This window comes from Geomonas sp. Red32 (assembly GCF_023652955.1).
Taxonomy (GTDB): domain Bacteria; phylum Desulfobacterota; class Desulfuromonadia; order Geobacterales; family Geobacteraceae; genus Geomonas.
Map to the genome: position 1 here is coordinate 1,091,332 of NZ_JAKLOY010000001.1, position 55,884 is coordinate 1,147,215.

At 63.9% G+C, this 55,884-nt stretch carries 54 protein-coding genes, 3 tRNA genes and 1 pseudogene (2 of these 58 cut by a window edge); 35 read left to right on the forward strand and 23 right to left on the reverse strand.

The genetic code is table 11. The features are described from left to right. Positions 1-86, forward strand: partial view of a radical SAM protein gene (locus L4X63_RS04700; protein ID WP_250677430.1) — the 3' end only. Its footprint begins 658 nt before the window's first position; the window shows 86 of its 744 coding nt (coding positions 659-744); its start codon lies beyond the left edge, outside the window; the stop codon is at positions 84-86. A gap of 274 nt (positions 87-360) precedes the next feature. Here the strand turns inward: L4X63_RS04700 and L4X63_RS04705 are convergent, their stop codons facing one another. From L4X63_RS04705 to L4X63_RS04715, 3 genes are all read right to left on the reverse strand, one after another. After that, positions 361-720, reverse strand: coding sequence for an MFS transporter (locus tag L4X63_RS04705; protein WP_250677431.1), 360 nt, complete (start codon positions 718-720; stop codon positions 361-363). Continuing rightward, positions 717-2,126: a TolC family protein gene (locus tag L4X63_RS04710; RefSeq protein ID WP_250677432.1), complete on the reverse strand. Its 1,410-nt coding sequence runs from the start codon at positions 2,124-2,126 to the stop codon at positions 717-719. The genes L4X63_RS04705 and L4X63_RS04710 overlap by 4 nt, the downstream gene beginning before the upstream one ends. An 81-nt stretch (positions 2,127-2,207) precedes the next feature. After that, positions 2,208-3,113: a helix-turn-helix transcriptional regulator gene (locus L4X63_RS04715; protein WP_250677433.1), complete on the reverse strand. Its 906-nt coding sequence runs from the start codon at positions 3,111-3,113 to the stop codon at positions 2,208-2,210. A gap of 153 nt (positions 3,114-3,266) precedes the next feature. Here L4X63_RS04715 and L4X63_RS04720 point away from each other — a divergent pair, with 153 nt between their 5' ends. Continuing rightward, positions 3,267-3,539 carry a cytochrome c7 gene (locus L4X63_RS04720; protein ID WP_250677434.1) on the forward strand — a complete coding sequence of 91 codons (273 nt, stop codon included), beginning with the start codon at positions 3,267-3,269 and terminating at the stop codon, positions 3,537-3,539. A 283-nt stretch (positions 3,540-3,822) separates the two neighbouring features. Here L4X63_RS04720 and L4X63_RS04725 read toward each other — a convergent pair whose 3' ends face one another. The 11 genes from L4X63_RS04725 to L4X63_RS04775 form a co-directional block, all read right to left on the reverse strand. Continuing rightward, positions 3,823-4,590: a sulfite exporter TauE/SafE family protein gene (locus L4X63_RS04725; protein WP_250677435.1), complete on the reverse strand. Its 768-nt coding sequence runs from the start codon at positions 4,588-4,590 to the stop codon at positions 3,823-3,825. Between the two features lie 225 nt (positions 4,591-4,815). After that, entirely contained in the window at positions 4,816-5,325 is a 510-nt protein-coding gene (locus tag L4X63_RS04730; protein WP_250677436.1) for a c-type cytochrome, read from the reverse strand. Next, entirely contained in the window at positions 5,322-5,618 is a 297-nt protein-coding gene (locus tag L4X63_RS04735; protein ID WP_250677437.1) for a hypothetical protein, read from the reverse strand. Before L4X63_RS04735 ends, L4X63_RS04730 begins: the two co-directional genes overlap by 4 nt. Positions 5,619-5,625: 7 nt before the next feature. Beyond that, positions 5,626-5,904 carry a hypothetical protein gene (locus L4X63_RS04740; RefSeq protein WP_250677438.1) on the reverse strand — a complete coding sequence of 93 codons (279 nt, stop codon included), beginning with the start codon at positions 5,902-5,904 and terminating at the stop codon, positions 5,626-5,628. Next, positions 5,901-6,119 (reverse strand): cbb3-type cytochrome oxidase assembly protein CcoS, encoded by a 219-nt coding sequence (ccoS, locus tag L4X63_RS04745; RefSeq protein ID WP_250677439.1) that lies wholly within the window; start codon positions 6,117-6,119, stop codon positions 5,901-5,903. Before ccoS ends, L4X63_RS04740 begins: the two co-directional genes overlap by 4 nt. A 91-nt stretch (positions 6,120-6,210) precedes the next feature. Next, positions 6,211-7,233 (reverse strand): cbb3-type cytochrome c oxidase subunit II, encoded by a 1,023-nt coding sequence (locus L4X63_RS04750; RefSeq protein WP_250677440.1) that lies wholly within the window; start codon positions 7,231-7,233, stop codon positions 6,211-6,213. Next, the gene (locus tag L4X63_RS04755) at positions 7,230-8,621 is read right to left on the reverse strand and encodes a cbb3-type cytochrome c oxidase subunit I (RefSeq protein ID WP_250677441.1); all 1,392 of its coding nucleotides are present in this window, start codon (positions 8,619-8,621) and stop codon (positions 7,230-7,232) included. The genes L4X63_RS04750 and L4X63_RS04755 overlap by 4 nt, the downstream gene beginning before the upstream one ends. Before the next feature lie 139 nt (positions 8,622-8,760). After that, positions 8,761-9,315, reverse strand: a complete 555-nt coding sequence (locus L4X63_RS04760; protein ID WP_250677442.1) for a cytochrome c3 family protein — start codon at positions 9,313-9,315, stop codon at positions 8,761-8,763. Beyond that, positions 9,312-10,400, reverse strand: a complete 1,089-nt coding sequence (locus L4X63_RS04765) for a hypothetical protein (protein ID WP_250677443.1) — start codon at positions 10,398-10,400, stop codon at positions 9,312-9,314. Before L4X63_RS04765 ends, L4X63_RS04760 begins: the two co-directional genes overlap by 4 nt. Beyond that, positions 10,387-12,261: a quinol:electron acceptor oxidoreductase subunit ActD gene (locus L4X63_RS04770; RefSeq protein ID WP_250677444.1), complete on the reverse strand. Its 1,875-nt coding sequence runs from the start codon at positions 12,259-12,261 to the stop codon at positions 10,387-10,389. Before L4X63_RS04770 ends, L4X63_RS04765 begins: the two co-directional genes overlap by 14 nt. Before the next feature lie 62 nt (positions 12,262-12,323). Continuing rightward, positions 12,324-15,224 (reverse strand): 4Fe-4S dicluster domain-containing protein, encoded by a 2,901-nt coding sequence (locus L4X63_RS04775; protein ID WP_250677445.1) that lies wholly within the window; start codon positions 15,222-15,224, stop codon positions 12,324-12,326. A gap of 383 nt (positions 15,225-15,607) precedes the next feature. On the opposite strand from L4X63_RS04775, the pseudogene L4X63_RS24015 reads away from it, so the two are divergent. From L4X63_RS24015 to L4X63_RS04815, 8 genes and pseudogenes are all read left to right on the forward strand, one after another. Continuing rightward, positions 15,608-15,904, forward strand: a pseudogene (locus L4X63_RS24015) (thiamine pyrophosphate-binding protein); the annotation flags it as partial. A 92-nt stretch (positions 15,905-15,996) separates the two neighbouring features. Further along, on the forward strand, positions 15,997-17,406 hold the full coding sequence (locus L4X63_RS04785) for a thiamine pyrophosphate-requiring protein (protein WP_250677446.1): 1,410 nt from the start codon (positions 15,997-15,999) through the stop codon (positions 17,404-17,406). A gap of 236 nt (positions 17,407-17,642) precedes the next feature. After that, entirely contained in the window at positions 17,643-18,056 is a 414-nt protein-coding gene (locus L4X63_RS04790; RefSeq protein WP_250677447.1) for an enolase-like domain-containing protein, read from the forward strand. Next, positions 17,963-18,385, forward strand: coding sequence for an enolase C-terminal domain-like protein (locus tag L4X63_RS04795; protein WP_350339170.1), 423 nt, complete (start codon positions 17,963-17,965; stop codon positions 18,383-18,385). The genes L4X63_RS04790 and L4X63_RS04795 overlap by 94 nt, the downstream gene beginning before the upstream one ends. 273 nt (positions 18,386-18,658) lie before the next feature. Then, entirely contained in the window at positions 18,659-19,315 is a 657-nt protein-coding gene (locus tag L4X63_RS04800; RefSeq protein WP_250677449.1) for a YceH family protein, read from the forward strand. A 43-nt stretch (positions 19,316-19,358) separates the two neighbouring features. Further along, the gene (locus L4X63_RS04805) at positions 19,359-19,661 is read left to right on the forward strand and encodes a DUF2288 domain-containing protein (RefSeq protein ID WP_250677450.1); all 303 of its coding nucleotides are present in this window, start codon (positions 19,359-19,361) and stop codon (positions 19,659-19,661) included. Positions 19,662-19,672: 11 nt separating this feature from the next. Next, positions 19,673-20,398, forward strand: coding sequence for a DUF1847 domain-containing protein (locus tag L4X63_RS04810; protein WP_250677451.1), 726 nt, complete (start codon positions 19,673-19,675; stop codon positions 20,396-20,398). Positions 20,399-20,843: 445 nt separating this feature from the next. Next, positions 20,844-21,662, forward strand: coding sequence for a flagellin N-terminal helical domain-containing protein (locus tag L4X63_RS04815; RefSeq protein WP_250677452.1), 819 nt, complete (start codon positions 20,844-20,846; stop codon positions 21,660-21,662). A gap of 253 nt (positions 21,663-21,915) precedes the next feature. On the opposite strand, the gene thpR is transcribed toward L4X63_RS04815, so the two are convergent. Next, positions 21,916-22,455, reverse strand: coding sequence for an RNA 2',3'-cyclic phosphodiesterase (thpR, locus tag L4X63_RS04820; RefSeq protein ID WP_250677453.1), 540 nt, complete (start codon positions 22,453-22,455; stop codon positions 21,916-21,918). A 179-nt stretch (positions 22,456-22,634) separates the two neighbouring features. Here thpR and serS point away from each other — a divergent pair, with 179 nt between their 5' ends. The 7 genes from serS to trhA all read left to right on the forward strand — a co-directional run bounded on the left by serS (position 22,635) and on the right by trhA (position 26,576). Beyond that, positions 22,635-23,903 carry a serine--tRNA ligase gene (gene serS / locus L4X63_RS04825; RefSeq protein WP_250677454.1) on the forward strand — a complete coding sequence of 423 codons (1,269 nt, stop codon included), beginning with the start codon at positions 22,635-22,637 and terminating at the stop codon, positions 23,901-23,903. Positions 23,904-23,909: 6 nt separating this feature from the next. Then, positions 23,910-23,995, forward strand: a tRNA-Ser gene (locus L4X63_RS04830). A gap of 39 nt (positions 23,996-24,034) precedes the next feature. Further along, positions 24,035-24,128, forward strand: a tRNA-Ser gene (locus L4X63_RS04835). 43 nt (positions 24,129-24,171) lie between these two features. Next, entirely contained in the window at positions 24,172-24,645 is a 474-nt protein-coding gene (locus L4X63_RS04840; RefSeq protein ID WP_250677455.1) for a DUF2155 domain-containing protein, read from the forward strand. 8 nt (positions 24,646-24,653) lie between these two features. Next, positions 24,654-24,730: transfer RNA gene (locus L4X63_RS04845), tRNA-Arg, on the forward strand. A gap of 298 nt (positions 24,731-25,028) precedes the next feature. Continuing rightward, complete coding sequence (locus tag L4X63_RS04850) at positions 25,029-25,841, forward strand: ParB/RepB/Spo0J family partition protein (RefSeq protein ID WP_250677456.1); 813 nt, start codon at positions 25,029-25,031, stop codon at positions 25,839-25,841. Between the two features lie 66 nt (positions 25,842-25,907). Further along, positions 25,908-26,576, forward strand: a complete 669-nt coding sequence (gene trhA, locus L4X63_RS04855; protein WP_250677457.1) for a PAQR family membrane homeostasis protein TrhA — start codon at positions 25,908-25,910, stop codon at positions 26,574-26,576. Between the two features lie 93 nt (positions 26,577-26,669). Here the strand turns inward: trhA and L4X63_RS04860 are convergent, their stop codons facing one another. Next, positions 26,670-26,948: a cytochrome c3 family protein gene (locus L4X63_RS04860; RefSeq protein WP_250677458.1), complete on the reverse strand. Its 279-nt coding sequence runs from the start codon at positions 26,946-26,948 to the stop codon at positions 26,670-26,672. A 219-nt stretch (positions 26,949-27,167) separates the two neighbouring features. Here L4X63_RS04860 and L4X63_RS04865 point away from each other — a divergent pair, with 219 nt between their 5' ends. Further along, a complete protein-coding gene (locus L4X63_RS04865; protein ID WP_250677459.1) occupies positions 27,168-29,561 on the forward strand; it encodes an ATP-dependent DNA helicase in 2,394 nt (797 codons plus the stop codon). 109 nt (positions 29,562-29,670) lie between these two features. On the opposite strand, the gene L4X63_RS04870 is transcribed toward L4X63_RS04865, so the two are convergent. From L4X63_RS04870 to L4X63_RS04885, 4 genes are all read right to left on the reverse strand, one after another. Continuing rightward, positions 29,671-30,066: a hypothetical protein gene (locus L4X63_RS04870; protein ID WP_250677460.1), complete on the reverse strand. Its 396-nt coding sequence runs from the start codon at positions 30,064-30,066 to the stop codon at positions 29,671-29,673. Between the two features lie 65 nt (positions 30,067-30,131). Next, entirely contained in the window at positions 30,132-32,333 is a 2,202-nt protein-coding gene (locus L4X63_RS04875; RefSeq protein ID WP_250677461.1) for a multicopper oxidase family protein, read from the reverse strand. A 390-nt stretch (positions 32,334-32,723) separates the two neighbouring features. Beyond that, positions 32,724-32,960, reverse strand: a complete 237-nt coding sequence (locus L4X63_RS04880; RefSeq protein ID WP_250677462.1) for a hypothetical protein — start codon at positions 32,958-32,960, stop codon at positions 32,724-32,726. Further along, complete coding sequence (locus tag L4X63_RS04885; RefSeq protein WP_250677463.1) at positions 32,953-33,132, reverse strand: FmdB family zinc ribbon protein; 180 nt, start codon at positions 33,130-33,132, stop codon at positions 32,953-32,955. Before L4X63_RS04885 ends, L4X63_RS04880 begins: the two co-directional genes overlap by 8 nt. Positions 33,133-33,295: 163 nt before the next feature. On the opposite strand from L4X63_RS04885, the gene L4X63_RS04890 reads away from it, so the two are divergent. Beyond that, entirely contained in the window at positions 33,296-34,984 is a 1,689-nt protein-coding gene (locus L4X63_RS04890; RefSeq protein WP_250677464.1) for a right-handed parallel beta-helix repeat-containing protein, read from the forward strand. Positions 34,985-35,160: 176 nt separating this feature from the next. Here L4X63_RS04890 and L4X63_RS04895 read toward each other — a convergent pair whose 3' ends face one another. Continuing rightward, a complete protein-coding gene (locus L4X63_RS04895) occupies positions 35,161-35,718 on the reverse strand; it encodes a hypothetical protein (protein ID WP_250677465.1) in 558 nt (185 codons plus the stop codon). A gap of 149 nt (positions 35,719-35,867) precedes the next feature. On the opposite strand from L4X63_RS04895, the gene L4X63_RS04900 reads away from it, so the two are divergent. Together L4X63_RS04900 and L4X63_RS04905 are read left to right on the forward strand one after the other, a co-directional pair. Beyond that, positions 35,868-36,335 (forward strand): peroxiredoxin, encoded by a 468-nt coding sequence (locus L4X63_RS04900; RefSeq protein ID WP_250677466.1) that lies wholly within the window; start codon positions 35,868-35,870, stop codon positions 36,333-36,335. Between the two features lie 242 nt (positions 36,336-36,577). Further along, positions 36,578-37,882 carry a glycerate kinase type-2 family protein gene (locus L4X63_RS04905; protein ID WP_250677467.1) on the forward strand — a complete coding sequence of 435 codons (1,305 nt, stop codon included), beginning with the start codon at positions 36,578-36,580 and terminating at the stop codon, positions 37,880-37,882. An 82-nt stretch (positions 37,883-37,964) separates the two neighbouring features. On the opposite strand, the gene L4X63_RS04910 is transcribed toward L4X63_RS04905, so the two are convergent. Together L4X63_RS04910 and L4X63_RS04915 are read right to left on the reverse strand one after the other, a co-directional pair. Then, complete coding sequence (locus L4X63_RS04910) at positions 37,965-38,339, reverse strand: hypothetical protein (RefSeq protein ID WP_250677468.1); 375 nt, start codon at positions 38,337-38,339, stop codon at positions 37,965-37,967. A gap of 410 nt (positions 38,340-38,749) precedes the next feature. Further along, positions 38,750-39,712, reverse strand: a complete 963-nt coding sequence (locus L4X63_RS04915; RefSeq protein WP_250677469.1) for an NADPH:quinone reductase — start codon at positions 39,710-39,712, stop codon at positions 38,750-38,752. A gap of 311 nt (positions 39,713-40,023) precedes the next feature. Here L4X63_RS04915 and L4X63_RS04920 point away from each other — a divergent pair, with 311 nt between their 5' ends. The 14 genes from L4X63_RS04920 to L4X63_RS04985 form a co-directional block, all read left to right on the forward strand. Then, positions 40,024-41,283: a GspE/PulE/PilB domain-containing protein gene (locus tag L4X63_RS04920; protein ID WP_250677470.1), complete on the forward strand. Its 1,260-nt coding sequence runs from the start codon at positions 40,024-40,026 to the stop codon at positions 41,281-41,283. 386 nt (positions 41,284-41,669) lie between these two features. Beyond that, on the forward strand, positions 41,670-42,080 hold the full coding sequence (locus tag L4X63_RS04925; protein ID WP_250677471.1) for an NADH-quinone oxidoreductase subunit A: 411 nt from the start codon (positions 41,670-41,672) through the stop codon (positions 42,078-42,080). 103 nt (positions 42,081-42,183) lie between these two features. After that, on the forward strand, positions 42,184-44,565 hold the full coding sequence (locus L4X63_RS04930) for an NADH-quinone oxidoreductase subunit B/C/D (protein ID WP_250677472.1): 2,382 nt from the start codon (positions 42,184-42,186) through the stop codon (positions 44,563-44,565). A gap of 9 nt (positions 44,566-44,574) precedes the next feature. Then, positions 44,575-45,045 (forward strand): NADH-quinone oxidoreductase subunit NuoE, encoded by a 471-nt coding sequence (nuoE, locus tag L4X63_RS04935; RefSeq protein ID WP_250677473.1) that lies wholly within the window; start codon positions 44,575-44,577, stop codon positions 45,043-45,045. A 9-nt stretch (positions 45,046-45,054) separates the two neighbouring features. Continuing rightward, positions 45,055-46,329, forward strand: a complete 1,275-nt coding sequence (gene nuoF / locus L4X63_RS04940; RefSeq protein ID WP_250677474.1) for an NADH-quinone oxidoreductase subunit NuoF — start codon at positions 45,055-45,057, stop codon at positions 46,327-46,329. A gap of 20 nt (positions 46,330-46,349) precedes the next feature. Next, positions 46,350-48,284 carry a 2Fe-2S iron-sulfur cluster-binding protein gene (locus tag L4X63_RS04945; protein ID WP_250677475.1) on the forward strand — a complete coding sequence of 645 codons (1,935 nt, stop codon included), beginning with the start codon at positions 46,350-46,352 and terminating at the stop codon, positions 48,282-48,284. 49 nt (positions 48,285-48,333) lie between these two features. Then, the gene (gene nuoH / locus L4X63_RS04950) at positions 48,334-49,323 is read left to right on the forward strand and encodes an NADH-quinone oxidoreductase subunit NuoH (protein WP_250677476.1); all 990 of its coding nucleotides are present in this window, start codon (positions 48,334-48,336) and stop codon (positions 49,321-49,323) included. Positions 49,324-49,366: 43 nt separating this feature from the next. Then, positions 49,367-49,813 carry an ankyrin repeat domain-containing protein gene (locus L4X63_RS04955; protein WP_250677477.1) on the forward strand — a complete coding sequence of 149 codons (447 nt, stop codon included), beginning with the start codon at positions 49,367-49,369 and terminating at the stop codon, positions 49,811-49,813. A 217-nt stretch (positions 49,814-50,030) separates the two neighbouring features. Continuing rightward, positions 50,031-50,561: an NADH-quinone oxidoreductase subunit NuoI gene (gene nuoI, locus L4X63_RS04960; RefSeq protein WP_250677478.1), complete on the forward strand. Its 531-nt coding sequence runs from the start codon at positions 50,031-50,033 to the stop codon at positions 50,559-50,561. 52 nt (positions 50,562-50,613) lie between these two features. After that, entirely contained in the window at positions 50,614-51,099 is a 486-nt protein-coding gene (locus tag L4X63_RS04965; protein ID WP_250677883.1) for an NADH-quinone oxidoreductase subunit J family protein, read from the forward strand. After that, the gene (nuoK, locus tag L4X63_RS04970; protein WP_250677479.1) at positions 51,096-51,404 is read left to right on the forward strand and encodes an NADH-quinone oxidoreductase subunit NuoK; all 309 of its coding nucleotides are present in this window, start codon (positions 51,096-51,098) and stop codon (positions 51,402-51,404) included. Before L4X63_RS04965 ends, nuoK begins: the two co-directional genes overlap by 4 nt. A 121-nt stretch (positions 51,405-51,525) precedes the next feature. After that, the gene (gene nuoL, locus L4X63_RS04975) at positions 51,526-53,400 is read left to right on the forward strand and encodes an NADH-quinone oxidoreductase subunit L (RefSeq protein ID WP_250677480.1); all 1,875 of its coding nucleotides are present in this window, start codon (positions 51,526-51,528) and stop codon (positions 53,398-53,400) included. A gap of 49 nt (positions 53,401-53,449) precedes the next feature. Beyond that, entirely contained in the window at positions 53,450-54,940 is a 1,491-nt protein-coding gene (locus L4X63_RS04980; protein WP_250677481.1) for a complex I subunit 4 family protein, read from the forward strand. 61 nt (positions 54,941-55,001) lie between these two features. Beyond that, a protein-coding gene (locus L4X63_RS04985; protein WP_250677482.1) for an NADH-quinone oxidoreductase subunit N crosses the window boundary here: on the forward strand, positions 55,002-55,884 show its 5' portion. It continues 524 nt past the right edge of the window; only the first 883 of its 1,407 coding nucleotides appear in the window; its start codon is at positions 55,002-55,004; its stop codon lies beyond the right edge, outside the window.

Here is a 55,884-nt window from a genome sequence, read left to right on the forward strand (position 1 = left end):
CCCAGCCGGTGGCAACCCTGCCGCTGGGAAACCTCGGCTACCAGTCCCTGGTAGACGTGCTCGGGCTCAGGCAGACGGCGCACTGATGGAGGAGCGCTTCGCCGGCCGCGACCGCGCCGAGGAGATCGCCAAAGGCGTCCACCGCAAGATGAAGCTGAAAAACGAGCTGAAGATAGTGGAATAGCAGGAGAAATGAAGATAGAAGAAGTGAACATAGATAGATATAGGAGAAATCAGCACCTTTCCGGGCAACAGGTCCCCCCTTTTGCGAAGGGGGGACAGGGGGGATTTGCCTTTGCAAAGGATCGTCAGTGTACCGGCGTCCCCCCCTTTCTTCGCTTTCACCCCCTTTCTTCGCTTTCACCCCCTTGAGCAGCAACTCCCCCCGCGTCCCGTAGATGCCCCCCCCAAGTTGAGCCGCGAGATCAGGTCGGACTGGTGAATCTGGGACTGCCTGGCCAAAAGCGCAGTCACCATCGAAATCCCCACGCTTCCCCCCACGTTGCGCATGAGGACCGCATCGATCCTGCCGGGGCGCGCGGAACGGATGTACGGCGGGTCCTCCACGAACTGATTGGTCATGAAGACGGTCAGCACGCCGACCGGGATGTTGATGTAGAAGGCCCAGCGCCAGGTGTAATGGTCGGTCAGCCACCCCCCCAAGGTGGGGCCGAGGATGGGGGCCACCACCACCCCGATCGCGAAGGCTGCCAGGGTCATTTCCCCCCGAAGACGGCCGCGTCGGAACCACCTACCGCCCGGGCCAGTAATAATTTCGCCAGGTTGTGCTGGTAGAGGCTGGAAAGCTCGGCCTCGTGGGCGGCCGCCACCGACTGCTGGGCCTGGACCACGGCGAGGTTGTTGTCGATCCCGGCAGCGAAACGCTCCTGTGCCTGGGCCAGGGTGGTCTCGGCCAGCTCGGTGCTTTTGGTGGCAAGCTGGACCTGGCGGGCGGCCGCCTGCATGTCCAGGATGGCGGTCCGCACCTCGTACTCGATTCTTTCCCGCAGGTCCTCAAGCTCATCGCGGCGCTGCTTCACCTGGGCCTCGGCCCTGAGCACCTCGCCGTGGATCCTTCCCCCCTCGAAGATCGGGAGCTTCAGACTCCCCACGATGTGGTAGGTCTCCTTCATGGTGGAGAGGGTGAGGCCGGTGGAGCCGTAATCGGCATCGAGTACGAGGGCGGGGAGGCGCTGCGCGAGGGCGGCCGCATGGGTGGATTCGGCGGCCTTGACGAGGCGCTCGGCAGCCTGATAGTCGTCGCGAGAGGCGAGGGCGCGGGTGATCAGCTCAGGAGCGGGAAGGACGAGGACCGGCTCGAAGGGGGCCTGGTCGGTGAGGGTGACTTCCTCTCCGACCGGTAGCCCGATCATCCGGTTGAGGGTGAGCTTCTGCTTGGCGAGGTCATTCTCCGCCACGATCAGCTGCTGGGTCCTCGCCAGAACCTCCACCCGGGCCCGCAGCTCGTCGATCCCGGGGGTGACGCCGGCCTTGTGAAGTTCGACGGCGCGGTCGAGGATGGTGCTGGCGGTGACGAGCTGGGCTCCCACCGTCTGGACCCGGGCCTCGGCGGTCAAAGCCTGGAGGTAGGCGGCGCCGACCGCGACCACCACCAGCTCGCGGGCATCCTTCTCCGAATAGCTGGCCGCCGCGACCTCGTGCCCTGCCGCGCGCGTCCGCTCGATCGCCTCCAGGTCGAAGATCCGCTGGGTGAGGAAGATCCTGCCGTCGTAATAGTTGAAGGGGCCGACTACGGAGGGGACGCCGGGGACCGAGATGCCGGTGATGGCGAGGCTTTCCTTGAGGCGGTGAACGCTTGCCGAGGTGGTGAGGTTGGGAAGGAGCCTGCTGAGCTCCACCCAGCGCTGGCCGCGGGCGGATTCGATCCCCTCCCGGCTCAGCAAAAGCCCGAGGTTGTTGGCGAGCCCGAGCTGGATGGCCTGTTGCATGGAGAGGGGAAGGAGCTCGTCGGCTGCGACCTGGGGGCCGCGCGGGAGGCTGCCGCCGAACTGGGGAGCGACGTTGAACGCCGGGCCAGGAGGGATGGTGAGTCCGGTGAAGGTGGACTCCTGGGCGTAGGACAGAGGGATGGCTACGAGCAGGACGAGCAAAGCGCCCCACAGCATCGGAAAACGATTAGATGGTATCAGGCGCCTCAGGTGCATCAGCCGGAAACCTCCCGCGGGGGAAATCCTGACTCACCACAGCTACTTAACTACCATGAACCCTTTCTGCCGATCCCAGCGGTACCCCTTGCCGTTCCAGATGTCCTCAATGGTCTTCCAGTCGAGCCCGAGTCCCTTCATGTCTTCGCATATGAAGTAGGCCGGCATGATCTCGTTGTCGTCGATGACGCCGTCGCCGTTGGTGTCCGCCCAGTGCCAGTAACCGATCCGGACGGCGTCGCTGCCGCCGATGGCCTCCGTCCGCGTGTCGTTACCGGTCCTGATCACGATCTCCCCCTTGAACCTCCCGGTCGCCGAGAGGGGGGAGTCCGGCACCCGGACCGTGTAGGAGAGCACCACCGGGGAGTTGCCGTGGGGGACCAGCCATTTCATCGAGGTACCCGTGGCCGAGGTGGCCGGCATCGAGCTGAAAATCCGGAAGCCGGCCGGGGCCGATTCCTTGACGATGAAGTTGACCGGCTCGCCCGGGGGCCGGGAAACCTTGATCTGGACCGGGATCAGTTCGCCGGGGGCCGCGAAGGACGGGGCCCAGCGGACGGCGACCGGCGGGGCGGCTGGCCTGCGTGTGAAGAGGTACCCCGCCACCAGTACCGCTACCAGGACCGCACCCAGCAGGAGCCGGGGGAGCTGGCGGTCGCGGGCGGGCTCGAGCGGGGGAGGAGGCGTCTCCCCGGCGGGCTCCTCCTGCCGCAGGATCTCCTCCAGCTCGACCTCCAGGGCCTGGGCCAGCTTCTCGGCGTTATCGCGCTTGATAGTGGGATAGCGGTTGTTCTCCCAGCGGGAGATGGTGTCGGTCGTCACCCCGACCACGCTAGCCACGTACAGCTGGGTCAGTTTCTTGGTCTCGCGAACGTTCCGGATTTTTGTTCCGTCGATGGCGACACTGGGGGGTGGAGTTCTATCGGGCCTGTCGGAAGCCTGGTCCATCTCTAACGCGTCTCCTCCCGTCATTTCAGCACATTGGGGACCCGACATCGGGTCACACTGCTATAGATGTCGATACCCACAGCGTACACGCAATGGTATTTATTGCCACAGTTCGTAGCAAAATTCACCATCAAACCTGAAAGGAGCAGCACCATGAAAAAGTTTATCGCCTCTATTGCAGTGATCGCCTTCAGCGCTTCCATGGCCATGGCCGCCGACGTGATGACCTTCCCCGCCAAACCCGGCAACGTCACCTTCCCCCACAAAAAACACCAGGAGATGCTGAAGGACTGCAAGATCTGTCACCAGAAGGGCCCCGGCAAGATCGAAGGGTTCGGCAAGGAATTCGCCCACTCCACCTGCAAGGCCTGCCACGCCGACAAGGGTGCCGGCCCCACCAAATGCTTCGACTGCCATAAGAAGTAAGGGGCAACCTGACTGACCCCATCCTCACCCTGTCCCTCCCCTTGAAGGGGAGGGAACCTCCCCCACCTCGTGCGGGAGAGTTTCCGCATCGGCACTCCCTCGACCCACTCACGCTCCCCCCTCCAGGGGAGGGCAGGGGGGAGCGTGAGCGGGCATTGGTAAAAGAGAGAGCCTCGACACACTGCGTGCCGGGGCTCTTTCTTTTTGGGGAGGGTGGCAGGGAAAGCTCCGTCATCCGGCCTTCGGCCACCTTCTCACCTGAAGGGGCGAGGGGCTTGTGAAGCTAGATCCCTCCGCCATTGTGCATCTTGCCGGTGCAGCAGGGCTTTTCTTGGCTCACCGCCTCCTGGTGGGCGGGGCCGGACGGGCAGCCGAGCAGGTGGTGGAAGGCGGCGGTGCCGCGTAAGGCGGTGGTGACGCCGAGCAGGATGAGGATGACCCCTCCCGCCTTCGGCGCCCAGCTCCTCAGGTGCAGTTTGGAAATCCGGGTCACCACTCCCAGGGTCAGCAGGGGAATGGAGGTCCCCACCCCGAGTGCGAACATGGTGACCGTCCCGCTCATCGCCGAGCCGGTCTGCAGGGCATAGGCGAGGAAGGCGACCACGATGGGGCAGGGGAGAAAGCCGGTGGCCATGCCGAGCGTGAGGGCGGCGCCCGGAGAGTTCCCCTTGAAGAACTTGCCGCTGAAGGAGGCAATCAGCCCGGCGCAGGAGCTGAAGGGGCCGGTGCCCCGGATCGGGAGAAGCCCAAGAAGGCTCAGCCCCATCAGGATGATGACCCCCCCGGCGAGGTAGGTCAGGAGGTTCCGGAAGAGGGGATTATCGAAGAAAAGGGAGGAGAGAAAGCTTCCCGCATAGCCAGCCACGGCCCCCAACAGCGTGTAGGTGAGGATTCTCCCCCCCTGCCAGAGGAGCTGCCCGGCGACCATCCGGTTGCGGTCTTTTTCCTGGGAGAGGTGAAGGACGAAGCCGCCGCACATCCCAAGGCAATGGGCGAAGGCAAGGAGTCCGCCTGCGAAGCCGATCCAGAGGTTGTGGCTGACCATCTGCATGATGGATCCTTTCTGTGGTTAATGGAGATGAGAGACTTTTCGATTACATTAGATTAACAGGAACTCGGCAAAAGTCTCCCGCTCCCCCCCTCCTTTTTTAATGGTTCTTCCAATAATTCCGAGGGGAAACCGGGCCCCCCCTTGTCGAAGGGGGGACAGGGGGGATTTGCTTCTACGGATCGAGAGGCAAATCCCCCTGAATCCCCCTTTAACAAGGGGGACTTTTTACCGGGAGGTGCCTGCGGCGGAGAGCGAACGGACGTGAAGGGCCAGGTACCAGCGGTATTCCGGCGGGACCACCCGCTCGAGGACCGGCTCGTGCCCCACGCCGGTCAGCATGGCGCGGACGATTTGGCCATCCCGGTAGCCTGCCACCCGTGCGCTCCTGAGATCGGCGGGACGGGGGATGTAGCTCTCACCGACGGGGCCGTCCCCGGCTCCGCTGTCCCCGTGACAGAAGACGCAATAGCAAAGGTAGTAGACCCGGGCGGCGGCCAGGTTTTGCGGGGTGGGAGGGAGCGGGTTTTTCAGCTGCGCCGCCTCCGCGGGAGATGGGATTCGGGCGGGAGGCGTCGCCGTGACGCTGTCTGCCGGGCGCTGCGGCATGATCATCTGGAACTCGCGCAGGTGATGCTGCACGGTCATGCGCGGCCCCTCGTACAGCACGAAAAGGAACAGGGCGCCGAACAGCAGCGGGGGGATAACGATGGCCCCTATCAGCAGCTTCTTTTTCACCTTCTGGCTCCTTGCGGCTTCAACTCCGCGGGCACCGGGTTCTGGGGCTGGGCCTCGGGTAGGGGCGGAATCTGCCGCTGCAGCTTGACCGCCCCCGGTGGAGTCCTGGTGGAGTAGGGGGAGTCAGCCGGGGTATCGGCGAACTGCCCGAAATCCCAGTAGCGGGGGGCGTCGGGCACCACCACGTACACGATCCAGCCAAAGAGCATGATGGCCGCGCTGAAGGCGATGATGATCAGCCAACTGGCCAGGACCGAGATCTCCTGGTCTTCGTCGAATCGGGGATATTCCATGTCGGCCTCACCAGTTAGGCGGATTAGCGCTCTTGGACGCGATGGTGGCGACGGTGAAGATGGCGCATCCGATTACGATCAAGATCAGCACCCAGGGGACGAAGCTCAGCAGCCACCGGAAGAAGTTGGGCGGCCCGGTGACCTCGACCTCCTCCGCCTTCTTCTCCACGCCGCGCGGGTGCCACATGGCCTGGTAGATGAGGCAGAAGAGGAGCACCAGCGCGATTCCGGCCAGCACGGTCGCCACGATCCACTGGTTCTGCTGGACGTAGATGTACAGCATCATGGCTGCGGCCTCCCGCTTTTGGGGGCCAGCGCCCCCTGCTCGTCAAGTTCCTTCGGGATCCCGCTTTCTAGCGGGAGGTACCGGGCCCGGTCCTGGTCCTCGAATTGACCGGAACGGATCGCCCAGAGGAAAAAGGCCCACAATCCCCCACACATGAGGAGAAAGAAGAGGGCCCACATCACCAGAAAGGTCGTTCCCTCGAACGGGCTTTGCATCGCGTTTCTCCTTTCGCAGGCCAACCAACGGTGGACCATGTGGACCCGGTGGACCTGGTGGACCAGGCTAGCTGTTTTACCTCCCTCCCCTTCAAGGGGAGGGGCGGGGTGAGGATGGGGGGGGACTGGCCCCGGGCGGCAGCGCCGGCGGCTTGTAGGGGTTCGTCCATTGTTCCTCGTAGGAGGCGTCGATCCCGCGCGGCTCGATGTTGGCATCGGTGTAGCCGACGAAATAGACCCCGAGGTAGTTGGCCAGGTCCCAGATCTTCTCGGACTCCAGGTGCTTCTTGAAGTACGGCATGCCGGTGCCGGTGATGCCGTTCATGATCTGGTAATAGAAGATCCCGCCGATGTACCGGTTCTCAACGAGGTGCCGCCTGAGGATGGTGAAGTTGAGCGGCGGCGGGAAGACGTCCTTGGCGGCCGGTCCCTTACCGTCCCCGATCGGGCCGTGGCAGTTGATGCAGAAGTCCTGGTAGATCCGCTTCCCCCGCTGCAGGACGGCCTGGGTGGCGGGGTAGGGGTTAGGCATCCTGCGCCAGACTTCGGGAACCTGGCTGTGGATCCACTCGACGTTGCGGTCTGGGCCGGAGTTGTACGCCGCCACCGCCGCCGCCTTCCACCGCTTTTGCCGCTCCACCCGGCGGTCGGCTGCTTTCCCCCCCAGCGCCTGCACGTAGGCAGTCAACTGCCGGATATCCTTCTCCCCCAGGAATTCCCAGGAGGGCATCAGTGAGACCGGGCTCGTGTAGCGGGGGTTCTTGAAGTGCGACAGGTGCCAGTCGTCCGGGTGCTCGCCCCCTTCCTGCGAGAGGTCGGGGCCGGTCCGCTCGCTCCCGAGGATGGCCGGTTCCACCCCGACGTAGTCGCCGCTTTGGGCGATCCTTTCGGCGCCGATATCCCAGTCGCTGTTCCTGATGAAGAGGGAGTGGCAGTAGCTGCAGCCGTTGGCGACGTACAGGCGGTGGCCGGCCTCCTCCTCGGCGGTGAGGGGGCGCCAGATCTCGGAGGGGGTCTCCTTCATGGTCATGGAGGGGATCCCTACGATGATGAAGGTGGAGGCCCAGAAGACCATGAGCGCGCCGATGATGAGCAGGGCCGGGGTCATCTTCATGCCGCTTCCTCCGCCCGTTGCAGCTCCTCGGCCGAAAGCTCTTCGCCGCGCCACAGGGTCATCGCCAGGTTGTAGAGGCCGACCAGGGCTCCGGTCAGGATGAAGATGCCGAGTGCCGCCCGGCAGATGAAGTAGGGGGCGAGCTCGGGAAGCACCCGGTAGACGGTTTCGCCGTTATGCCAGGCGCCCCCCTGGATGAGGCCGGCGATGGTGAGGACCACGAAGAAACCGGTCAGGCCGACGGTGATCAGCCCGAACTGCAGGCTCACCAGCTTTTCGCTGTAGAGGCTCTTCCCGGTGACGAGCGGGATCACGTGCCACATGGTGCCGAGCGCGATGTAGCCGCCGAAGCCGAGCATGGCGATGTGGGCGTGCCCGATCGTCCAGTTGTTGAAGTGGGTCACCCGCTGCATGAAGGGAAGCGACTGCAAAGGCCCTTGCACGCAGGTGACGATGTACCAGACGATCCCTCCCATCACGAGCCTCGCCGCCGGATCGCTCCAGACCCTTCCCCCGAAGAAGCGGGCGGTGAGCCAGAGGTTCAAGACCACGATGGAGACCGGGACGATCATGGCCACCGAATCGACCACCGAAACCGTCTTCAGCCAGTTAGGGATCGGCGACTGGAGAACGTGGTGCCCCCCGATGTGGGTGTAGAGCGCCACCAGGAACCAGAATCCCGCCAGCGAAAGGGTGTGGGAGTTGAGGGGGGCGCGGGCGGCGCGGGGGATGACGAAGTAGGCGGCGCCGGTCGCGAGCGGGGTGATCAAGAGCCCGGGCAGGTTGTGCCCCCAGAACCAGAGGAAGAGGGAATCGATCAGCCCCGGCATCGCCCCGGTGGAGGGGTGCCACATCACGTTCCCCAGGGGATAGTTGCAGGCGGTCCAGAGGAGGGCGGCGACTAGGTACCAGACCGAGACGTAGAGCTGCTTCTCGCGCCGGTGGGCGATGGTCATCACCACATCGACGATCAGGCAGAGCACGGCGAACACCAGCGACACGTCGGCCCAGAAGACGTACTCGCTGTATTCGCGCCCCTGGGTGTAGCCGAACGAGAAGCAAAGCGGGCCGCTCGCGATGGTGATGTTCCAGAAGAGGAAGCCCGCCCAGGCGAGCGGCTCCGACCAGAGGCGGGTCCGCAAGAGGGCGGGAACGTAGTAGAGGCCGGCGCCGATCAGCATGGTCCCGGTGAATCCGTAGAGCATGGTGTTGACGTGGATGGGACGCTCGCGCCCGAAGACCAGCGCCGGGATGTTGGAGAAGAATTCGGGGGAGACGAAGTGGATGGCCGAGACCATGCCGTAGAGGGCACCGACCACGAACCAGGCGGCACCGGCCAACATGAAGGCCAGCGAGGCTCCCTGGGGTTTTTGGATGAACTTGATCATGTCGGTCCTTTCACCGCTCTCGGTTTCGTGTTCCCCATCCCCTTGAGGGAGGGGGGTAGGGGGTGGGGTAAGCATCCACGGAGTGCCGAAGCCAGCCTCCCCCCCACCCTGACCCTCCCCCTCAGGGGGGAAGGGAATTTCACCTATGACAGGCGAAGCAGTCGTGGGTCACGTGGTGGTCGCGGTGGCACTGGATGCAGAATCCCATCTGGAACTTCTTCGCCTTAACCACCCGGTCCATCCGGGAGACTTCGCCATGGCACCAGCTGCAGTCGAAGCCGCGCTGGATGTGCATGGAATGGTTGAAGTAAACGAACTCGGGGAGCCAGTTGACCCGTTCCCAGACCACCGGGATGTTGTGATCGTAGTGGTAGCGGAGCTTCCTGATGAACGGGTGCTCGACGATGATCCGCGAGTGGCAGAGCAGGCAGGTCTGCAACGGGGGGATCCCCGCCCGTGAGGAGGTGGTCACCCCGGTGTGGCACATCAGGCAGCTAAGCCGCTTGTAGGTGACGTGAACCCGGTGGCTGAAGGGGATCGGCTGGTGCGCCCCGAGGCCTGCCGGGTAGAGGGTGCCCAGGTCGACCAGGGCCGCCACCACCGCCAATACGGCGATCGCCACCGCGGCCAGGTCCGCCCAAAGCGGTCGGCTCCGCTTCCTCGCTTGCCTGTCTTCGGCGCGGTCGCGCTTCATGGCCGTCCCTCTTCCCCCTCGCCGGCCATCGGCCGTTGGGGGAGGTAGCGGTGGAACATCTCCATCCCGAGCCCCAGGATCCCGATGTTGGCGGCGGCCAGGGAGAGCTCGCTCAGGCCGAAGTCCAGCCTCACCTGGAAGGTCGGCGCCACCAGCCACCACCTTTCGATCCACATCCCCACCAGCACGAGGAGGCAGATCCCTCCCAGCGACCAGCGCGTCCGCTTGGACTTGATGGTCAAAAGGAGCACCAGGGGACCGAAGTAGACCAGACCGACCAGCAGGTAGCTCACCCCCCGCCACGACTCGTTGTGCATGCGCGGCACGAGGAAGCGGATCTCCCGCGGGAGGTTCTCGTACCAGAACGGGAGGAGGTGGGCGTACATGAGGTAGGTGCTCATGAGGCTGAAGGCGACCACCAGCTTGCCGATGTCCTGCAGCTGGTCGGGCTCCGCCTGGGAGCCGAGGGTGGCCAGAAGCCCCCAGCAGGCGATGGCGATGTACAGCCCGGACATGAAGAAGTAGCCGCCGGCCAGGTTGCTGTGCCAGTGAGGGTCGAGCGCCATGACCAGGTCGAAGCCCAGAAGGGAGAAGCAGAGGGCGTAGACCAGCACGAGCACCGGCCCCGAGATCCGCGAGCGGCCGTGGCGGCGCTGGTGGAGATAGAGGGCGGCGGTTCCCCAGAAGATGAGCAGCGCCGTGAAGTCCCGGGCGAAGAGAAAGGAGTTGTCCAGCCAGCGCCCCTGGGCGAACTGGCGCTGGTACCAGGGAGCCCAGGCCGAGCTCCCGATCCAGAGGATGACCAGCACGGCCAGCGACGGCACGGCATAGCCGATACCCGCCGCCGGGAGGCGGTCGATTCCCAGGTGCCAGCGGCCGTTGCAGCTCTCCACCACCGCCGGCCAGACCACCAGCCCCCCCGAAAGGGAGGTGAAGAAGAGGAAGTTGATGAGCAGCGAGCGCCAGGCCCGCTCCGGCTCGGCGCCGTTTACCAGCAGCGCCCAGACCGCGCACCCTCCCACCGCCAGGAGGAGCCAGAGGACGACCCGGCCCGAGGCCGGAAGCGGGGGATTACTGGTGGACATGGATCTCCTCCGGTAGCGCCGGGATCAACAGCTCCTTGAGCCTCGGCACCTGGTCGGCCCGGCAGGTGACCAGCAGGCCGAAACGGTCGCGGCTGAAGCGGTCGTCGTAGTAGGGGGCGGTCTTCAGCCGGTAGAGACGGGAGTAAAAGATGAGGGCGGCCAGGTTGAAGAGGCTCCCGAGCAGGATGGTCCCCTCGAAGCCGACTACGCAGAAGGGGATCCTGGCCAGGGGAGGTTTTCCCCCCACGATGAGCGCGTTGACGAGGGCGGTCCCCCCCGCCAGCCAGAAGCCGCCCAAAAGGCCGCAGATGGCGCCTGCCAGGGTGATCATCCGGACCGGGCTCTTCGGCGGGTTGAGGAGCTTCTTGAGCTCAGCGATCTTGACCGGCGAAAAGGTTTCCATTACCTCGAAACCGGCCTCGCAGCTTCTCTCCACCGCCTCCAGCAGCCGCCGGGGGCTGCGGAAAACGGCCAGCACGCAGGGAGAAAGGGGATCGATCGCCTGGTGGACCGCGGTCCGGCACTCTCCGGCAGGCTCGAGCTCCTCCTCGGCGACCTTCTCCTTGAGATCGCTCAGGGGGACGGTCGGGAGGAGCTTGCTGAACCCGAAGAACCAGAAGAAGAAAAAGCCGAACGAGCCCAGGGTGATGCTGATCTCCACCCAGGTCGGGAGGTAGCTTCCCCAGTTGTGGGGGAGGAAGTCGTGGGCGAGCGAGGTGAAGATGATCATCAAGCGCTCGAACCACATCCCGAGGTTGATGAAGAGGGAGATGACGAAGAGGAGAACGATGCTGGTCCGGACCTTCTTGAAGACGAAAAGGAGCGGGATGAGGACGTTGCATACCACGCAGAGCCAGTAGATCCAGGCGGCGGGGCCGAAGAGCCGCCATTTATAGAACTGCCACTCGATCAGGTCCCCCGAGTACCAGGCGATGAACCCTTCGGCGACGTAGGCGTACCCGACGATGGAGCCGGTCAGGATGATGGTCTTGGCCACCGCCTCGAAGTGCTGGATCTTGATGAGCCTCTCCAGGTGGAGGAGCTTTCTCATCGGGATGACCAAGGTGAGCACCATGGCGAGGCCGGAGTGGATGGCGCCTGCCACGAAGTAGGGGGGGAAGATGGCGCTATGCCACCCCGGAAGGAGGCTCATGGCGAAGTCCCAGGAGACGACCGAGTGGACCGAGACCACGAGCGGGGTGGCCAGGGCGGCGAAGAAGAGGTAGGAGCGCTCGTAGTGGTGCCATTGCGAGCCGGTCCCGGACCAGCCGAGACTCATGGCGCGGTAGAGCTTGGTCCGGAAGGCGTCGGGGCCGTGATGCTCGAGGTAGCGGTCGCGGGCGGCGGCCAGGTCGGGGATGAGCCCCACGAGCCAGAAAATGAGGCTGACCGTGAAGTAGGTGCCGACCGCGCAGACGTCCCAGACGAGAGGGCTCACGAAGTTCGGCCAGATCTGGCGCTGGGAGGGGTAGGGGATGATGTAGTAGAAGGCCCACAGGCGCCCGAGGTGGATGAGCGGGAAGAGGCCGGCGGTCATGACCGCGAAGATGGTCATCGCCTCCGCCGAACGGGAGACGGCGTTACGCCAGTCGGCGCGCAGGAGGTAGAGGATGGCCGAGATCAGGGTTCCCGAGTGGGCGATCCCGACCCAGAAGACGAAGTTGGTGATGTAGACGGCCCAGCCGACCGGACGGTTGAGGCCGGTGACCCCCATTCCGAACTGGATCTGGTACAGCCAGCAGAGCGCCCCCCACCCGATCACCGCGGCCAGGAAGGCGATCGCGAAGAAGTAGGGTACCCCCGGCTTGCGCATCGCCTGGAGGACGTCGTCGTTTATCTCACCGTATCCGAGGTCCGCCACTGTAGTCTCCTAGTTGGAATCATCCAGCTACGCGTTCCCCCCTTTGCGAAGGGGGAAACGCATTACCCGTCGATATCTACTCTTCTCAGGAAGGTCACCGCCGGCTTGGTGTTGAGCTCTTCCAGCACGTGGTAGCGGCGCGGGTCGGTGCGGGTGAGCCGCGACACCTCGGAGTTTGGATCGAGGAGGTCGCCGAAGGTGTAGACCCGGGCCGGGCAGGACTGGGCGCAGGCCGGCTGGATCTCTCCGTCGCGGACTGCCCGCTTCTCCCGCACCGCCCGGTACTCCGCCTGCCGGATCCGCTGCACGCAGAAGGTACATTTCTCCATCACCCCGCGTGTCCTGACTGTCACCTCCGGGTTCAACTGGAGGTCGAGCGGTTTGTGCCATTTGATGTTGATCCAGTTGAAGCGCCTGACCTTGTACGGGCAGTTGTTCGAGCAGTAGCGGGTCCCGATGCAGCGGTTGTAGATCTGGGCGTTCAGCCCCTCCTCGTTGTGCATGGCGGCGAACACCGGGCAGACCGGCTCGCAGGGGGCGGCGTCGCAGTGCTGGCACAAAAGCGGCAGCCAGCCGAGGCGGAGCGGGCTCCCCGGTTTCCGGTAGGGGGGGACGCGCAGCCAGGCCATCTCGCGGCCGTTCCCCACCTTTTCCCGGCCGATGACGGCGATGTTGTTCTCCGCGTAGCAGGCCACCGCGCAGGCCCCGCACCCGATGCAGCGCTGCAGATCGACCACCATTGCCCAACGGTGCTTGGTGTACTCGCGCTTCGGGTACATATCCTTGTCGTTGCGGTATCCCTCGGGGAGCGGCAGGATCAGCTCGTCCCCCTGCCCGGGCGCCATCTCCGACAGCCGGGAGAGGGGGATCCACTGGGCGATCTCGCGGCCGATCTGGCTCTTGGCGGGAGCGGTCCTGACTAGGAAATCCTCGCCGCAGGGACCGGCCCGGCGGATCCGGCAGCGCCCGAACGGCGACGCCCCCGCCGCTCCCGGCAGGAGCTGGAAGGGGTTGGCGCCGATCCCGGCCGCGTTCCGCCCGAGGGCGGCGTGCCCCTGCCCGAAGGCGATCCCCGCCATCCCGTCCGAGATCTCCTGGGTGATCCGGACCGGCGCCTGCAGGGTCCCGAAGCTGGTGGTGAGCTCGGCGAGATCTCCCGACCTGATCCCGAGCGACCTGGCCCTCAAGGGATGGAGATCGATCCAGTTCCCCCAGACGATGAAGGTGGTCGGGTCGGGGGCCTCCTGCAGCCAGCCGCGGTTGGCCGTGCGGCCGTCGAAGAGCATGATGGACGGCCACGCCCAGAGTTCCACCGTGTCCGACTGTGCCGGAGGGGTGACCGGAGGGGCGAAGGTGAGCGAGCCGATCCCCGGCGAGGCCGGCAGGGTGGCCCCGGTGGCCGGGCTCTTCCAAACGCCGCCGTTTCTGAGCGCGGTGGTCCAGAAGGATTCCTCTCCCACGCCGCTCCTCACCCCACTCCAGCGCCTTCTCAGCCATTCCTCGAAACCGGCCGGCGCCGCCCCCGTTCCGCGGGTGAGCGCTCTTCCTCCCCGGCGGGCAAGGTCGAGGAATATGTCACCTGGCATCCGGGTATCGTAGAGCCTTCCCATGGCCGGCTGCATGATCCCCTCGATGCCGGCCGACGGCGAGTAATCTCCCCACGACTCCAGCGGGTAATCGATCGGAAGGACCCACTGCGCGAGCTTGGCCGTCTCGTCCATCATGGCGCCGAGATAGACGACGGTCCCGACCCGCTCGAGCTGGGCGATGACGCCGGGACGGGTGAAGACCGGGTTGCAATCGTGGATGAAGAGGACGTCCTGCGGGCCGAGCGAGGCGAGAAGCGAGGCAACTTCCGCCTCGGTCGCGGTGCTGCTCAGAGCGTGAGGATGGGCGAAATCGACGGCACCGGTCCCGGCCGCGTAATTGAGAAGCCCCGCGCAGAGGGCGGTGTCGACGGCGGTGGCGCCGGTGGCGCCCACCGGCCCCGCCAGCACCACGGGAGAGCGGGCGGAGGTGAAGGCCCGGGTAAGCTCCTCGAGGGCGTGCGGGGAGACCGAGGTCACCGGCCCCTCGGCCGCCAGGAGCGCGTCGATCTGCCGCTGGACCGGCGCGAGGTCGTTCTTGTGCCATCCCTTCTCGACGATGATCTTGAGCATGGCGGCCGCCAGCACGCGCTCGTGCCCGGCGGGGACCTGGATGAAGGTGTCGGCGTTGGCGGCGGTCATCGAAAGCCGGGGGCCAATATAGGCGAAGCGGTTCATGTTCCTGCCGCCCCGGTAGGCATGCATGGCTGCGAACTGGGAGGCAAAGGAGACCGGCGAGACCCAGGTCTCCAGGAAATCCGCCGACAGGCTCAGGATGAAGTTGCTGGTTTCCAGCCGGTAATCCGGGATGACGGCTCTTCCGAAGAGTTTCTGGTGGGCTACGCGGAGCGCCTCGTAATTGAACGGCTCGTAGAAGAGGAGCCGGTTTCCCCCGAAGGCCCCGGCGAATCCCTTCATCACCTCGGCCAGCGCTCCGGTCTGCAGATTGGACAGGACGGCCGCCCTTCCCCCACCCTTGAGCGATCCGGCAACCGCCTCCAGCGCCTCTTCCCACGTGGCCTCGCGTTCCCGCTCCCCCTTCACCCGCCGCACCACCCGCGTCAGTCGGTCGGGATCGTAGAGCCCCTGCAGCGACGACTGCCCCCGGGCGCAGAGCCCCCCCCGGTTGACCGGGTGGCTGGGATTTCCTTCCGCCTTGGTCACCCGGCCGTCACGATGCCACAGGTGCATGCCGCACCCCGCGGGACACTCCCGGCAGGTGGTGGCGAAGAGCGCCCACTCTCCGGGGCGGATGTCTTCCGGCGGAATGACCTGGGGGATCAGCTTGTTGACGAGCTTCCTCGGTGGATTGGATGCGAGCGCGAAGCCGGTTCCGCTGGCCAGCCACAGGAAGGTGCGTCGGGACATCGTCGACATCGTGGTACCTCGTGGCCGTCCGGGCGCGCCGCCTGACGGAGCCCGGGCAAAAGGCCGGAGCGTGCGCAATCCTCCCTGCCCCGGATGGGCGAGGGGAACAAGCGTCCCGGGTACACAAAGGGGAGCGCTCGGAGTGGCACAGTGATGAGGGGGAAAGAGGATGAAAATTTATTAATGTATTAACAGGAGCAACCTCATTGTCAAGGGAGGCCTCCGGTGGTGGTATCCGGAAACGCCGGGTAGCCGCGGCGCCGCGCCCCGCGCCGTTTCGGCTAACTCGGGCGGCCACGGGCGGCCACGGGGCCGGGCGCGGTTGACAAATGGGAGCCGATCCCTAGACTTGCTAATAAATTAAAAAGTTCAAATTTAATATAGGGGGTCCCATGGCGACGACGAGCGACTACTTGGTGCAGAGGCTTTACGATTGGGGGGTGCGGAAGGTCTATGGCTATCCGGGGGACGGGATCAACGGCGTCATGGGAGCGCTCAACCGGGAGAAGGAAAAGGTCACCTTCATCCAGGCCCGGCACGAGGAAGAGGCGGCCTTCATGGCCTGCGCCCACGCCAAGTTCACCGGAGAGGTCGGCATCTGCATCTCCACCTCGGGGCCGGGCGCCATTCACCTTTTGAACGGGCTCTACGACGCCAAGCTCGATCACCAGCCGGTGGTGGCCATCGTCGGGCAGCAGGCGACCGCTGCCTTGGGGGCGGACTACCAGCAGGAAGTCGACCTGATCTCGCTCTTCAAGGACGTCGCCCAAATTACGTGCACATGGCGACCAATCCATCCCAGATCCGCACCCTGGTGGACCGCGCCATCAGGATCGCCCTGGCGGAGAAGACCGTCACCTGCATCATCCTCCCCAACGACGTCCAGGAGCTCGACGCCGTCACCTCCCCGGACCGCAAGCATGGCACCACCTTCACCGGCCTGGGCTTCACCCGTCCCGACATCGTCCCCGCCCGCGACGACTTGAAGCGTGCGGCGGATGTCCTCAACGCCGGCAGAAAGGTCGCCATGCTGGTAGGGGCAGGCGCACTCGGGGCCTCCGAGGAGATCGCGGTGGTCGCCGACATGCTCGGGGCCGGGGTGGCCAAGGCACTCCTCGGCAAGGCTGCCATCTCCGACGACCTCCCTTATGTCACCGGTTCGATCGGGCTATTGGGGACCAAGCCGAGCTACGAGATGATGATGGAGTGCGACACCCTGCTGATGGTCGGGAGCGGTTTCCCCTATTCCGAATTCCTCCCGAAGGAGGGGCAGGCGCGCGGGGTGCAGATCGACATCAGTCCCCGCATGCTCGGCCTTCGCTACCCGATGGAGGTGAACCTCCAGGGGGATGCGGTGCTGACCCTGCGGGCGCTGGTTCCCCTTCTGCAGAGAAAGGGCGACCGCCACTGGCGGGAGGGGATCGAGAAGAACGTCAAGGAATGGTGGGAGATCATGCAGGCCCGCGCCCTTCTCCCGGCCAACCCCATCAACCCGCAAAGGCTCTTCTGGGAGCTCTCGCCGCGGCTTCCCGAAAACTGCATCCTCACCTGCGACTCCGGCTCGTCCGCCAACTGGTACGCGCGAGACCTGAAGGTGCGCCCCGGGATGAAGGCCTCCCTCTCCGGCGGTCTCGCTACCATGTGCCCGGGGATCCCCTACGCCATCGCGGCCAAAATGAACTATCCCGACCGGACCGTGATCGCCATGGTGGGGGACGGGGCCATGCAGATGCAGGGGATCAACAACCTGGTCACCATCTCCAAGAACTGGAAGAACTGGTCGAATCCCCGTCTCATCGTCCTGGTGCTGAACAACCGCGACCTGAACCAGGTGACCTGGGAGCAGCGGGTCATGAACGGCGACGCCAAGTTCAGCGGTTCGCAGGATGTCCCGCTCTTCCCTTACGCCCGCTATGCCGAGATGCTCGGCCTGGAGGGGATCGAGCTCAGCGCACCGGACCAGGTGGCGGCAGCCTGGACGGTGGCCCTCTCGGCGGACCGGCCGGTGGTTATCGACGCCCACTGCGATCCGGACGTCCCGCCGCTCCCGCCCCACATCACCTTCGAGCAGGCGAAGGGGTTCCTCTCCTCGCTCATGAAGGGCGATCCCAACCTGGGCGGCATCGTCAGTCAGTCCGCCAAGCAGATGATGTCCACCCTGCTGACCAGGAGTGAGAAGAAAGAGAAATAAGCGCCGCTATCGCCGCCGCTTCCCACACCCTCCTCGCCCCTCCCCGCCAGGGAGGGGCGTCCCGATTAACATTGCGAGCGGTTGGCGTAGGTTCCCTCCCCGCTAGCGGAGGGGGCGTCCTACTAAGATTATGAGCGGCCAGCGTAAGGCTCCCTCCCCTTCAAGGGGAGGGGCAGGGTGAGGATGGAGTGAGTCCGTTGGTGTGGTGGCAGGGCTAAGAGCCGCAGGGGGAATCGATGGGAGCAGCCAGCATCGACCGTATCGAAGTGGAGAGCTACCGGATACCGACCGAGCGGCGGGAGTCCGACGGGACCTACGTCTGGGAGTCGACTACCCTCGTGGTGGTGCAGATGAGCGGCGGAGGCGCCGACGGGATCGGCTACAGCTATGCAGATGCATCCTCCGCCGCCCTTATCCGGGGAAAGCTCGCCGAGGTCTTGAGAGGGCGCAGCCCCTACGACATCCCGGCCTGCTGGAAGGCCATGGTCGGGTCGCTGAGAAACCTCGGCGAGGCGGGGATCGGGATGCTGGCGGTTTCCTGTCTCGACGTGGCCCTCTGGGACCTGAAGGCGAAGCTCCTGGAGGGTACGACGTCTCCTGGTTCGAAGAGCCGGTCGTCCATACCGATTTCGAGGGGCTTCGCCTCATGAGGGACCGGGCACCGGCGGGGATGGAAGTCTCGGCCGGGGAGTACGGCTTCAGCGTCGACTATTTCCGGAGCATGCTCCAGGCGGGAGCGGTCGACGTGCTGCAGGCGGACGCGACCAGGTGCGGAATCAGCGGTTTCCTCACCGCCGCGGCCCTGTGCGAGGCCTTCCACGTGCCGCTCTCCTCGCACTGCGCCCCGTCTCTGCACATCCCCCTCTGCTGTGCGGCCCCCACGGCCCGGCATCTCGAGTACTTCCACGACCATGTCCGCATCGAGCGGATGCTTTTCGACGGTGTCGTGGAGCCTGCCCACGGCGAGCTGGTGCCGTGAGACGCAACGATCACTCCTGCCGCAAATGCCGCATTTCGCACCTCAACGCGACCTACGTGCTCCCGCGGCGATTGACACGATCCCCCTCCCCTGGAGGGAGGGGGGCAGGGGGTGGGGGAAAGTTTGTTCCAGTATCCGCGTTAATCCGCTCAATCCGCGTCATCCGCGTTCCAAGGTTTTGTCCCTGTTTTCCCCATCCCCTAACCCCGCTTTTTCGTTGATCCTTCCCCCGGAATCAAGTACATTCCCGCCATCGCCAGGAAAGGAGGAAACATGGACGTCATCCTCAACGATATCGAGGTGCGGGTGCTCGGTTCCCTCATCGAGAAGGAGCTCACCACCCCGGAGTACTATCCCCTTTCTCTCAATGCGCTGGTCAACGCCTGCAACCAGAAATCCAACCGCGATCCGGTGATGAACCTGGACGAGAGCGAGGTCAGCAAAGCCCTCGATTCCCTGCGCTTCAAGCAGTTCGCACTGATTTCCGGGGCGGGGGGACGGGTCGCCAAGTTCCGCCACTCGCTGGTCGAGAAGTTCCGCTTCTCTCCGGCCGAGCTGGCCATCATCTGCGAGCTCCTGGTAAGGGGGCCCCAGACCGTTGGCGAGCTGAGGACCAGGTGCGAACGGATGCATGCCTTTGCCGACCTTTCCGGCGTCGAGGCGGTGCTGAACGACCTGATGGAGAGCACTCCCCCGCGGGTCATGAAGCTCCCGCGCCTGGCGGGCCGCAAGGAATCCCGTTACTGCCACCTCTTCTCCGGCGAGCCCGACCTGGCCGCCCTCGAGAGCGCCGCCGTGCGCGAGACTGGCGGCCGCAGTGGCGGGGATGAGGAGCGGGTGGCCAGGCTGGAAGGCGAGGTCGCCGGACTCCGCCAGGAGGTTTCCGCCCTCCGCCAGCTGTTGGAGGATTTCAGGAAGACCTTCGAGTAAAAATTCCCGGCCGCCGGGCCGGCCTTTCGGAGAACGTAAAAAAATGACGGTTACCAAAGAAGAACTGGCCACCAAGGTCGACCTCACCGACTGGTTTTCCCTCCGCGCCCACCTCGAGAGAGGAGGGGTCATCCTGGTCGACCCGATGCTCGATCTCGCCGAAGTCGGCGTCAAGATGGCCGAAGACGACGTGAAGACGCTGGAGCGCTGGGTCTCCAGCGGGATGGTAGGGAAGCCATCGGCGGAGCTGATCGGGCGCTGGGACGCGGAAAAGAAGAAGATGTTCCGCTGCGTGATCGTTTCGCCCTTCGTTTTGGTGCAGGAAGAGCAGCCCGGCCAGGGCTAGAGGGAGAGATTATGGAAAGCGAAACCATCGACACGGTCACCTGCTCCCGCTGCAGTGCGGTCTGGCAGAAGAACGGCACCACCAACTGCTGGAGCGGCGATCCCGAAACAGCCCCTCCCCGTCCCGGTAACTGCCCGGCCGGCACCTGCCCGGAGCTCATCCAGGATGCCGCCGGACAGATGAAAGGGGACGCGGAGGATGCCAAGCTCGCCTACGTGGCGGCCCGCGTGGAAGGGCTCTGCTACCAGCCCACCCCCGGCTCGGACGCCATCGTCGCCCGCTGGACCCGGGTCGAGGACACCATCGCCCTCGCCAAGCTGATGGGATACCAGAAGATCGGGATCGCCACCTGCATCGGCATGCTCGACGAGTGCGACCGGCTGGTCTCCATCCTCAAGGCCCAGGACCTCACCCCCTATAGCGTCTGCTGCAAGGCGGGAAGCCTCGACAAGAAGGAGTTCGGTCTCAAGGAGGAGGACAAGGTCCGCCCCGGTACCTTCGAGCCGGCCTGCAACCCCATCGCCCAGGCGGAGATCTGCAACTCCATCGGGACCGACATGAACATCATCCTCGGCCTCTGCGTCGGCCACGACATGCTCTTCAACAAGTACTCCAAGGCTCCGGTCACCACCCTGGTGGTCAAGGACCGGGTCACCGGCCACAACCCCATCGCCGTCCTCTACGGACAGAACTTCTATTACAAGAGGCTCCAGAAACAGAAGATGAAGGTGGAGTGAAACGCTACACCGGATCGGCGGGTGCAAGGGGGACAGGCAATTATGCCGGTCCCCCTTTTTATTTCGCCAGCTTCCGGCCCAGTTGCCCGTGACGGTATTTTGACTTTAAGGCGGAAGTAATCTCGTCTCGTTTTGATGAAAGCCGCGTGTCCGCCTGCTCGTTGTGAGCTTCATATTAGAAAAAAGGGAGGGTCCTGACTGAAAAGGGGAATTTTTTTTATCGGTGACGAAGAAAGATTGCTGGCGGCGCTAACTGTTAAAAGACGGCTGTTTATCGGCTGAAACTGCGGTGACGGGAGAGTAAACGGCGGGGTTGTCGAGGTGCGGGACGGGGCGGCGGTGCATTAAATTGGCACACATGCTGTATTAACGACTGCCTATCGGCCGCAGAAGGCACACCGGCTAGAACCGCCGGGACCAAAATCCAAGGAAGGAGAAAAGTAACATGACCGTCAGCGATATCTCTCTCACCGCAGGCATGAGGACCAACCTCATGAACCTCCAACAGACGAGCCAGCTTCTGAACAGAACGCAGCAGAGGCTCTCTTCCGGCAAGAACGTAAACAGCGCCCTCGATAACCCGACAAACTACTTCTCGGCGCAGAACGCAAACCAACGGGCCAGCGACCTTTCCGACCGCAAGGACGGGATGGGGCAAGCGGTCCAAACCGTTAATGCCGCCAACGCCGGCATTACCGCCATCACCGGTCTGATCAGTGCAGCCAAAGGTATCGCCCAGTCCGCCCTTTCCACCAGCGATACTAACGTCCAGTCCAAGCTCGCCTCTCAGTACGACACCATCCGCAGCCAGATCGACAACCTCTCCTCCGACTCTGGCTACAGTGGCCTCAACCTGCTGAGCTCCGTCAACACCCTGACGGTTAACTTCAACGAGAACGCCTCCTCCGCACTCAGCGTGGTCGGGTTCCAGGCGAACTCCACGGGGCTTAGCCTCAGCGGCGCCAGCAACAACTGGCAGACGACTTCCGACATCACCTCCGACACCGCGAAAATGGACAGTGCGGTCACCACGCTGCGCACCAACACCCAGACTCTGGCCGCCAACCTGAACATCATCACCACGCGCCAGAGCTTCACCGACTCGATGATCAACACCCTTCAGACCGGTGCGGACAACCTGACCCTGGCCGACATGAACCAGGAAGGTGCCAACATGCTCATGCTGCAGACTCGCCAGAGCCTCGGTACCACTTCCCTCTCCATGTCCTCTCAGGCCGCCCAGGCCGTCCTCAAGCTCTTCTAAGAACGACAGCCGATCCGGAGGGTCACCCCCTCCGGACCGGCTACTTCTGACCTCTCCTCCCGCACCCACCTCGCATAGCCCTACGTGACATTTTTTTGACCGCAATCGCGCGGCCTCTTTTCCTTCCTCGCCTCTCTGTCAATAATTCGTCACCGCGGAGGGGCTGGCACCGAAGCTGCCTGCCCCTGGCCGAAGAGCCGTTCCCCTTCGCTGTTGCCATTGCCGAAGCTGGTTGAAGGAAATGATGGCTTTGCTAGCTCCCGGCTGGGTACACCGCCTCCTGGGTATGGATGGCGCCCTGCCGGGTGAGGAGACTGGAATAGAGGATGAAGCGGTCGGCCTGGAAGGTGGGGCAGACGAGCTCGAGGTGCTCCTTCTCGAAGCGCTCCACTGCATTGGGTGGGGCGTCCCTGAGCCGGGCCAGGGTGATATGCGGCGAAAAGGGGCGATCCTCCGGCGGGATGCCGGCCCCGGCCAGCATCGCCTCGATGAAATGTTGCAGGGAAAGGAGCGGCGCGCTCTGCTCCATACCTACCCAGACCACGTGGGGGTGGCGCCCGGGAGGGAAGTGCCCCACCCCGCAAAGGGTAAGGGGGAAAGGGGCGAAGCTGACCTGCTTTAGCGCGAGGGCGATGGCGGCGAAGGTGTCGTCGTCCACGTCGCCGATGAAGCGCAAGGTGAGGTGGAGATGGTCCGCGGCCACCCACTTGGCCATCGGGAGCCCGCGCGGCAGAGCGGCGAGGATTTCTTTCACCTGGCCGGGGAGGTCGATGGCAACGAAGAGCCTGGTCATATTGTCCTCACAGAGAGGGATGCATGATGGCGCGAGCCCTCTCACTACTGGCCTGGCAAGTCATAGGGATGGGAAAAAAGTGTCAATACGGGAGGTTGTTGTCGAAAAAGCCCTTGACTAACCCCTGGTCGAATGCTAGACAGTATAGCTTTGGTAATCGCGAAGTAAAGGTAACCTCGATGCTCGACATCAAATACATACGCGAAAATCTGGAAACAGTCGAAGCCCGTCTCAAAACCCGCGGCGAAGGGGTAAGCCTCGCTCCCTTCCGCGAGCTTGACGGACGCCGCCGTGAACTGCTTCAGCAGAGCGAAAGCCTCAAGGCCATGCGCAACAAGGCCAGCGAGGAGATCGCCCGCCTGAAGGACAAGTCGCAGGCCGAAGAGCTGAAGACCAAGATGCGCGAGGTTTCCCAGCAGATCAAGGGGATCGACGAGGAACTGAAGGTCGTCGAAGAGGAGCTCCAGACGTTCCTCCTCACCGTTCCCAACACTCCGAACCCGGCCACCCCGGTGGGCAAGTCCGAGGCGGACAACCCGGTAGTGAGGACCTGGGGCGATCGCCCGAGCTTCTCCTTCCAGCCGAAACCGCACTGGGAGATCGGCGAAGAGCTCGGCATCCTCGACTTCGAGCGGGGCGCCAAGCTGACCGGCGCGCGCTTCACCCTTTACCGCGGCCTCGGCGCCCGGCTGGAAAGGGCTCTCATTAACTTCATGCTCGACCTCCACACCGGCGAGCACAATTATATTGAAATGCTCCCGCCCTTTATGGTAAATAGGGAGTCCATGACCGGTACGGGTCAGTTGCCGAAGTTTGAGGAAGATCTCTTCCACCTGGAAGGGGTCGATTTTTTTCTCATCCCTACCGCAGAAGTCCCCGTAACGAACATCCATCGCGGTGAAATCCTGAAAGGATCGGACCTCCCGATCAACTACGTCGCCTACACCCCCTGCTTCCGCAAGGAAGCCGGTTCCTACGGCAAGGATACGCGCGGGCTCATCAGGCAGCACCAGTTCAACAAGGTTGAGCTGGTCAAGTTTGCGGACCCGGCGACCTCCTACGACGAGCTCGAGAAACTGCTCGCCAACGCCGAAGAGGTGCTCAGAAGGCTCGGGATCTCCTACCGCGTGGTCGAGCTCTGCACCGGCGACATCGGCTTCTCGGCCGCCAAGACCTACGACATCGAGGTCTGGCTCCCCGGCCAGGAATGTTACCGCGAGATCTCGTCCTGCAGCTGTTTCGAGGATTTCCAGGCCCGCCGGGCCGGGATCCGATTCAGACCGGAAGAAAAGGCGAAACCGGAATTCGTCCACACCCTGAACGGGTCAGGACTCGCAGTCGGAAGAACCGTGGTGGCGGTGCTGGAGAACTACCAGCAGGCCGACGGTTCGGTGCTGATTCCCGAAGCGCTCAGGCCCTACATGGGCGGGGTGGAACGGATCGGCTAGGACTTTGGAGGAATGGCCGAGTGGTTGAAGGCGGCGGTCTTGAAAACCGTTGAACGAAAGTTCCGTGGGTTCGAATCCTACTTCCTCCGCCAATAGATGGTTTACAGGCAGCAAGCGGTAGCGGTTGATACGGAGAGATGGCCGAGTAGGTCGAAGGCGCTCGCCTGCTAAGCGAGTATACTGGGTAAACCGGTATCAAGGGTTCGAATCCCTTTCTCTCCGCCACTTATCGCTGAAGGCCATAGCAGTACCGGTAGTGGAGGTGTGAGTGACGCGATTGATGAAACTGCTGGTTTTGTCACTGCTCGCTCTGGCTGTAGCAGGTTGCAACGAAAAGGAAAGTAAACCGCCGCAAGTATCGCACCCGCAGCCGGTCAAAACCGCCTCAGTAGTTGTAGTACCCGACAGCGTCAAGGGAAAGTGGAAGGCGGTCAGGATCCAGGTCGCCGACAAGTTTGCCAAAAGGCAGCATGTCTACACGGTTCCTCTCGGGAGCGAGTTCAAGCTCCCCGGTTCCGACCTGACGCTTTTGGTGGCCAATTTCCTCCCCCACTTCGTCATGGAGGGGACCACCCTGACCTCGCAGTCGAACGAGCCGAAGAATCCGGCCGTTCAGCTGGTGATCAAGGAGAACGGGAAGGAAATTTTCCGGGGATGGCTCTTCAGCCTGTACCCGACCACCCACGCCTTTCAGCATCCGCAGTACGGTTTCACCCTGGTCGACTACATACCGGCCAGTTGATAAAAGTTGCGCCCGTAGCTCAGCTGGATAGAGCACAAGACTACGAATCTTGGGGCCGGGAGTTCGAATCTCTCCGGGCGCGCCATACAGAAGGAAAAGGGTTACGAGATCACTCGTGACCCTTTTCCTTTTTCGGCCTGACCGACCTCCTCTCCTTCTCTTCCAACCCGCCATCTGTTCCCGAGCCTCCCCTTTCTAATAATTCGAACGTTCGAAGAAATCTTGTAACATTCCAATATTGTTGCGGAAAACGGAATTTTTTTTGAAGGGCTGATTCGGTTGACAAGGGGCCGCGGCGAGATAAAGTTTACTGGTTTTGTGGTTAGTGAAACCTAATTTATATCCCGCGATAGGGTCCCGGCGTACGGGACAGGGAGGTGGCCATGGTGCAAGGAGTAAAGAAATATCAGAAAGGAAAGCTCTACCAGGTAAGCCCCGCAGAGCTGAGTCCCGACCCGGACCAGCCGCGCAAGTACTTCGACCCCACGGCGCTCGAGGAGTTGACGGAGTCGCTCCTGAAGCAGGGAGTACTGCAGCCGATCCTGGCCCGCAAGGTGCCGCCGGAGGGGAAACTGGTCGTCGTTTCGGGGGAGCGGCGCTACCAGGCGGCGGTGAAGGGGGGGCTATCGACGGTCCCGGTCATCGTGACGGACGGGGAACCGCTGGAGGTTTCCATCGTGGAGAACCTGCTGCGGGAAAATCTGACCGCCATCGAGGAGGCCGAGGCGATCGAGCGCCTGAAGAGCCGCAACGACTACCAAATCACCGATCTTGCCGCCATGCTCGGCAAGTCCCAGGCCAGCCTCTGTGAAATCCTCTCCCTCACCAAGCTTCCCGCCAGCGTGAAGGAAGATTGCCGCAACGAGCCCAAGACCCCACGGTACGTCCTCGTTCAGATCGCCAAGCAGCCGAGCAGCAAGAAGATGGAAAAACTCTACCAGAAATACAAGGAGAGAGGGCTGACGGTAGGGGCGCTCCGTTCGAGCGAGCGGGGGAAACTCGCCCCGGGCGCGACCGCCGTGGACATCGCCTTCATCACGGCCTTCCTGAAGAAGCTCGACGGCCTCGACGTGGCAAGGCTGGACCCGCAGCAGGTCGCCCAGTTGACCGAGCATCTCGGCAGGCTGCAGTCGGCGGCGCTGGCCAAGCTGGGAGCGGTCAGCTCGCTTCCCGCCGGGGGGACGATTTCCTCTTAGTGCTTTCAATTAGTTGCCGTGGCGCCGCCCTTGCCTTCCGGGGCCGGGGCGGTGTACCATGGACTCATGAGAGCGGAAGAGATCAATGCACGTCTTCACCATTACAGCAGGGCCGAGGAACTGGCTAACTGCTTTACCCACGGACTCGGGGTGCTGCTGAGCATCTTCGGAGGCGTGGCGCTCATCGGCCTGGCGGCCGGGCAAAACGACGGCAACCGCTTCTTTGCCGCCTGCGTCTACGGCATCGCGGTGGTCGTTTTCTACTCCCTTTCCACCGCCTACCACAGTGTCAGGAAACCCTACGCCCGCTATATATTCCGCATCCTCGACCACATCGCCATCTACATCATGATTGCCGGGAGCTATACCCCCTTCGCCCTCGTGACTCTGCGGGGACTGGTGGGAAAGGTGCTCTTCGGCACGGTCTGGGGGCTCGGCGTGGTGGGAGCGGTCCTGAAGATCTTCACTGTACACCGCATGCGGGTGGCCGGGCCGATCATCTACCTCGGCATGGGATGGCTCGCGCTGGTGGTTCTCAAGCCGCTGATGGCAGCCATGCCGGCCACCGGGCTCCTCTTCTTCTTCCTGGGAGGAGCGGCCTACACCATTGGGGTCATCTTTTACCTCTGGGACCGCCTACCCTTCAATCACGCCATCTGGCACCTCTTCGTCCTGACCGGCAGTGCCTGCCACTTCTGGGCTATCTTCCACTATGTGACGCCGCTGCACCTGTAGCTGAAGGGAGCGCCGGCCGGGCTTCGGCAAAGGATAAAAAAAGGGCGAAGGCCATCAGGCCCTCGCCCCGCGGGGTCGCTTTCGCGGCGATCCCTACTTCTTGTGGCAGCCGTTGCAGCCGGTCGGGCCTTTGCCCTTTTCGCTGTGGCACCCTTTGCAGGTCTTGTGCGCCCAGTCTTTGCCGAGAGCGGCGATTTTACCGCCTTTATCGTTCTCATGGCACGCGGTGCAGGCCATCTTTTCCTGGTGCTCCTTGTGCGGGAAGGTGACGTCCCCTTTGGAGGCGTGAAGGACGATAGTGGCCGGTCCGGCTGCCAGTGCGGTACCGACGCAGAAGACGGAAAGGGCAACGGCGGCGACGATTTTCTTCATTGTGATCTCCTTTGCATTGCTGATTGATAAAGTAAGTGACAAGAGGATACCCGCTCTTGCCAATTTTGCAAATCCTAACAGGTACTTTGTGCCTTGACAACTGCGGCTGGACGGTAAAAAGTACGGTTTCAGCCAGTGACGAATGCGGTGGCCGCGTACGCCGCCCGCGAAAACGACCGCCGCCCCACTCCCTTACGGTTCCCTGACCCCGGTAAGCCCGTGAAGAACGATAAAGACCAAGCCATCATAATTTCCCTGGGGGAGTTCGCCCTCCCGGTGCCGCGCACCGGCAGCCTCGAGGCCCCCTCCGGCTACGGGCGCTCGACCGCTCAGGGGCTGGAGATCCACCAGAGGGTCCAGAAGAAACGGGCCAAGGCGGATAGCCGGTACCAGGCGGAGGTCGCGGTCACCCGCACCCTCGCACGGGGTGGCTTCTCCTTCCGGATCAACGGGAGGATGGATGGCATCTTCCGCCACGACACCCCCCTCATCGAGGAGATCAAGAGCACCTTCGGCCTCGCCGAGCTCAAGCGACGGCTGGCCGGGGGCCCGCTGGAGCATCCGTATTGTCTGCAGCTGCTGACCTACGGGTATTTTTACTGGCTCGAGCACGGGATCGTTCCGGCCCTCTCCTTCCACCTGGTCTCCTCCCGGACCGGTCACAGCGCAGACCTCCCGCTCGAGCTCGACCTCGAATGCTATCAGCGGTGGCTGGACGCCCGCCTCGACGAGCTGGTGGTCGAGGCGGAGAAGGCACGTAAGCAGGCGCTGCGCAGGCGCAAGCTGGCGGCAGACTTCGCTTTCCCCTTCTCCGCACCCCGCCCCGGCCAAATCGGCCTCATGGAGGAGATCGAAGAGGGGATGCGGGAGGGGAAGCCGATGCTGATCCAGGCGCCGACCGGGCTGGGAAAGACGGTAGGGGTGCTCCATCCGGTGCTCCGGGAGGCGCTTTCCCGGGGGCAGCAGGTCATCTACCTGACCCCCAAGAACAGCCAGCACGCGGTCGCCGAGGATGCCGCCGAACGCTTCCGGGAGGGGGGCTCGCCCCTCCGCTCCACCACCCTCACCGCCAAGGCCAAGATCTGCCTGAAGGAGGAGCCGCTTTGCACCCCCGAGTACTGCGAGTACGCCCGCGACTACTACGGAAAGCTCGCCCGGGAGGGAGTGGTGGACCTTCTGGCCAAGAAGAGGAAGCTCAAGGCGAAGACCTTCCGCGAGATCGGCGAGCGGTTCGAGGTCTGCCCCTTCGAGCTGCAGATCGACTCGGCCAAGCTCTCCGACCTGGTGATCTGCGATTACAACTACGTATTCGCCCCCCGCTCCGCGCTCGGCCGGGCGCCGGGACTCGCGGTCGACCAGGCGGGGAAGCCCAACCTGGTGATCGACGAGGCCCACAACCTCCCCGCCCGGGCCATGGACTATTACTCGCCCCAGCTCTCCTCCCAGCTGCTGGAGGGGTTCCGCGAGCCGCTGGGCGCTCTGCCGGAGCGCTTCGCCCGGGAGGGGGAGGGGTTGCTCGACGCCTGCCTGGCGACCCTCTCCTCCTGCCGCAAGGGAGGCCAGCCCTCCCGGATCGATCCCCCCCTCGCCCCCTTCCTGGAGCGCGATGCCGCCCTCAGGACCTATCTTGCCCGCTACCTGGAGGCGGATCACGAGCTCGGGGGCGAAGACCCGGTCCTGAGGCTCACCGGCTACTGGGGGGAGTTTACCCAGATGCTGGAGCTCGCCGTGCGCTCCGAGCGCCAGGAATTCTTCACCACCTTCCACCCCCACGTCAGCGGGGGGAGCCTCAGGATCACCTGCTGCGACGCCTCGGCCATGCTCTCCGAGTGCTACGGCAACTATCAGCAGGTGGTCGGCTTCTCCGCGACGCTCAAGCCGTTTTCCTACTACGCCACCCTCTCCGGGCTGGACCCGGCCAAGGTCCGCACCGCGGAGTTCGCTTCGCCGTTCTCCCGGGAGAAGCGGAAGCTCCTGGTGATTCCCCAGGTCTCCACCCGCTACTCCCGGCGCGAACAGAACTATGGCAAGGTGGCCGAGGTGCTCGAGCGGGTTGCCGCCCTGCGCCCCGGAAACTACCTCGCCTTCTTCCCGAGCTTCGAGTTCCTGGAGCGGGTGGCGGCGCTCTTCCGCCCCCCCGAAGGGTTCGCCCTCCTCAAGCAGGAAAGGAGCATGCGGCAGGCCCGGGTGGACGAGATACTCGACCATCTCAGGGAAGCCTCCTCCCCCACCGTCCTTCTTGCCGTGCAGGGGGGATCCTTCGCGGAGGGGATCGACTATCCGGGGGAGATGGTGATCGGCGTCTTCGTCGTAGGCCCGCCGCTACCCACCTTCGACCTGGAGCGGGAAGAGATGCGGAACTACTACCAGCGCCACTACGGGGCGGGGTTCGACTACGCCTACGCCATCCCGGCCATGGCGAAAGCGGTGCAGGCCGCCGGGCGGGTGATCCGCTCCGAGCACGACCGCGGCATCGTGGTGCTGATGGACGACCGCTTCCTGGAGGCCGAGTACCGCTGCTCCATGCCCTCCGACTGGTTCGACTCCCACCCCTCCGAGCTCGTTTCCACCGCCATTCTCGGCGACCTGGCCGCCTTCTGGAGCGAAGAATAAAAAAAAGCCCCCAATCTCTCCAAGGGGATCTTGAAGCGAAAGGGGGCAACCGTTTGGGCTCCCCACGGCACTGAGGCCTGGGGGGGGACTATGTACGCCGGTGGCCGGGCTACCGGGCCAGTTCGATGGTGGTGCGGTCCTGCTTTTTCCCGATCTTCGCCGAGCTGTAGTTGAGGAGTGCCACCCCCTTGATGCTGCGGGTGGACGCGTCGCCGTCGATGGCGATCGACAGCCCGTTTTTCACCGGCGACCTGAGCGACAGTTTTCCGTTCTTGCAGCTTCCCTCCAGGGGCAGGTCGGCGCCGATCCTGGTGAAGACCATCCTTCCCGTCACCGCCTCCCGGTCCTGCCTGAGCGTAAAGGCGAGGTCGGGAAGGGTACTCCCGGTCTGGGCCAGCGTGATCTTCCCTTTCCACTCTCCCGACAGATCGCTCGACTTCGTGCACCCGGCGGCTATAACCAGCCAAGCCAGCATGAGAGCGATCCCTTTCCTGCGGTTTACCATTTACCTGCTCCTTAAGATAAATAGCGGGGAGGGCCCAACGCCTCGCTCCCTCCCCGCTTGCCTGCTTAGTTACCCTGACCTGTTGCCATGACCATGAACGGCCGCATCATGTCGTTCTCCTCGTGGGAGAGGATGTGACAGTGCCACATGTAGGTTCCGATCCTCGGGAAGGTCATCCGGATCTTGACGTAGCCGGGGTTGACGATGGTCCCGGGGCCCGGCGTGCCGGCGGGAGGCACCATCACGATATCCTTCCAGAACATCTTCTCGCTGTCCGCCAGCCGGTAGACGGAGTTGGCCGGAGCCGAGCCCGTAGCCCCTCCCGGTTCCGCATCGGGGACGAAGGCTGCCGGGTTGTTGACGACCGGCATCGAGATGCCGTCGGCCCGCGTATAGACGCCCGGGAAGTTGACCGTATCGAGGTAACCCTTCTCGACCACCTCGAACTTGACCAGGTGGACGTGCATCGGATGGACGTCGGGGGTGGCGTTGATCATCACCCACTCCTCGGTACCGTTCAACTGCGGCATCTCGGTGATCGGGTCGCCGAAGAGCCGGTCGTTGAGGAGGAGCTGGATGCGCGGGTTGGCCTGCCCGGTAGTCGGGTCGAGGAAGGAGTAGGCCGGATCGGGACGCTCCTGGAAGTCGAGGTAGCGGGGGCCTGCGGCGCGGTCCGGGGTCAGGTGGGGGAAGGCGCCATACGGGATCAGGGAGCCCGGCTGCATGATCGAGCCGCTGCCGGTCTCGGCCAGCAGGGGGGAGGGGGTGCCGGTGGTGTTGGCCACCTTGAAGAGCATAACCCTGCCGGTGGTCTTGGCGTCGAGGGTGGTGATGTCTTCGGCGTCGGGACCGAACTGGCCGCCGAAGGGGGCCGGGCAGTCGTTGCGGACCACGATGTTGCGCCCTTTGAAGACCGGGTGGCCGAAATCGATGACGATGTCGGCGCGGGCGCCGGGGGGGATAAGGAGGCCGTTGCGGCCCGGACCGGTGGCCACCTCGACGGCGTGGTCGCCGTAACCCTGCTCGGAGGCGATCTGAACCACGGGCCAATCGAGATTCGGCGCCACCGACTCGGCCAGCTGGGGGGTGATGATCTCGCCGGTGTCGCCGTCCTGGAGCCAGAGGTTGTAAACGCGGGAGTCGGACCCGTTCAGGACACGGAAGCGGTAGGCCTGGGTCTTCACGTTCTTGTACGGCCACGCCTTGCCGTTGACGGTGATGACGTTACCGAACATCTCCGGCCTGAGGCACGGGATGACGTTCCCGTTGGCATCGTGCAGCGCCTCGTAGGTGTAGTCGCTCAGGTTGGTGAAGGTCGGGAACACCAGCGAGCCGTCGTCGGCAAAGTCCTTGTCCTGGATGACGACGGGGAGGTCGAACTCGTCGGACTGCAGGGCAGGTATCACCGGGTTTGCGTGCCGCCCCTTCGGGAGGTTCGCCAGGTTACCGCTCCCTTCTACCGCGGGGTCCTTGATCAGGTAGAAGGCCGCCACCCCTGCGTAGGCGTTCAGCCTCGTGATCCCCATGGAGTGATCGTGGAACCAGAGGGTGCAGGCCTCCTGGCTGTTGGGGTAGAGGTAGGGGGGCTGCTTGTTGGTGGTGGGACGGCCGGGGAAGCCTATGGCCGGGTCGGCCGGGGCGGCCCAGAGTGCCTGGATGGCGGGATCGTTGGCGGCCCAGGCGTTGGGATGCCCGTCCGAGGTCCAATCGACGTCACCGCCGTGCAGGTGGGGGACCATCCGGCACTCCGGCTCTCCCATGTTGGTCCCGTCGATGGTCGGATCGACCTGCAGCAGGTGCTTGGTGAGGTAGGGGCCGGTCCCCTTCTGGCCATTCACCTCGGCGCGGAGGTCGTTGGAATAGTTGAAGGTCAGCTGGGTCCCCTTGGTGGCCTCCACGGTAGGCCCGTAGATCCCGAGGAAGACGCCGTTAACGTCATAGCCCCAGGTCTTGGTCACGATGGGCTTGCCGGTGGCCGGGTTGACGATGGCGCTCCCGTCCATGTTCCGCAGGCCGAAGTCCCAGCTACCCTGACGCATGGAGACGTTGTAGGTCGCTGGGTTGTTGGGATCCACCGGTGCGATGGGGATCTCCACCAGCGGGTTGGCGAACTGCTGGAGTACCTGCGGGGAGAGCGGGGCGTGCTGTGTGCTGCTCACCGTCTGTTGAACCACCCCCGCGGCGGGGGTACCGTTACTGCACCCTTGAAAGAGCAGGGTGGCGCCCGCCAGCATGGCGAGTGCGGCGACTCCTTTAAGCTTGTCCATCTGTGACCTCCTGAGCTCCCGGCCCGATCGTTGACGGGCCGGATATCATGATGCCGGGCTTCTCCCATCACCTGATGGTGGAAGCGCGCGGCAGGAATTACATTGGTTCTTGAAAGGGGGACACAGAGGTAGAGTGCAGGTGTCGCTCTATATAGAGCAGGTACCGTACCAATTATGTAAAGATTTGTAACCGCCCGTTTTATGGTGGGAAAAATGGTATCGAGAAATTAACGGAGGGGAGCAAGGGGTGCTAATTTAAAGGAGAGCTCCTCTGGGGGGATGGCTGCTAAGATACCGGATTATCGTGGCATTTTCTTGGCGGAGCCGAAACGGCGGCCGGTTATTTTTTCTCACCCCTCCACAAGGGGCAAGGAAGCGGCCTTGAGAGTGTCATGATGGGGGAAAATGGCAGCAACGGGAGACGGGATCGCCGCGGTGGGAGTTGAGCTGGATGGCTGCAAAGGGGAGGAGCGGGATCCCCGCGGTGGGGAGGAACTGGTGGCTGCGGTGGGGAGGAGCTGGCCTGAGCGGGGTGGGGAAGTGGAGGCTCCCCGCGGTGGGGGAGCCGGTGTTTTCCTGCTGGGGGAGTGGGAGACGCCGACCGGCGCCGTCAGATCCTTCAGCCACCGCCCGAGGAGGGGCGGCAGGAGCCCGAGGCCGGGGCGGCGAAGGAGGACATCACCTTCCGGACCTCCGATGAGCCGCAAGCCGGGCAGGTAACCGCCTCGCTGCCTTCGGATTTGCAGAGCTTTTCGAAACGGTGGTCGCAGGAGACGCACTGGAACTCATAAATGGGCATAGGGTACCTCCAAAGGGTGTATATCGATTTTCATATATAACCAGATCTGTACCGGCTGTCAAGAAATGTCGCAGGATTGAAGCTGCCGTGATCGACCGTACAATGCTTGGAGGTACTTCCGGCATCTCCTCCCGTCATAACGGTGAGGGGGAAGGAGGAAACGATGCAACGAGTGCCGCTGAAATGGGCTCCCCTGCTGGTCTTTTTGCTGCTGGCGGGTTCGGTGGCGGTCGGGCAGGCGACCTGGTCGCTACCCCCGGGACGGTCGGTTCCCTGGCGGGGGAACGTGGGAGTCCTGCACGACCTACCGCTCCGCTCCGCGATCCATACCACCCTCTATCCCTCCGGCGATGACGACGCCCAGGCCATCCGTTCGGCGGTCGCCGGTTGTCCCCCCGGCAAGGTGGTCATGCTCGGTCCCGGCGTCTTCTCTCTCGGTTCGGCGGTCTCGGTCACCTCCGGGGTGACCCTGCGGGGATCGGGGATGGGGATCACCGTGCTCAGGGGGAGGCGGGGGATGGCCGGTTCCTTCGTGGTGGGGATCGGCGATCCGGCCTTCGGCGAGGAGCGGGCGGTGCCGCTCCGGGGTACCCACTTCAAGGGAGGCGATACGGTTACCACGGCCTCGCCTCACGGCTGGCGTGCCGGCGATCTGATCATGATCGACCAGCTGAACGACCCCATGGGGGATCCGCCGGTGACCAACGTCGGGGTGGGCACCTCCTCGTGGAATGGCCGCACGGGTGACCGCTCCCTCGGGCAGCTGGTCTCCCTCAAGGAGGTGACCTCGACCACCGCCACCCTCGAGATCCCGCTCTACTGGAGCTTCGACGCCCGCCTTAAGCCGTCGGGCGTGAGGTTGCGCGGGGTGACCTCGGGAGCGGGGATCGAGGATCTCACTGTCGACAACGGGGAAAGCGGCAGTCCGGCCCAAAACGACAGCGGCGGAACCGTGGTCATGAAGGGGGTGGCCAACTGCTGGCTGCACCGGGTGGAGGTGACCGGATCCTGGCAATCCGCCGTCCGGGTGATGGCCGCCTACCGAAGCACGATCCGCTCCTGCCGCATCCACGAGGGGATTCCCGCCCTCCCCGCCAACGGTCCGCAGTACGGCCCCCGCCGTGCCTACGGCATCTTCATCAACCCCTACGCCTCGGCGAACCTCTTCGAGAACAACGAGATCTACCACCTGGTATCTCCGTTCCTGATTGCCGGGGCAGTCTCGGGAAACGTCATCGCCTACAACTACCTGCCCGACCCGTACTACAGCGACCCCAACTGGATCCAGGTCACCATCGGCTTCCACGGTCCTCACCCGGTCATGAACCTCATCGAGGGGAACTACTCGGTCGGACGGATCGCACCGGACAATTACTGGGGAAGTTCCAGTCACAATACGTTCTTCCGCAACCGCAACCGCCTCCCGGAAGGGAAAAGCGGAGCCCCCTGGGATTTCGATCTCCAGCATCATGCCCGCTACTACACCCTGGTCGGGAACGTGATCGGCGAGCCGGGAAGGGAGGAGGTCTACCAGTTGCAGGGTGTCGACCTGGCCGGGGAGAAAGCCGTCTTCCGCCTGGGATACCACTCGGACGGCGACGGCAGGCGGGAGGGAAACGACAAGGGGGTTGGCGCCACCCTCCTTCGCCACGGCAACTGGGATAGCGTCCATGGTGCCCCCCTCTGGAATGGGACCGAGGACCGCTCGCTCCCTGCGAGCCTCTACCTGGCCGGGAAACCCGCCTGGTGGGGAGATGCGCCGTGGCCGCCGATCGGGCCGGACCGGGTGCCGATGTACCCACCGGATCCCGGGGTGGGAAGGGGGACGCCGTGGGGGGCGAATGGGGGGTAGACGCCGGACGGGTGACTGCAAATCCCCCCTGTCCCCCCTTTGACAAGGGGGGAACGTTCCGCCGGCATTATGCACATTGTCGAAAGGGGGGGGAGGCGGAGGGGCAAGAGAGCGACCGTCACGGTTTCATGTTGGTAGCGGGAACATCCCGTACCGGGGGGGCATGCGAGAGACGGTCAGACACCCTTCGCGGAGAAGTAGACGAGGAGGGCGGCGAGGGAGCCGTAGAGCAGGATGCCGAGCGGCTGGGAGGCGGCGAGCTTGAAATCCTCGTGGGACGGAATCGAGCTGTAACTGAAAAGGTAGACCGTTACGTACATCCCCAAGGTGTGTAGGAGGCCAGGGCCGAACCAGTTCCACCAGTGCTCGTAGAGGTAGAAACTGACCGCGAGCAGGGCCAGGGGGGCCAGGGCCGTGGGGAGCGCGGAGACCGGGCTTGGGCGGCTGATGGTGACCGAACCGAGCACCCAGCGCTGGCTGAGGCCGGACCCTCCTCCGGGGCGCGGGAAGATGCTGAATCCGACCGGCCGCCCGCCGGTAACGAGGGCGACCACCAGGTGCGACAGCTCATGGAGAATGGTCCCCGGGAGCGACCAGAGGATCATCCAGATCGGGCCGACCCTACCGAGCTGGACCTGCCAGGTGCAGAGGATGATGACCAGCAGGATGCCGGCGAAGTGGTGCCAGCTGGCGCCGCCGCCGGCCAAGAGGGTGTGTGGGAGGGTAAGATGCATTCGTTTCCCCGTAACAGTTGCGGGGGAGGATACTATCATTTGCCGTGAGTGACAACGGGTAAGCTCATTGCGGCCGGGGCCGGTTGCTCACAGCGGTCCCCTCTGTTATCGTTGTAAGTCGAAACTGTTACGTCTGAAAGGAGGAGTGCATGCTGCAGGAAGGACAGAAAGCGCCGGAGTTCGAGCTGGAAGGAAGTGACGGCAAGAAGCACACTCTCAAAGAGTACGCGGGGAAGCTCGTCGTCCTCTATTTCTACCCGAGGGACAACACCCCGGGCTGCACCAGCGAGGCGGTGGGGTTCCGGATGCTCAAGCCCGAGTTCGACAAACTGGGGGCAGTGCTGGTGGGAGTGAGCAAGGACTCGCTCAAGGCGCACTGCAAGTTCATCGCCGATCACCAGCTCAACTTCACCCTCCTCTCGGATCCCGATGCGGAGGTCATGACTGCCTACGGGGCCTTCGGCGAGAAGGTGATGTACGGCAAGAAGACGACGGGGATCATCCGCTCGACGGTGATCATCGCCCCGGACGGCACGGTAGTCAAGCACTGGGCCAAGGTCCCCAAGGCCGCCGAGCACCCGGACAAGGTACTGGAGTTCGTGAAGTCGCTCGCTTAACCGGAAGGCCAAATCCCCCCTGTCCCCCCTTTTTCAAAGGGGGGGACGTCGTTTCGACAACTGTCCCCGGCATGGGTTTGCCTTGGTCTTCGCCAGGGCAGCCGCTGCCTTCCGCCATGGGGGGGCTTTTGCTAAAAGGATGACCTCCCTCCGGAGTGGAATTGGCCCAGGAAACGGAAGAGTACTCCGCAGGCGAGGAAAAACCGGGGCCGGGCACAGTAAGGAGGGGGGCGGAGTTGACGATGACCGATAGAGAGCTGATCGACAACCTCTTCTGTGCCGCCCTGGCGGCGGTGGATCCCCTGACCGCGCTTCCCTCCCACCTGAGGGAGGTGGCGGAGCTCTACCTGTCCGGCCCGTTCGACCGCCTGCTGGTGGCCGGATTCGGTAAGGCCGGGGTTCCGATGGCGCTGGCCGCCGAGGAGTGCCTCGGGGAGATGATCGGCTCCGGGCTGGTGATCGTTCCCCATTCGTCGAACCTATCCCCCCAGCCGCACCGCATCGAGCTTGCCACCGGCGGGCACCCCCATCCCAATGCGGAGGGAGTGGCGGCCACTTCCCGTCTGATGGAAATGGTCCGGGGAGCGGACGACAGGACCCTTCTCCTGGTGCTGATCTCCGGGGGCGGGTCGGCCCTCTGCTCGGCACCCGCGGAGGGGATCACCCTGGAAGAGAAGCAGGCCGCCTGCCGGCTGCTGATGGAGGCCGGCGCGGATATCCGGGAGCTCAACACGGTGAGAAAGCATCTCTCCCGGGTCAAGGGGGGGCAGTTGGCCGCCCTCGCCATGCCGGCCCGCACGGTGGCGCTGACCATTTCCGACGTCCCCGGGGATCTCCCGGAAATCATCGCCTCCGGCCCGGTGGCTCCCGATCCTTCTACCTTCGGGGACGCCCTCGCGGTGTTCGAGCGGCTCGGGATCGCGGACCGGGTGCCGAAAGCGGTTCTCAGGCGGCTGCGTTTGGGCGCGGCAGGGGAGGTCCCCGAGACACCGAAGCCGGGAAGCGCGCTCTTCGACTCGGTCACCACGGTCATCGCCGCCTCCAACGGCTGCGCCCGGGCCGCGGCCGCCCATGCGGCCCTCCAGCGGGGGATCCGGGCCCGGGTGCTGGAAGAACCCGTTTGCGGGGAGGCGAAGGTAGCCGGCCGGCGTCTCGCGGAACTCGCCTTGGCCGAGAGAAAGAAACTCTCCTCCGGCGAGCGCTGCTGCATCGTGAGCGGTGGGGAAACGACCGTGCAGGTAAAGGGAAACGGGAAGGGGGGGAGAAACCAGGAAGTGGCGGTGGCCTTTGCCCTCGGCATTGAAGGGGTAGACGGCGTCACCTTCCTCTCGGCAGGAACCGACGGCATCGACGGCCCGACCGACGCGGCGGGGGCGATCGTGGACGGCTCCACGGCGGCCAAGGCAAAGGGGGCCGGTTTCGATCCGCTTGCCTCCCTGGAGGAGAACGATACCTACCGCCTCCTGGAGAGCTGCGGAGCGCTGCTGAAGACCGGCCCTACCGGCACCAACGTCATGGATCTCCAGATCGTCCTGTTACGGGGGTGATCCACGCTGATCTCCCCGCAACCCGTCTCCGTTTGGGAGATAGGGCTCCGGGGAGATGCGCGGGAGGCGTTCGGGAGGGTGGTCAGTCGACGTAGTTGAAGTCGGTCTCGGCATCAAGAATCTTGACCAGCGTCTCGGGGGTGTACGGGTATTCGGGCAACCGCTCCACCATCTCGGCTTTTTCCGGCGGAGAGTAGAGGATGACGTAGTTGCCGTCCCCCCGGTCCACCCTGGTGGCCCGCCCTTTGGCCCGCTCCTCGATAACCTGCCACATCTCCTCCTGGTCGATCAGGCTGAATCCGGAAATGTCGGTACCGAAGTCCACGGTGTCCAGAAAACGCGCCACCAAGTCGAAATCGATCCAATCCTCCTCGTTGCGCCACCACTTGATGAAGATCTTGTCCGGATATTTGCTTCTCTCCGTGCGAACACTCTTTGCCAGTTCATACCCTTGCATGGTTAGCCTCCATGGGAACCGATGTCCTCGAACCAGAGCCGGCTACTGTCATAAGAGTTGCGGATGAAGAAAGTGCCGGATGCCTCTGCCGGGTGTCTGGGTGGGTGGCAGTAACTCTGGATGAGGCATCCCCTGTTTCAATTATAATTAGCTGCCGGTATATTGCAATGCCCTCCTGGGGAACAATTAATGGCATGGTTTCAGGTGGTTACGGCAGTAGTGCGGCGGGCGGTGGGCACATGAGCGGGGGGTGGGGCAAGTCTTCATGGGACGGAGGCTAAATGGGCCATGTTTCCGCTTAGTGCCGGTCGGACTGGGAGAGGCAAATCCCCCCTGTCCCCCCTTTGACAAGGGGGGGACGTTTGCCCGTTGTCAAAGGGGGGAGGCCGGCACACCCTGGCGGGGGGCGGTCAGGGGATGAGGACGATCTTGCCGAGGGTGCTCGACTCCATGATGGCCCGGTGCGCCTCGGGGGCTTCGGCGAGCGGGAGCTCCCGGCTCACTACCGGGCGGAGCGTCCCGTTCTCCAGCCCGGCCACCACGGCGGCGTGGATGCCGGCCAGTTCGGCCTCGGTCGCGTTGAAGAGGGCCATGCCGACGATGGAGGCGTCGTGGGCCATGGTGTTGCGGGGATCGATCTCGACCGTCCCCCGGCTTCCCACCACCACGATCCTTCCCCCATTGGCGACCACCTCGAGGTCGCGGCCGAGGTTCTGGTTCGCCAGCATCTCGACGATAACGTCGAACCCCTGCCCGCAGGTCTGTTCCACCGCCTTGGCCAGGTGATCCTCCCGGTGGTGATCTACCACCGCATGCGCCCCTTCCCTCAAGACCAGGCTTCCCCCCTGATCGCTGCCCGCGCTGCCGATCACCCAGAGCCCGGCGGCCCGGGCGAACTGAACGGCGGCCAGACCGACGCCGCCGCTTGCCCCGTGAATCAGCACGTTTTCACCGCCTACCGCCCGCCCCTTCTGGAAGAGCGCGCGGTAGGCGGTGGCGTACGGCACCCCGACCCCCGCCCCTTGCGAGAAGCTCAGGTTTTCCGGGAGCGGGTGGGTCTGCCCTTCCCGGCAGAGGACCTTCTCCGCGTAAGTGCCGGTAATGGACCAGGCGACGTAGACCCGTTGGCCGGGTTTGCGGTGCTTGACGCCGGAGCCGATCGCTTCGACGATACCGGCGCCGTCCATCCCGGGCGTGTAGGGGGGATGGGAAACGTCCCCGTAGTGGCCCGACCTGATGTAGGTATCGACCGGATTCACCCCGACGGCGTGCAGCCGCACCACCACTTCCCCCTCGCCGGGGGAGGGATCGGCAACCTCCTCGATCCGCATGACTTCGGGGCCTCCAAGCCTGTTGACGATGATCGCTTTCATAACTACCTCCCGTGACTCCTTCTCCTTGGCAGAAAGCAGCCGCTTCTCTCATTATAGGCCCATCCCGGCTGCCCCGGCACGGCTTTGATCGTCCCCTGGCGGCAAACCGCCCGCCTGTCCGGTACTCACTGTGTTTCATGTTGACATTGTCCGGCGTGCACTCTAAATTATCGACGCTTAAATGATTTCCCGGAGTTTCACCCAGGACTGTGACAGAAGCGGTACCATTCTCTGACAGTGGTACGGTGGCCTTTGTCAGCGGTCAGGATGAATCAAGGGTTCAATGAGGAACGGCAGGGGGGATTTTGCAGATGAAGTTAGGCGAGCTGCTGGTAAGTGCGGGGAAACTCACCCCGGAACAGGTCGAGGAAACGCTGAAGGGGCAGGCGATCTTCGGGGGGCGGTTCGGCACCAACCTGGTTGAGATGGGGTACATCGACGAGACCGAGCTCGCCCACTTCCTGAGCAGAAAGACCGGCGTTCCGGAGATCCCCCCCGATCAGCTCATGGACGTCTCTCCCCAAACCCTCAAGCTCGTCCCCGAGGAGATGGTCCGCAAGTACCGGGTCATCCCGGTGGGGCTCAACAACCGCAAGCTCATCCTGGCCATGGCCGATCCCTCCGACTTTGCCGCTATCGACGAGATCTCCTTCGTGACCGGCTACATCATCCGTCCGGTCATCACCCCGGAGCTCCGCCTGATCACCGCCCTGGAAAAGCACTACAACATCAGGCGCGAGATGCGCTACATCAAGGTGGAAGGGGGAGGACGCAACCGCAGCCGTCAGCTGGGAGCCCAGCAGGAACCGGCCCAGACCGCGGCGGCCCAGGCGGTGGCAGCCAAGGCGGCCGCTGCGCTGCAGGCGCAGGAGGATGAGGAGGTACTGGAGCTTCCCCTCTTGGGCGACCTCGACAGCTTCCCGGAGCTGGAGGAGCTCGAGTTCCAGATGCAGCTGAGAAATGAGCCGTCCGCACCGCCCGCCCAGCCCGCTCCGGCCGCGTTCGCGCCTGACGCGTTCGCTCCCGCTGCTCCCGCTGCGGCGGCCTTCGCGTCCCCTGCGGCTCCCGCCCCGGCGGAAAAGGACTACACCCTCAATGGTGTCTTGCGCGGCTTCACCAAGGCCGACGATCGCGACGAAATCGGTGACCTGATCGTGAACCACCTGGGACGCCAGTTCAACCGTGTCGGCCTGGTGCTTCTCAAGGGGGGAAGGGCCAACGGCTGGTTCGCCTGCGCCAACAAGCAGCCGGTGGCCGATTTCGACCGGCTGGAGATCTCTCTGGACGAGCCCTCCATCCTCAAACTGATCGTCGACAGCAAGGACTACTACTTGGGCCCCATGCCGGTTACTCCCGCCAACAACGCGCTCGTCGGGGCGCTCGGGGGAGGGACTCCCGTCAACAACCTGCTGGTCCCGCTCATGATGGTCGGCCGGGTGGTGGGTGTGCTTTACGTGGAGGGTGGGATGACCAACCTGCTCGACCAGGTGGCCCCGCTGCAGAAGCTCCTCGGCAAGGCATCGATGGCCTTCGAAATCCTGATCATGAAGAACAAAATCCTTTTGACATAGCCTGAAATCGCTGTCATAGTGCGCCGGACCGCGGGAGATGAGAAATCTCTGAAGAACTGGGCCTCTCCCAAATTCGTCTCATAGGTACTGTACCAGGGAGCCTGGCCTGCCTGGAAATGCCATAAATTTCCCCACAACATTTTGAACTAGTGTTATCCCCCCCGTCTTCTGAAAGCATGAACGTGTTTCCGGCCGGCCTCCCCGGCCTGTTTTAAGCATCGTAAACGCTATCATCACACAGAAACGTCTTCCCGGCACCACAAGCAGCGGCGTGAAATACCTTCCAACCTGCGAAAACTGAAGACGGCACCGTTGACATTCCCGGCCGCTACGCTAGATTTAAACGGTATCCTCCGGGTATCATTCACAGAAATCGAAAGGGCGCCATGCCGGTATCCGCACAGCAAGTCGAACTCATTCCTCTTGCCGTCTATACCCTGATCGCCGTTGGACTGATCGGCGGCCTGCTCATGGCTGCCTGGCTCCTCGGATCCGGCAAGGACGCGCCCGACAAGGGGATACCCTACGAGTCGGGGGTGATCCCCACCGGCACCGCCCGTCACGCGTCACAGGTCCCCTTTTACCTGATCGCCATCTTTTTCATCGTCTTCGACGTCGAAGGTGCCTTCATCCTCACCTGGGCGACGGCCTGGGACCTTTTGGGCCTTTCCGGGCTTATTCACATCACCGTCTTCATCGTGGTGCTCTTGCTGGGGCTCGTCTGGCTCTGGATGAAAGGCGGGCTGGACTGGGGTCCTTCCGCCTCGCGCGGCGGGAAACGCTCGACCCACTACTGAAGCGCCGTCATCCGTGGACCCGCTTTTCAGCGAGGGGCTGGGGTGATGATCGGGGAAGCATCCCCTTTTTGATCTGCTTGAATTGTTATAAAACGGAGAACTCTTGAGTCCGACCGACGAGAAAATACCGGACGGCGTCATACTCGCCTCGCTCGACGACCTCATCAACTGGGGACGCGCGAACTCCCTCTGGCCGATGTTCTTCGGCCTTTCCTGCTGCTTCGTCGAAATGATGACCTCCTTCACCTCCCGCTACGACATCTCCCGCTTCGGCGCCGAGGTCCTGCGCGGTACCCCGCGCGAGGCGGACCTGATGGTGATCGCCGGCACCGTCTTCAAGAAGATGGCCCCCAGCATCCTGAGGCTCTACGAGCAGATGGCCGAGCCGAAATGGGTCATCTCCATGGGGAGCTGCGCGAACTCCGGCGGTATGTACGACGTCTACAGCGTGGTGCAGGGGGTGAACCAGATCCTTCCGGTGGACGTCTACGTCCCGGGATGCCCGCCGCGGCCCGAGTCTTTCCTGGAGGGGCTCATCCTCCTTCAGCAGAAGATCAAGAGCGACGAGCGGCCGACCCGCCGGGTCCTCCACATGAAAGGCGGGACCCAGGGGACCACGGTGCCGGTCCTGGTGGACGGAGTGACCAAGTCGAGAGACCCGCGCGGCACCGGCATGGAGGGGATCGCCGTGCGGGGAAGCGAGATGCAGCAGCCGTACTTCCCGGCCCCGCGCTCGGACGAGATGTGGCGTCCCCCCCAGCCGAAGCTTCCCTACCCGGACTTCGGTCTGGCCGAGGAGATGAAGGCCCTGTTCGGCGGCGAGGTGCGGCTGGACGAGACGGCTTGCGACATGCAGACCTATCGCACCCCGGCCCGGCTGGTTCCGGAGGTGCTAAAATTTCTGAAGCATCACGGCAGGGTGCCGTTCCGCAGGCTGGAAGACATCGCCTGCGTGGACGAGTCCTGCCGCCGCGACCGCGACCGCTTCCCCGATTTCACCCTCAACTACCATCTCACCTGCTTCGAACGCCCGGGCAGGCTGCGGATCAAGACCGATCTGCACGGCGACTACCCGGAGACCGCCAGCGTTACCCCCGTCTATCCCGTGGCCAACTGGTACGAGCGCGAGGTCTACGACATGTTCGGCGTCCGTTTCGCCGGGCACCCGAACCTCTCCCGGATCCTCATGCCGCACGACTGGGAGGGGCATCCGCTCCGGAAGGAGCACCCGTCCAGGGGGAGCGAGCTTCCCCCCTACACGCGGGAGGATGCCCTGAGGCACAAGGCGGTGCCCGCCGGAGACTTCTTCGACCGGGTGGACGAGGAGACCCTGATTCTCAACTTGGGCCCCCAGCACCCCGGCACCCACGGCGTCATCCGCTTCATCCTCAAGCTCTCCGGCGAAGAGATCGTGGACATGGACTCCGACATCGGCTACCACCACCGGGCCGCGGAGAAGGTTGGGGAGCGCCAGAACTGGCACCAGTTCATGCCGTACACCGACCGGATCGACTACCTGGCGGGGGTGCAGAACAACCTGGCCTACGCGAGCTCGGTGGAGGGGCTTTGCGGGATCGAGGTCCCCGAGCGGGCCCAGTACATCCGGGTCATGCTCTGCGAGCTCTTCAGGATCGCCAACCACCTGGTCTGGCTTGGCACCTTCGCCGCCGACATCGGCGCCATGACCCCGGTCTTCTACACCTTTACCGACCGTGAGAAGATCTTCGACATCGTCGAGACCATCACCGGCGGCCGCATGCATCCGGCCTGGTTCCGCATCGGCGGCGTGGCGGAGGATCTCCCCGAGGGGTGGCTGGAGAAGGTGAAGGCCCTCCTTGCGTGGCTCCCCCCGCGGATCGACGAGTACGAGCGGCTGTTGACGGGAAATCCCATCTTCCAGGCGAGGCTCAAGGGGGTATCGGCCATCACCCTCGACGAGGCGCTGGAATGGGGGATCTCCGGACCGAACCTGCGCGCCTGCGGCTTCGATTGGGACCTGAGGAAGAAGATGCCCTACGGCGGTTACGACCGCTTCAAGTTCGACGTGGCGGTGGCCGAGGGGGGAGACTGCTTCGCCCGTTACCTGGTCAGGATGGAGGAGATGCGCCAGTCGCTCTCCATCGTACGGCAGGCGGCGGAGGGGATGCCCGGGGGACGCTGGATCTCCAGCGATTACCGCTACGTCCTTCCCCAAAAGCGCGACACCCTGAACGACATCGAGTCGCTCATCCACCACTTCGTGAACTCGACCCGCGGGATGTCTCCTCCCAAGGGGGAATGCTACCTCCCAATCGAGGCGCCCAAGGGGGAAAACGGCTACTTCGTCGTTTCCGACGGGCTGCACACCGCCTACCGCATGCGAATCAGGACGCCGAGCTTCCCGCACATCCAGGCGCTGCCGGTCATGAGCCGCGGCTGGCTGGTGGCGGACTTCATGGCCATCATCGGGTCGCTGGACTTCGTGCTGGCGGACCTCGACCGATAGGAGCGGGGAATGATCCCTGAGGAACTGAAAAAATCGCTGCAGCAACGGGTCGCCACCGCGGTCACCGCGCGGGAGGCGGCAGTGGACGTCATGAAGGAGCTGCAGTCCCACTATGGATGGCTGACCGACGAGGCTGTGGGGGAGGCGGCGGAAATCCTCGGCCTCTCGACCTTGCAGGTCGACGAGCTGGCGACCTTCTACGAGATGATCTACCGGCGTCCGGTCGGGAAGAAGGTCATTCACGTCTGCGACTCCATCTCCTGCTGGTGTGCCGGTTTCGAGCGGATCATGGAGCACCTGAGGAAGAAGCTCGGGGTCGTGGAAGGGCAAACGACCGCCGACGGCATGTTCACCGTGATCCCCTGCTGCTGCATGGGGATTTGCGGCGACAGCCCGGCGATGACCGTGGGCGGGAACTTCTACGGGTCGGTGACGCCGGAGAAGCTGGACGAAATCCTGGAGAAAGAAAGAAAAAACTAAAACCACTCAATGGAACTTCTCCTTTTTAAACATAACCGCCCCGGGCGCGTCTGTACTTTCGAGGAATACCGCGACGGCGGCGGGTTCTCGGGACTCAAGAAGGCCATCGCCATGGCACCGCTGGAGGTCCAGCAGGTGGTGATGGACTCCGGCCTGCGCGGGCGCGGCGGCGCCGGCTTTCCCACCGGCAAGAAGTGGTCCTTCGTCCCCCGCGACCTTCCGGGGCCCCGCTGGCTGATCTGCAACTGCGACGAGATGGAGCCGGGGACCTACAAGGACCGGGCGCTTTTGGAGGCGAACCCGTACAGCCTCATCGAGGGGATGACCATCGCCTGCTACGCCCTTGGGGTCAGGCACGCTTTCATCTTCATCCGCAAGGGGTACGAGACGGCGGCCGCCAACCTGGCCAGGGGAATCGAGGAGGCCAAGAAGGCGGGCCTTCTGGGGGAGCGGATCCTGGGGACGGATTTCTCGGTGGATCTCGACCTGCACCTTTCCGCCGGCCGCTATATCTGCGGCGAGGAAACCGCCCTCATCAACGCCCTGGAAGGAAAGCGCCCCAACCCGCGGGTGAAGCCGCCGTTTCCGGCCATCAAGGGGCTCTGGAACAGCCCGACGGTGGTCAACAACGTGGAGACGCTCGCCAACGTCCCCGAGATTCTCGCCAACGGTGCCGCCTGGTTCAAGGGGCTCGCCAAGAACCCGGAAGGGGCCGGGAACAAGCTCTTCTGCGTGAGCGGGTCGGTGGCCAAGCGGGTCTGCGTCGAGCTCCCGATCGGAACGACGCTGAGGGAGATCATCGACGTCCATTGCGGCGGCATGCGGGACGGGAAGAAGTTCAAGGCCTGCATACCGGGTGGCGCCTCCACCCAGTTCCTGACCGCCGACCATCTCGACGTCCCGATGGATTTCGACACGGTGGCCAAGGTGGGATCGCGGCTGGGGAGCGGCGGGGTGATCGTCTTCGACGAGAGCCAATGTCTGGTGGCCGCCACCTTGAACCTGATCACCTTCTTCGCCCGCGAGTCGTGCGGCTGGTGTACCCCGTGCCGGGAGGGGCTTCCCTTCGTTAAGGAGATCCTCCAGCGGATCGAGGTGGGGCGCGGGGAGGAGCGGGATCTCGAGATCATGCGTGAGCACATCAAGTACCTGAACTACTCCTTCTGCGCGCTGGCCCCCGGCGCGATGGCCCCGCTCGACGGGCTCTTGAGGAGTTTCGAAGACGAGGTGCGCGAGCACATCCTGAAAGGGAAATGCCCCTACAAAACTGAGAAACAGATCTAGGAACTTCTTTTGGACTTGCCATGCCGAAGCTGACTATCGACAACATACCCGTTGAGGTCCCCCAGGGGACGAGCGTGCTGGAGGCGGCGCGCAGCGTGGGGATCACCATCCCCCACTTCTGCTATCACCCGGCCCTCGCCATCGCCGCCGCCTGCCGCCTCTGCGCGGTCAAGCTCCTGGACGGCCCGGTCAAGGGGATCCAGATGTCCTGCTCGCTCGCGGCGCAGGACGGCATGGTGGTCTCCACCACCGACCCGGAGGCGATGAAGCTCCGCAGCCTGGTGATCGAGTGGCTGATGATCAACCACCCCCACGACTGCCCGGTCTGCGACGAGGGGGGCGAGTGCCTCCTGCAGGATTTCACCATCGCCGGCGGGCATGGACGGCGCCGCTACCAGGGGAACAAGCGGACCCACATGAACCAGTATCTCGGGGAAGGGATCTACCACGAGATGAACCGCTGCATCCAGTGCTACCGCTGTGTCCGCTTCTACCAGGAGTACGCGGGGGGGACCGACTTCGGGGTGATGGGGAGCGCGGGGCGGGTCTACTTCGGCAGGTTCGAGGAAGGGCAGCTGGAATCCCCCCTCTCGGGCAACCTGGTCGACATCTGCCCCACCGGGGTCTTCACCGACAAGACCGGGAGATTCCGGGCGCGCTACTGGGATTACCAGTTCTCACCCGCGGTCTGCCAGCACTGTTCGGTGGGGTGCAACACTTCGCCGCAGGCCTTCCATCGGGAGCTGATCAAGATCGTCGGGCGGCGCAACGACAACGTGAACGGCTGGTTCATCTGCGACCGGGGACGCTTCGACAAGGAATACCTGAACACTCCCCTTCGTCCCCGGGACCCGATGGTGGACGGCACTCCCTGCGAGTACGAGGAGGCCTTGGCGGCGCTGGCGGCCCGCGTCGCCGATCTCGCCAAGGTACACGGCCCGGAAAGCATTGTGATCGCAGGGTCGCCGCGGCTGTCGCTGGAAGGGGCTCTCATGCTCACCGAGCTGGCCGAGCACCTGAAGGGGGCGACCCTCAGTTTCTATGCCGGCCCGGCGGAATCTGAGGTCAGCCTGGGGGCGGTCAAGCTTCTGAACGAGCAGAACGCCGCCACCGTTCGGGATCTGGAGGGGGCGGACTGCGTGGTCCTCTACGAGCTGGACCTTATCGAGGAGGGGGCCATGCTGGTTCCGGCGGTCAGGAAGGCCGCTGTGCGGGGGGGGCAGGTCTACCTGGTGTCATCCGGCCAGCGTACCCTTTCCAAGCCGCTCCCCTTCGCCTACCGCCAGGTGGCCTCGCTCGACGAGGTGATCATCGAAGGAGGGGCGAAAGGGGTCGTCATCTGCGGGGCGGCTCCCAGGCCTGCCGAGGAAATGGCCCAGATCGCCTCTTTGGGCGCGAAACTCATGCTGCTTCAGCCGGGCCCCAACGGGTTCGCGGTGGGAACGGTGGCGCTGGAGTCGCGGGCGGTCCCGCTTTCCGAGGTGCTCTCGTCGGGCAAGGTGAAAGCGCTGCTCGCCTTCGAGGCGGAGTTGCCGGACCGGCTGCCGGAGGGGGTCACCCTTCTTGCCTGCGCGGACTGGCGGGCGAGCGATCTGGCAAAAGGGGCGGCGGTTTTCCTTCCCACCACCACCTGGATCGAGTCGGACGGTACCGCCGTCAACTTCGAGGGGAGGGCTCAGCACTTCCAGCGGAGCTTCAAGGCCGGGCTCCCCCTGAAAGGGCTCGACCCCAAGTACTACCAGCACCAGAGCCCGGCCCCCCTCCACCCGCCGCGCGTTCCGCATGGCGAGATTCCGGGCGGTAAAGAGCGGGATTGCTGGAAAGTGGTCGCCCAGCTGATCGAGAAGATGGGTGGCGGGAGCATGGCCGAGCCGCTCACCGGTAAATGGGGAGCCCTGAGGGACCTCGATCCCGAGGGTGGTGGCATCAGGGTGTTTGGACTGAGGGACAGGTAGGTTCCCCCCTTTAACAAGGGGGGAGTGTGTAAGAAGAGAAGGACGAGTGATGACCTGGAATTACGTCGACATAGCGCTGATGCTGGTGAAGATCCTGCTGGTATTCTTCATCATTCTCACGCTCGCCGCTTACCTCGTGCTGGCCGAGCGGCGCATCCTCGCCTGGATCCAGGACCGCATCGGCCCCAACCGGGTCGGCCCTTTCGGGCTTTTGCAGCCCTTGGCCGACGTGATCAAGATGCTCACCAAGGAGGACCTGATCCCGGCCTCGTCCGATCGCCTCCTCTTCTCGCTGGCCCCGGCCATGGCGGCGATTCCCGCCATCCTGACCTTCTCGGTGGTCCCCATGGGCGCCCCCCTGCACATTATGGGGCACGAGGTGAGCCTCCAGGTGACCGACCTCGACGTGGCGGTCCTTTTCTTCCTGGCCCTCTCGTCCATCGCAGTCTACGGCGTCGCCCTCGGCGGTTGGGCCTCCAACTCGAAGTACGCGCTCCTCGGGAGCATCAGGGGGCTCTCCCAGCTAATCTCCTACGAGCTCTCCATGGGGCTCTCGCTGGTGCCGGTCGTGATGCTCGCCAAGTCGCTCAGGATGACCGACATCGTCAACGCCCAAGCCTCCATGCCGTTCATCGTCTACCAGCCGCTTGCCTTCCTGATCTTCCTGGTGAGCATCTTCGCCGAGTGCAAGCGGATCCCCTTCGACCTCCCGGAGGCGGAAGGGGAGCTGGTGGCCGGGTTCCATACCGAATATTCGGGGATGCGCTTCGGGCTCTTCTTCGTCGGGGAATACATCAACATCATCGCTTTGGGCGCCCTCGCCTCGGTCTTCTTCCTGGGGGGGTGGCGCGGTCCGTTACTGCCGCCGATCGTCTGGTTTTTCATCAAAGTTGCCGTCTTTTCCTTCCTGTTCATTTGGGTCAGGGGCACCCTGCCACGTCTCCGCTACGACCAGCTCATGCACCTGGGCTGGAAGTTCCTGACACCGCTTGCGCTGATCAACATTCTTGCCACCGGATGGTGGCTTGCTCTGCGATAAGTGGCGATGTATTGACGAGGACACTCACCAAAGGAGGAACACGATGAAAACGTACGTGGAAGTCGAGTCTGGGGAGGGTTTCATCAAGCAGGAGATGGCGGACAAGGACGGGCACACCTCTTTGATGATTGCGGCCAAGGCTGGTGACCTTGAAGCAGTCAGCGCACTTATCGATCGCGGAGCAAGTCTGGAGGCAAGAAGTAACAAGGGGAAAACGGCGCTCCACTATGCCGCGGCCCACGGGCAGGCGGAAGTGGTTCGTCTCCTTCTGGCCAGCGGAGCCAAGGTCGATCCTCGCGACCGCGACGGCTTCACCCCGTTGATGCTTTCGGCCAACTACGGCTGCGACGAGACCAGCGAGATTTTGCTGAGTAACGGCGCCGACCCGATGGCCATGTCGTACTCCGGGACCACCGCCCTTGGGTACGCGCAGAACAACCGGCACGCCAACACCGTCGGCATCCTGATGGGGACCCTTCGTTCCCATTAGCACCACCGGCATGGCGTCCATAGGGTAAGTCCCTCTTATTCAAGCTCTTTTTTACAGGGATGTATCCTCGGAAAGGCGGCCGCTTGCGCCGTCGCACTCTAGTTTTGTGCGAAAAAAACGAAAGCTGCCCTCACCCGCCCTTCGGGCCCCCTCTCCTCTGGAGGGGTGACCGGACAAAATGATCCCCAGAGGGGCGAGGAGAGGCGCCAGGAAAACAATGAGCGTTCTCAGGGACATAAAGGAGATCATCACCGGGCTGGCCATCACCTTCGGCCATATCTTCCGCAAGCCGGTGACGGTGCAGTATCCGGAGGAGCAGCGGCCGATGCCGGCGCGGTTCCGGGGGAGCATCGTGCTGACCCGCGATCCGGACGGACAGGAGCGTTGCGTCGCCTGCTACCTCTGCTCCGGCGCCTGTCCGGTGGACTGCATCTCCATGGCCGCGGCCGAAGGCGAAAACGGCCGGCGCTACGCGGCCTGGTTCCGGATCAATTTCTCCCGCTGCATCCTCTGTGGACTCTGTGCCGAGGCCTGCCCCACCTTGGCCATCCAGATGTCGCCGGAGATGTTCCACTGCAAGCGGGAGATCATGGACATGGTCTGGGAGAAGGAGGATCTCCTGATCGACGGGACCGGGAAAGATCCCAACTACAATTTCTACCGCCACGCGGGGATCGGCGTCGTGAATCCCCGCGGCGAAAATCCCGGCGAAGATCCGCCGGTCGACGTGAGGACGCTGCTGCCGTAACGGGGTGGGGGAAGCGGCCACGAAAGTAGCGCTGCAGAATATCAGGAGCATGATGGAAGCCATTCTTTTCTACATACTGTCCGCGGTTACTCTCATCGGTACCCTCTGCGCGATCACCGCGCGGCAGGCGGTGCGGGCCATCGTGTACCTGGTGACCTCCTTCTTCTCGCTGGCGCTCATCTTCTACCTGCTCGGCGCCCCGCTGGTTGCCGCCTTCGAGGTCATCATCTATGCCGGCGCCATCATGGTTCTTTTCATGTTCGTCATCATGATGCTCGACCTCGGGCACCCGGAAAAGCTCACTTTCCCGAAGATCAGGGACTGGTGGCCGGCGGTCCTCCTGCTCGCCGTCATCGCCGGATCCATTCTCATCCTGGCCGTGAGCCGCGAGCCCGCCACCGCCCCCGGCTTCACCGCCATCACGGTCCGTGAATTCTCCCAGGCCCTTTTCAAACGCTATGGGGTGGCGGTGGAGATCATCTCGATGCAGCTCCTCTTTGCCCTGGTGGGAGCCCTTTACCTCGGGAGGCGCAGATGATCATCCCGTTCTACCATGTCCTCATCCTCGCCTCGCTCCTGTTTGGGATGGGGCTCGCCTGCGTGGTGGCCTGGCGGACCAACGTGATCATGATGCTGATCGGGATCGAGATCATGCTGAACTCGGTAATGCTCACCTTCGTCGAAGGCTCTGCCCGCTGGGGGATCGCCGACGGCCAGCTCTTCGCGCTGATGCTGATCGCGCTGACCTCCGCGGAAGTCTCGCTGGCCCTGGCCATGGTCGTGTATCTTCACCGCCGCAAGCAGTCGGTCAACACCGACGACTACGGAAGTATGAACGGATAGGCAAAAAAAGTCCCCCTTTGAAAAAGGGGGATTTAGCGGGATTTGCAGCTGGCTTGACGTTTGAGATATCCCCCCCGACCCCCCTTTTTCAAAGGGGGGAGAATAAGCACAAGGAAGCCTGATGACTCTTTACCTCGCACTCATGCTCCTCTTCCCCCTCTTGGGAGGGACCGTCAGCGCCCTGGCAGGAAGGAAACTTCCCCGCCGGCTGGTGGAGGCCGGCGTCTGTGCGGCGGTCTGGGCGAGCTTCGTCTGTGCGGTCCTCGCGGCGGCGTCGTACCGGGGCCCGGTCTCGGTGGAGTTCGGACGCTGGCTCTCCGCCTTCGACCTGCAGGCCCCCATCCACCTCTATCTCGACCCCCTCTCGCTTTCGCTGTCGGTGATGATCTGCTTCGTCTGCGGGCTCATCCATGTCTACTCGGTCTACTACATGGCGGACCAGGCCGATTACGCCCGCTTTTTCGCCCTGTTGAACCTCTTCGTCTTCGCGATGCTGACCCTGATCCTGGCCGAGAACCTGCCGCTTCTCTACCTCGGGTGGGAGGGGGTGGGACTTTGCTCGTACCTGCTGGTCGGCTTCTGGTACACCGACAGCAACAACGCCACCGCCGGCAGGAAAGCCTTCATCACCACCAGGATCGGCGACACCGCGCTCCTGGTCGGCATCGCCTGGCTGTTCCAGCTGTTCGGAACCTTCTCGATCCCCCAGATCAACGGGATGGGCTTCCTCCTTCCCCACGGCATCGTCACCGCCATCGGCATCCTCTTCCTGGTCGGCGCCATGGGGAAATCGGCCCAGGTGCCGCTCATGGTCTGGCTTCCGGACGCCATGGCCGGTCCCACTCCGGTCTCCGCCATGATCCACGCCGCCACCATGGTCACCGCCGGCGTTTACCTCCTTTCCCGCATGTTCCCCTTCATCGGGGGATCCGCGGTCACCTGCGCGGCCATCGCGATCACCGGCGGGATCACCGCCTTCTACGGCGCCACCTGTGCGCTCGCCCAGCGCGACCTGAAGAAGGTGCTCGCCTTTTCCACCATCAGCCAGATCGGCTACATGATGCTGGGGGTGGGGGCGGGTGCCATCACCGCGGCGACCTTCCACCTGCTGGTTCACGCCTTTTTCAAGGCGCTCCTGTTCCTCGGCGCCGGCTGTGTCATCACCGCCATGCACCATGAGCAGGACATCTACAAGATGGGGGGGCTGAAGGACCGTCTCCCGCTGACCTTCTGGCCGTTTCTGGCCGGGGCGGCCTGCCTGGCGGGGATCCCGCTGACCGGCGGCTTCTTCAGCAAGGACAGCATCCTGGCCGCCGTGTTCCTGAAAGAGGGAACGCTGTACACCTCGCTCTACCTGCTGGCGCTGCTCACCGCCCTTTTGACCTCCTACTACAGCTTCCGCCTCATCTACCTGGTCTTCTTCGGGAGCCAGGTACACGTGCATACGCACGGGGAATTGAAGGTGATGCAGTGGGTGCTGGTCCCTCTCGCCCTGCTCGGCCTCTTCGGCGGAGTGCTCGATCTTCCCGGCTACCTCGGCGGGGGATTCCTCGACAGCTTCTTCGGGCACCAGGCGGGCGGGGAGGTGGGACACTCCGCCGCGCAAGAGGTGGCACTGCAAGGGGTGGCCGCTACCCTTGCCATCTTCGGCCTGCTGGCCGCCCATTGGCGCTATGGCGGGAAGTCGCGGGTCGACCGGGTCCGGGAAAGCAGCACCCGGCCGTCTCCCCTGTACGCGTTCTTGTTGAACGGGTGGTATTTCGACCGTCTCTACCACGCGATCCTCATCCGGCCTTACGAGTACCTGTCGGGAATCTTATGGGAAAAGGTGGACGAGGGGGTGATCGACGACTCGCTGGATGGCATGTCCAGCGGGCTGGGGATCACCGGACGCTGGCTGGGGCGTTGGAGTACCGGTAAAGTCTCGCTCTATATCCTGAGTTTCGCCGCCGGGGGCGCCGTGGTGCTCGGCTACCTCGCCTGGCTCACCCTGTAACCGGACATCATGGCGCGTAAGGCGCTACCTCAAACGGGACCAATTCCAGATGCCGACCGACTTTCCGATACTGACCCTGCTGGTTTTCCTTCCCCTCGCCGGGGTGCTGGCGCTCTTTGCCGTCCGCAAAAGCGACGAGCTGGTGAGGATGGGAGCCCTCGTCGTTACCCTCGCCGAGCTTGCCCTCAGCGTGTGGGCGTGCGGAGCGGCGGGGGCGGGGGCGGGAGCGGCCGGGGCGCCTGCCGGGTTCTTCCTTTACCAGGATGCGCAGTGGATCGAGCGCTTCGGGATCCGTTACACCCTGGGGATGGATGGGATCAGCCTGGTGATGGTGCTCCTTACCTCCTTCATCACGGTCATCGCGGTGGGGGTGTCGTGGCGCGGGATCAAGGAGCGGGTGCCGCTGTACTATGCGCTGCTGCTGGCGATGGAAAGCGGCATCCAGGGGGTCTTCCTCGGCCTCGACCTGTTCCTGTTCTACCTTTTCTGGGAGGCCATGCTGATCCCGATGTTCTTCCTGATCGGCATCTGGGGGCATGGGCGGCGGGTCTACTCGGCGGTCAAGTTCTTCCTCTACACCTTCTTCGGTTCGCTGCTGATGCTGGTGGCCATCATCTCGCTCTATCTTCGCCACGGCGCCCAGACCGGCACCTATACCTTTTCGCTGTTCGAGCTGATCCACACCACGGTTCCCTATGGGACCGCGATCTGGCTCTTCGCGGCGTTCCTGTTCGCCTTCGCCATCAAGTTCCCGCTCTTCCCGCTGCACACCTGGCTTCCCGACGCCCACACCGACGCACCGACCGCCGGGAGCGTGATCTTGGCGAGCCTCCTTTTGAAGACCGGGGCCTATGGCCTGATCAGGTTCGGTTTCCCGCTCTTCCCGGAGGCCGCCCGCGCCTGCGCCCCCCTCATCTACACCGTCTCGGTGATCGGCATCGTCTGGGGGGCCTGGATCGCCTTCGCCCAGCGCGACATGAAGCGGCTGGTCGCCTATTCCAGCGTGAGCCACATGGGCTTCGTCGCCTTGGGGATCGCCGCCTGGAGCCCGGTCGCCCTTTCCGGCGCCGTGATCCAGATGGTGAACCACGGCGTCACCACCGGCGCGCTCTTCGCCCTGGTCGGGATGCTGGACGAGCGGACCCACAGCCGGGAGATCGCCACCTACGGCGGGATCTGGGGCAAAGTCCCCGCGCTCTCCTTCTTCTTCCTCCTCTTCTGCATGGCGTCCGCCGGGGTCCCGGGGCTCAACAATTTCGTCGGGGAATTCATCGTCCTCATGGGGACTTTCAAGGTAGCTCCCGGCGCGGCCGCCGGCGCCTTTGTAGGCGTAGTGCTGACCCTGATCTATACGGTGAGGCTCGTGCAGGAGGTACTGTTCGGGAAGGAGAAGAAGCCGCTGGAACTGGCCGATCTTTCGGTAAGGGAAGGGGGCGTGCTGGCGGTTTTGGGCGTGGCAGCCATTTACCTCGGCGTCCATCCTGCCCCGGTGCTCGATATCATCAAGGTGCCCATCGCCCTTTTGACCGGTGTGAAGTAAGGCCCCCTTTTACAAGGGGGGATGTGAATAGTAGCCGCAAGAGAGTGAACTGGAGTCATTAATGTCCGTAACCGATGCGCTAGCCATAATGCCGATCCTGATCGCCGCCGGCGCGGCACTTTTGGTGCTGCTTGCCGGGCCGTTTTTGCAGGCGCGCTCGATCAGCTGGATTGCGGTCGTCGCGGCAGCCGCGGCCGGCGTGTGGGCGGTTGTCTATCCGGCCGTAGGCGCCACCGTTACCTTGCCGGGCCTCGCCTTCACCGGGCTCTCGCAGTTCCTCATTCCCGTATTCTCGGCCGCCGCAACCTTGACCCTCCTCTTATCCCACGACTACAACCAGCGCCGCGGGATCAAGGGAGAAGAATTCCAGGCCACGGTCCTCTTCACCCTTTTCGCCCTCTGCGTGCTCGCCTGCGCGACGAACCTGTTGATCCTCTTTCTCGCCATCGAGTCGGTATCCTTCGCCTTTTACATCCTGGTCTCGCTCGACCTCGAGCGCGAGGAGTCCGGGGAGGCGGGGCTCAAGTACCTCTTGATGGGGGCGGTGGCCGCAGCCATCGTTGCCTTCGGGATCTCCCTCATCTTCGCCGGGACAGGCACCCTGGCCCTCACCGGCGCCTTCGCCCCTGAGGCGACCCGCCCAATTGTCTCGGCAGGCTGGGGGCTGGTTGTGATCGGTATCGCCTTCAAGCTCTCGCTGGTGCCCGCCCACCTCTGGACGCCTGATGTCTACCAGGGAGCTCCGGCGCCGGTGGCGGCGTTCCTCTCCACCGGCTCCAAGGTGGCGGCCGCTGCCTTTTTCCTGCTCCTGCTGGCGTTCTCCCGCCCGCTGGCCGAGATCCACCTGCCGCTGTATCTCCTTTCGCTGGGCTCCATGGTGATCGGTAACCTGGCCGCCCTCCTACAGAAGAACATCAAGCGCATGCTGGCCTACTCCTCCATCG

Excerpts from the sequence above, each read along its gene's own strand:
- L4X63_RS04705 (WP_250677431.1), bottom strand. The coding sequence starts at position 720 with ATGACCCTGGCAGCCTTCGCGATCGGGGTGGTGGTGGCCCCCATCCTC.
- L4X63_RS04710 (WP_250677432.1), bottom strand. The coding sequence starts at position 2,126 with ATGCTGTGGGGCGCTTTGCTCGTCCTGCTCGTAGCCATCCCTCTGTCC.
- L4X63_RS04715 (WP_250677433.1), bottom strand. The coding sequence starts at position 3,113 with ATGGACCAGGCTTCCGACAGGCCCGATAGAACTCCACCCCCCAGTGTC.
- L4X63_RS04720 (WP_250677434.1), top strand. The coding sequence starts at position 3,267 with ATGAAAAAGTTTATCGCCTCTATTGCAGTGATCGCCTTCAGCGCTTCC.
- L4X63_RS04725 (WP_250677435.1), bottom strand. The coding sequence starts at position 4,590 with ATGCAGATGGTCAGCCACAACCTCTGGATCGGCTTCGCAGGCGGACTC.
- L4X63_RS04735 (WP_250677437.1), bottom strand. The coding sequence starts at position 5,618 with ATGGAATATCCCCGATTCGACGAAGACCAGGAGATCTCGGTCCTGGCC.
- L4X63_RS04740 (WP_250677438.1), bottom strand. The coding sequence starts at position 5,904 with ATGATGCTGTACATCTACGTCCAGCAGAACCAGTGGATCGTGGCGACC.
- ccoS (WP_250677439.1), bottom strand. The coding sequence starts at position 6,119 with ATGCAAAGCCCGTTCGAGGGAACGACCTTTCTGGTGATGTGGGCCCTC.
- L4X63_RS04750 (WP_250677440.1), bottom strand. The coding sequence starts at position 7,233 with ATGAAGATGACCCCGGCCCTGCTCATCATCGGCGCGCTCATGGTCTTC.
- L4X63_RS04755 (WP_250677441.1), bottom strand. The coding sequence starts at position 8,621 with ATGATCAAGTTCATCCAAAAACCCCAGGGAGCCTCGCTGGCCTTCATG.
- L4X63_RS04760 (WP_250677442.1), bottom strand. The coding sequence starts at position 9,315 with ATGAAGCGCGACCGCGCCGAAGACAGGCAAGCGAGGAAGCGGAGCCGA.
- L4X63_RS04765 (WP_250677443.1), bottom strand. The coding sequence starts at position 10,400 with ATGTCCACCAGTAATCCCCCGCTTCCGGCCTCGGGCCGGGTCGTCCTC.
- L4X63_RS04775 (WP_250677445.1), bottom strand. The coding sequence starts at position 15,224 with ATGTCGACGATGTCCCGACGCACCTTCCTGTGGCTGGCCAGCGGAACC.
- L4X63_RS04785 (WP_250677446.1), top strand. The coding sequence starts at position 15,997 with ATGGCGACCAATCCATCCCAGATCCGCACCCTGGTGGACCGCGCCATC.
- L4X63_RS04790 (WP_250677447.1), top strand. The coding sequence starts at position 17,643 with ATGGGAGCAGCCAGCATCGACCGTATCGAAGTGGAGAGCTACCGGATA.
- L4X63_RS04800 (WP_250677449.1), top strand. The coding sequence starts at position 18,659 with ATGGACGTCATCCTCAACGATATCGAGGTGCGGGTGCTCGGTTCCCTC.
- L4X63_RS04805 (WP_250677450.1), top strand. The coding sequence starts at position 19,359 with ATGACGGTTACCAAAGAAGAACTGGCCACCAAGGTCGACCTCACCGAC.
- L4X63_RS04810 (WP_250677451.1), top strand. The coding sequence starts at position 19,673 with ATGGAAAGCGAAACCATCGACACGGTCACCTGCTCCCGCTGCAGTGCG.
- L4X63_RS04815 (WP_250677452.1), top strand. The coding sequence starts at position 20,844 with ATGACCGTCAGCGATATCTCTCTCACCGCAGGCATGAGGACCAACCTC.
- thpR (WP_250677453.1), bottom strand. The coding sequence starts at position 22,455 with ATGACCAGGCTCTTCGTTGCCATCGACCTCCCCGGCCAGGTGAAAGAA.
- serS (WP_250677454.1), top strand. The coding sequence starts at position 22,635 with ATGCTCGACATCAAATACATACGCGAAAATCTGGAAACAGTCGAAGCC.
- L4X63_RS04850 (WP_250677456.1), top strand. The coding sequence starts at position 25,029 with ATGGTGCAAGGAGTAAAGAAATATCAGAAAGGAAAGCTCTACCAGGTA.
- trhA (WP_250677457.1), top strand. The coding sequence starts at position 25,908 with ATGAGAGCGGAAGAGATCAATGCACGTCTTCACCATTACAGCAGGGCC.
- L4X63_RS04860 (WP_250677458.1), bottom strand. The coding sequence starts at position 26,948 with ATGAAGAAAATCGTCGCCGCCGTTGCCCTTTCCGTCTTCTGCGTCGGT.
- L4X63_RS04870 (WP_250677460.1), bottom strand. The coding sequence starts at position 30,066 with ATGGTAAACCGCAGGAAAGGGATCGCTCTCATGCTGGCTTGGCTGGTT.
- L4X63_RS04875 (WP_250677461.1), bottom strand. The coding sequence starts at position 32,333 with ATGGACAAGCTTAAAGGAGTCGCCGCACTCGCCATGCTGGCGGGCGCC.
- L4X63_RS04885 (WP_250677463.1), bottom strand. The coding sequence starts at position 33,132 with ATGCCCATTTATGAGTTCCAGTGCGTCTCCTGCGACCACCGTTTCGAA.
- L4X63_RS04890 (WP_250677464.1), top strand. The coding sequence starts at position 33,296 with ATGCAACGAGTGCCGCTGAAATGGGCTCCCCTGCTGGTCTTTTTGCTG.
- L4X63_RS04895 (WP_250677465.1), bottom strand. The coding sequence starts at position 35,718 with ATGCATCTTACCCTCCCACACACCCTCTTGGCCGGCGGCGGCGCCAGC.
- L4X63_RS04900 (WP_250677466.1), top strand. The coding sequence starts at position 35,868 with ATGCTGCAGGAAGGACAGAAAGCGCCGGAGTTCGAGCTGGAAGGAAGT.
- L4X63_RS04905 (WP_250677467.1), top strand. The coding sequence starts at position 36,578 with ATGACCGATAGAGAGCTGATCGACAACCTCTTCTGTGCCGCCCTGGCG.
- L4X63_RS04910 (WP_250677468.1), bottom strand. The coding sequence starts at position 38,339 with ATGCAAGGGTATGAACTGGCAAAGAGTGTTCGCACGGAGAGAAGCAAA.
- L4X63_RS04915 (WP_250677469.1), bottom strand. The coding sequence starts at position 39,712 with ATGAAAGCGATCATCGTCAACAGGCTTGGAGGCCCCGAAGTCATGCGG.
- L4X63_RS04920 (WP_250677470.1), top strand. The coding sequence starts at position 40,024 with ATGAAGTTAGGCGAGCTGCTGGTAAGTGCGGGGAAACTCACCCCGGAA.
- L4X63_RS04925 (WP_250677471.1), top strand. The coding sequence starts at position 41,670 with ATGCCGGTATCCGCACAGCAAGTCGAACTCATTCCTCTTGCCGTCTAT.
- nuoE (WP_250677473.1), top strand. The coding sequence starts at position 44,575 with ATGATCCCTGAGGAACTGAAAAAATCGCTGCAGCAACGGGTCGCCACC.
- nuoF (WP_250677474.1), top strand. The coding sequence starts at position 45,055 with ATGGAACTTCTCCTTTTTAAACATAACCGCCCCGGGCGCGTCTGTACT.
- L4X63_RS04945 (WP_250677475.1), top strand. The coding sequence starts at position 46,350 with ATGCCGAAGCTGACTATCGACAACATACCCGTTGAGGTCCCCCAGGGG.
- nuoH (WP_250677476.1), top strand. The coding sequence starts at position 48,334 with ATGACCTGGAATTACGTCGACATAGCGCTGATGCTGGTGAAGATCCTG.
- L4X63_RS04955 (WP_250677477.1), top strand. The coding sequence starts at position 49,367 with ATGAAAACGTACGTGGAAGTCGAGTCTGGGGAGGGTTTCATCAAGCAG.
- nuoI (WP_250677478.1), top strand. The coding sequence starts at position 50,031 with ATGAGCGTTCTCAGGGACATAAAGGAGATCATCACCGGGCTGGCCATC.
- L4X63_RS04965 (WP_250677883.1), top strand. The coding sequence starts at position 50,614 with ATGGAAGCCATTCTTTTCTACATACTGTCCGCGGTTACTCTCATCGGT.
- nuoK (WP_250677479.1), top strand. The coding sequence starts at position 51,096 with ATGATCATCCCGTTCTACCATGTCCTCATCCTCGCCTCGCTCCTGTTT.
- nuoL (WP_250677480.1), top strand. The coding sequence starts at position 51,526 with ATGACTCTTTACCTCGCACTCATGCTCCTCTTCCCCCTCTTGGGAGGG.
- L4X63_RS04980 (WP_250677481.1), top strand. The coding sequence starts at position 53,450 with ATGCCGACCGACTTTCCGATACTGACCCTGCTGGTTTTCCTTCCCCTC.